We start from the raw sequence: 57,671 nt of genomic DNA, 5'->3' as shown, positions 1-57,671 counted from the left end.
TCATCCTCGCCGTATCCGCTAGCCACGCGATAAAATATGCTAGGTGTAGCTACATTTAGGTACTTTTTGTAGTAAATTTCAGGGCTTAGCGTCCCGCTAAACTCAAATGTCCTCTCGCTCTCATTTCGCTCGCTCTCATCTTGCACCTCGTAAAGTACGAGCCCATCGGCCTTGATATCATTTATCCGCCCCGTCCAGCGATCCGAGATGTCGCGCAGTTTAGACTCGTCAAATTCAGCCTTTGGCGGCGTAAGGCCATATAGCACGAGCCCTTTTTCTCTATTTAAAATTTTCTCTTTTAACATTTTCTCACTTTTGAACTAGATCAGCCCTCATCACCACACCAACAGAATTTCTTGACGACATGCAGACAAACTCGTCTTTTAGGTATTTTGCGTCGGCTCGCCAAAAGCTCACGATATTTGCCACGTCGGCATTTTGCTTTTTAGCAGCTATCATATATCTTTTTATGACGGCGACAAAAGCCTCTTGGCAATAGCCCTTTATATCTCCGCTATCAGTGATAAATCTTTGAACCTTTACATTTGCCTTGATGACGCTTTTATTTTGGTCGTTTGAGCCAAACTCAAGCCTCACATTTTCAAAGCCTGCTAGCTCTTTTTTGGCAGCTTCTAAATTTAAAGTCTCGCTGATACTATAGATATTTGTTTGCTTGTACGCACCTTTGTTGAGTGGTATAGAGTGGCGTCCAGAACTACATCCGGACGCAAAGATAACTAATATTACAAATAGAAAAATCCTTTTCATTTTTCAAATCCTTTTTAATTAAATTTTATAGACCTCTTACGATCTTGACGGCTTCTACCATGTTTTTAAGGCTTGGCTCGACCTCTTCCCATTTTCTGGTTTTTAGGCCGCAGTCAGGGTTGATCCAGAGTTGCTCTTTTGGTAACACCTCAAGCAGAGCTTTGATCTGAGCGACAATCTCCTCGACGCTTGGCACACGTGGGCTGTGGATGTCATAAACGCCAGGTCCGACCTCTTGTTTGTAGCCAACAGCTTTGAAAATTTTAAGTAGCTCGTTGCCACTTCTTGCAGTCTCGATACTGATAACATCGGCGTCCATAGCTTCGATGGTCTTGATGATGTCATTAAATTCAGAGTAGCACATATGAGTGTGGATCTGAGTTTTTGCCTCGGCTGAGCTCACTGAAAGCTTGAAGCAATCAACCGCAAATTTCTCATAAGCTGGGATATTTTCAGCTCTTAGCGGATAGCCCTCTTTAAACGCTGCCTCATCGACTTGGATCACTCTGATGCCCGCATTTTGAAGGTCTGCGATCTCGTCATAGATACAAAGTGCAAGCTGTTTTGCCACCTCGCTTCTTGGAAGATCATCACGCACAAAGCTCCAGTTTAGCATCGTTACAGGTCCAGTTAGCATGCCCTTCATTACGTGTTTTGTGATGCTTTGAGCGTATTTCATCCACTTAACAGTCATCGGCTCTGGGCGGCTTACGTCACCAAAGAGAAGTGGTGGCTTGACGCAGCGGCTGCCGTAGCTTTGTACCCAGCCATTTTGGCTAAATGCATATCCGCTGATCTGCTCGCCAAAGTACTCAACCATGTCGTTTCTCTCTGGCTCGCCGTGTACTAGCACGTCTAGGCCGATATCTTCTTGGAATTTCACGCAGTGATCGATATATTTTTTGATGCCTGCTTCATAAGCAGCCGCGTCGATCTCACCTTTTTTGAAATTTTGGCGAAGTACGCGAAGATCAACCGTTTGAGGAAAACTACCTATCGTTGTTGTTGGCAATATACCGTAGTTTAGCGTTTCACGTTGAATTTTTATGCGGTCTTCAAATTTCTCGTCACGCTCAAATTTGCTTAAATTTTTAACGCGTTTTTGAACGCTTTCAGAGTGGATGAGCTTTGAAGTGGCGCGAGTTTTAACAGCATTTTTGTTCTCTTCGTAAATTTTTGTTTCGCTCTCATCAAGTTTCTCGCCATTTGCTAGTTTTGTGATGATCTTGATCTCATCAAGCTTCTCAACCGAAAAACTTAGCCAGCTTTTGATCTCTGGGTTTAAATTCTCTTCATATTTTAGCGTGTATGGCACGTGTAGAAGTGAGCATGAAGTGCCGATATAAAGGTCTTTTCCGCCTATCTTTTCTAAAATTTCACCTACAAGTTTTACTTTTTCGTCGATGTTGCTTTTCCAGATATTTCTGCCGTCTATCACGCCAGCAAATAGCGTCAAATGGCTATTTTTGATAGTCTCAAGGACTTCGAAATTTCTCTTGCCGTGGATAAAGTCAAGCGCGATGCCATAAATTTTAGTTTTAGCCACTTCGCTAACTGCCTTGATCGCATGCTCAAAATATGTCGCAAATACGATCTTAACGTTGTTTGCAACGCCTGTTAGCTCGTTATAAACCTTTGTGATAAGTGGCAAAAGTAGCTCTTCGTTTTTGTCTGTTACAAAGATCGGCTCGTCAAACTGCACTAAAATTTCATCATCAAGCTTAGAAATTTGCTCAAGCAGCTTTTTGTACTCGCCTACAAGCGCGTCAAGGTGCTTAAATGGGCAACTGCCGTCAGTCGTCTTTGAAAGAGCCAAGAACGTGATAGGGCCGATCAAATTTACCTTGCCTTTTATGCCGTTAGCCTTTGCCTCTTTGTATTCAGCCAAAATTTTGTCAGCTTTTAGGCTAAATTTGCTCTCGCTACTAAGCTCTGGCACGATGTAGTGGTAGTTTGTGTTAAACCACTTTGTCATCTCCATCGCAACGCCGTTTTTGTTGCCTCTTGAGCAAGCAAAATATTGCTCTAAGCCGCTTAAATTTGCAAATCTTGGAGGTGTAGCGCCAAAAGCGATGATGTTATCAAGCATTAGGTCGTAAAATGAAAAATCATTAACGCTAATAGCCGAGATGCCAGCGTCTTGTTGATATTTCCAGTGTCTTTGGCGAAGCGTCTTTGCAGTCTCTTGCAAATTCTCTTCACTAAAGCCCTCTTTACCAGCCCAAAAGCCCTCTAATGCGCGCTTTAACTCTCTTTTCTCTCCGATTCTTGGAAAACCTAAAACATAACTTTTTATCATTTTTATCCTTTTTAAATTTAAATTTGCAGACGAAAATTCGCTCTGCGGACTACTATAAAACTGTGCAAGGCACAGCAACCTTGAACGTGCGGTGGGGGTTTGGGGGCGGAAGGGGCGATGTTTTGCGTCACAAGCTCGCAACTGCAAGCAGACCAGACCGCAAGTAGAAACCCATTCTGCCACCAAAAGCCAAATTTTCACTATCACAGCTCAAACAATAAATTTAATCACCCCAAACGCGGTGGATGACACCCGCTTCTTCTTAAGCTAAAATAAAATTTATAAAAAACCCTGCTAAAAAGATCCTTGCCAAATTTTAAACACTGCTTAGTTTTATTTTTAAAAATGCAGTTACAATGCAGCGGACCGGCTAGCAAAAATGGATTAATATCAATGTGAAAAAATGTAAAATTGTTTAAAAATTTGCGTGTTTTTTGAAAATCGCTGATATGTTTTTTGCCGAGATTAACGAGCTTTACGCATGGGACAAGGCATCAGCGTTTTTCCTTTGTAGTGAATTTTTGCGGCATTATAAACGCTCTTTGCCAAATTTTTGTTTAAATTTGGGCGCTACTAAATTTCACGCCCAGAGTTTTTAGTCTTTTTTACCTTTATTTAGGGATTTTAGCTTAGCGTCCATGTCGGCCGTAAGCATAGTAAAGACCTTGTTTGTAAGCTCCATTGTGAGATCTTTAGCCTCTTGCATAGTCTTTTTACTAAATTCATTTAAGAGTTTGTCCGCTTTTTTCTTATCTTTTTTATAAAGTTTGACATACTCATCTTCAAATTTTGCCTGTTTTACCGCCAACTCTTTTTCAAATTTAGCGTAGGCCTCTTTAACCACTGGCGAATACTTCTCATAGTCAGTCATCACAAGGGTTTGAAGTTTTCTATAAACCCAGTATATCGAAGTATCATCAGCATCGTATGAGCCATCTGAGTAGCCTTTTATAAAGCCATCAAGCCCCTCGTAATACGGTAAATAAACGCTAAGATCAGCCATGCCAAGAGCGACGTAAGTCACGCGGCCGATCTCTTTTGGTAGCCACGGGCGCACCTGCATGACGTGAGACTCGTATGTTCTAAAGACGCTTATAGCGCGGTAGATGTTTTTCTTATCTTCATCTTTGCTAGTGTAGTTATCAAATGAAGTGCCGTCGTAGTGAGCTCTCATTGCAGCTTTTAGATCCTCAACACTTAGTTTTTTCTCTGGTTTTAAAAATACTGGGAATTTCTGGCCGTCAGCAAAGTCTTGTTTTAGGCTTGGATTAAACATGCTTTGCACCCAGCAAACACGTGGGTAGTTGTAAGTCACATCTCTTTCATCGTCCCTTGTATAGGCCTTTGTAAAGTTAAATTCGCCATCTTTTGCAGGGTCATAAGTCTTGTTGTCGATCGCAAATTTGATGACATCTTTTGCACCCATGAAATTTGGATCATTCTCTTTGTAAGCGTGTAGTCTGCCTTGGTTTGCAGTGACGAAGTATTCATCTTGCGGGATCTTTGAAGCGATCCATTTATGACCTGTGCCAGTCTCAAAATACCAAAGCTCGTTTGCATCGACAAATACCACACCAAAGCCCTCACCAGCGCCTTTGGTCTCAACTATCTCGCCAAGAAGCTTAACGCCCTCTTTTGCGCTCTTCATACGTGGCAAAAGCACGTCTGGGATGTCATCTTCTGTGATGCCAGTCTCTTCGTTGTATGGATCAACTTTTAAAAGCTCATCTTTTGCGTAAATGGTCTCAGTGCCGCTTAGTCCTACGCCAGCCTCGTTGTAGCCGACCGCTCCGTGAAGTTTTGTGTGTGAGTTTGCGATGGTTGTGTATCTCATGCCATCTTTTGGAAGCGGATATGTAAAGTCATTTGCGCCGTCATGGGCCTTTGAGCTGTGCATGCCAGTTTGGTTTTTCGTAGCTGGGTGGATCAAAAAGACCTGTGCCTTTATAGCCTTGCTATCAGCACTTCTAGCCACTAGCATAGAGCCGTCGTTTGAAGCTTTATCTCCTACTAAAATGGTAGTGCATGCCAAGCTACTTGTGCCTAAAATCGCACTCATAGCGACGATTGATGCGAGAATTTTGCCTTTCATTTTTACTCCTTTAGTAAAATAAAATTTTCATATGTAATTATATGCCAAATTTAATAAATTAGTTCCGATTTTTAAAACTTTTTTAAGTTAAATGTAAATTTATTGCAAATTTTGTCTAAGTGAAATTTAAATTTTCTAAAGGATTTTTCGCTATAATCCAAATCTTACGCACTTGCGTATAAAATTTCAAAAAGGATTAGCATGCCAAAGATGAAAACCGTTCGCGGTGCTGCTAAGCGCTTTAAAGTAGGTAAAAATAAGATAAAAAGAGGCTCTGCTTTTAGAAGCCATATCTTAACAAAAAAACCTAGTAAGCGTATGAGAGACCTTCGTGGCCCACAATACGTGGACAGCACAAATGTCCCAGCCGTTCGCAAAATGCTCGGCGTATAAAGCAGCTGTAGATTTAAGTTTTTGACAAAAAAGTCATTCAAACTCCCCCAAATTTAGGGGCAAGACTCACCTTGTGAGCGCCAATTTGTAAAAGGATAAATATGGCAAGAGTAAAAACAGGCGTAGTTAGAAGAAGACGCCATAAGAAAGTTTTAAAGCTAGCACGTGGCTTTTTCAGTGCTAGACATAAACACTTTAGAAAAGCTAAAGAGCAACTAGAGAGAAGTTTAGTTTACGCATACCGCGACAGACGCCAGAAAAAACGTGATTTCAGACGTTTATGGATCGTTCGTATCAACGCAGCTTGCAGACTAAACGACATTAGCTATTCAAGATTTATCAACGGCTTAAATAAAGCTAACATAGAACTTGATAGAAAAATTTTAGCTGATCTAGCTATGAATGACGCGAAGGCATTTGCGGCACTTGCAAAACAAGCAAAAGATGCTTTAAAATAACACCTTTTCTCCGCTTCGGCGGAGATATTCTTTTTTTAAATTTCTATTCAAATTTTTATTAAAATTTATTTTTCGAGTTTTTTTAATTATTTATTTTGTATTCAAATTTTAAATTAATACCACTATAAAATTTTACTTCATCAGCTAGGTGCAAATTTAGTAATATAAATTTGAAAAATTTGCTTACCATTACTAGCCAAACTAGCCAAGAGTAAGTATAGAACTCGCTCTAAAAGCTAAATTTCGATACTCGTATCAAAGCAGTGTTTCACCGCTCCGCTAAATAAAATTTTACCTTTTTCTAGCCTAAGACCAAGCTCCTCACCACTTTTTGGATAGACTTTTAGACATTGCGCTGCGTTTAAATTTAAAGTAGCGCCGTAAAAACAAGCCGCCATGCCAGTGCCACAAGCTAGCGTCTCGTCCTCCACGCCCCTTTCATAGGTTCTCACCTTTAAAGCTCTGCCATCAAATTTAGCTAAATTTACATTTGCATTGTACTTTTGACGAAGCGCCCTGCACTCTTTGACGTCAAATTCATCTAAATTTTGCGTGAAATTTACAAGATGCGGCACGCCGGTATCGTAAAAGTACCAAGTTTTGCCGTTTTCATTTAGCGGTTCGCTTAAAGTCTTTGGACTTGTTAGCACGACCTCGACGCACTCATCTTTCACGCTTGCCATCACCTCGCCGCTGCCAGTTAGCAAGGCAAATTCGCTCGAACTTACAAGGCCGTTTAGATAGGCATATCTAGCAGCCGCACGCGAGCCGTTGCCACACATCGCAGCGTAGCTTCCGTCGCTGTTGTAAAATTCCCATTTCACGCCCTTTTCGTAAGGCAAAAGCACGATGAGCCCGTCAGCTCCCACGCCGTTTGTTCGGCTGCAAATTTGCCTTGCAAGCTCGCTTCTATCTTTGCTCAAAAATGTGTGAAATATGACAAAATCATTGCCGCTGGCGTTATATTTTGAGACTTGCACGATCCGTCCTTTTATTTTTTGCGTGATTTTACTAAAATTTAGGTAAGAGTTTTTAATAAATTTAAAGGAGCTGTTTTGAAGAGCTACATCTTAAATTTAGAAAAAGAGTTTTCTTTGATAGAAAATGGCTTTAAAGAGCAAGAAAGTAGGGCTTTGGCTGACTATAAAGCAAAGGGAGCTGAGCGCTGCAAAGAGCTGGCACGTCTAGCATACAGCTCGAAGCTCTATCAAGTGCGGATGTATGCGGTTTTTCTCTTTGGGCACCTATCAGATAGTGAAGAAATTTTGGCGTTTATGAGAGATGAAGTCTCAAAAGATGAAAACTGGCGAGTTCAAAAAATTTTAGCAAAGGCGTTTGATGAGTTTTGTAAAAAAGTTGGCTACGAGCAGGCACTTTTTGTCATCGATGAGTGGCTAAAAAATGGCAACGCAAATGCAAAAAGAGCCGTAACAGAGGGCCTTAGGATATGGACTAGTAGGCCTTATTTTAAAGATAACCCAGATGAGGCCATTAGGCGCCTTGCCAGCCTAAAAGAAGACGAGAGCGAGTATCTTAGAAAGTCGGTTGGCAATGCCCTAAAAGATATAAGCAAGGAATTTCCAAATTTAGTAAAAGCCGAGCTTGATAGCTGGGATTTGGGTAGTAAAGAGACCATGCAAACATATAAATTTGCTAGTAAATTTATCAAAACGCAGTAGCGCCGATCTGCTTTAAAAATTTCTCTAACTCAAGCTTTAAATTCTCCCTATCGTTGCTATTATCGATAAGAAAATTTGCCATTTCTCTCTTTTGCTCGATGTCCATCTGAAGCTCTACTCTAGCTTTTGCATCCTCTAAATTTAGAGCGTTCCGGCTCATTATACGGCTTAGCAAAAGCTCTTTTGGCGCGTAGATCACAGCTACATTTTTAAACTCAGCATAACGCTCTTTTTTTTCAAAAAACAAAGGGATATCGACAAAATAAACTTGTCCCAAGCGCTCAAGCTGCGAGGCTTTGAAAAAAATTTCAGCCTTTATCTTTGGATGCAAAATTTGCTCTAAATTTTTAAGCTTTTTTGGCTCACGAAAGACGATAGCACCAAGCTTTTTACGATCTATCTTGCCAGCCTCATCTAAAATTTGCTCACCAAACTCTCTCACGATCTCGCCTTTACAAATTTCAAGCTGCTCGTGAGCGATCAAGTCCGCATCTATCACGCTAAAACCTCGCTCTTTTAGTAAATTTACAACCGTACTTTTGCCACTGGCGATCGAGCCTGTGATGACGTAGGCGTTTGGAAATTTCTGCAAAGTCGCTCCATTTTTGAAAATTGATAACAATTTTAGCAACTTTTGGCTAAAGTTTTAAAAAATAACCAAAAGGGCGAAAATGATAAGTTATAAAGATGCCGGAGTCGATATAGATGCTGGAAATAGCTTTGTTGAGGCGATCAAGCCTTTCGTAAAATCTACGCAAACACCAAACGTCATAGGCGGCATCGGATCATTTTCAGGTGCGGTCAGACTGCCAAGCGGATATAAAAATCCAGCCATTTTAGGCGCGACCGACGGCGTTGGCACGAAGCTTCGTTTAGCTATCGACGCTAAGAAATTTGACGGTGTGGGCGAGGATCTAGTCGCAATGTGCGTAAATGACCTCATCTGTAACTTCGCCACACCACTCTTTTTCCTCGACTACTACGCGACTGCAAAGCTTGAGATAGAAAGCGCCAAAGAGGTGGTAAAAAGTATCGCAAATGGCTGCAAAAAGGCGCAATGCGCGCTGATAGGCGGTGAGACAGCCGAAATGCCATCGATGTATGAAAAAGGCGACTTTGACCTTGCTGGATTTGCCGTGGGTATCGCCGAGGCTGACGAGATCGACAGGAGTAAATTTGTAAAATCTGGTGATGTTTTAGTCGCACTTCCTAGCAGCGGCCTGCACTCAAATGGCTTCTCTCTTGCAAGAAAAGTAGTAAGCGAGCTTGGGCTAAAATTTGATGAAAAAGTTGGCGATAAAAAGCTAATCGACGTGCTTCTTGAGCCAACTAGAATTTACGTGAGCGACTTTTTAAGATTAAAAGATAAGATCACAGCGATGGCGCATATAACGGGTGGTGGCATAGTTGAAAACTTGCCTCGCGTCTTCCCTGCTGGACTTGGCGCGAAGGTGCAAAAAAGCGCTATAAAAACGCCTGAAATTTTTAAAATCCTAGCTCAAAAAGTAGAAGATAGCGAGATGATGAGGACATTTAACATGGGCGTTGGCATGATCCTTGTTGTGCCTAAAGAAAACGTAGATGCTGTGCTAGCAAATAGCGATGGCTACGTGATCGGCGAAGTGGTAAGTGGCAAAGGCGTTGAGCTAGTTTGATGCACACAAATAGTGTAAAACGCCTGCAAAAAACCAAAAATAAGAGCTTTTTTGACCTTAGTGTCTATCAGTTTTTAGGCATGTTTGGCGTGCTAGAGAGCGATATCAAAAAGCTTGATTTTTATGAGTATTGGTGTGAGGTCTCGAGAGGATCAGGCATGCTGCCTATCATGCAAGACAACGGCGAGGACGGCGATCTTTACGATGAAAACTGCGAGGTGATTGACTGCCTTATCTACCTATATGACTGGGAGAAATTTAGCCGTATCTACATAAACACAGGAAAATAACTTGGCAAAGCAAAAGGCAAAAATCGCACCGATCTGGGCTAGAGTAAAGGCCTTTATCATCGATCTTTTCATTATCGGTATGCCGATACTTTACGCCACGACCTACCTTTTGCTTGACGGCAAAGAGGCGTTTTTGCAAAACCAGCTTGCGATCTTTGGCGCAAATAGCCTCATCTCATTTATAATGTGTCTATTTTTTAGCATAAAGGCACAAACTCCGGGCTACAAAGCGCAAGAAATTTATCTCATAAATTTACAAACTGGCAAAAAACTAGGCCTTTTTCACGCGATCTTGCGCCAAATTTGCTTTGCATTTGCTGGCTTTAGTATCATCGGACTTTGCCTTTGTTTTTTTAGAAAAGACAAGCTAAATTTACACGATATCATCACTCACTCAGCCGCAGTGCAAAAAGCAGTTTAAATTTATTTAGCTCCGTGCCAAAGTAGGCGGTTTTTGTGCCTAGCTTTGTGTCGATACTCTCTTTTATGACCTGACAAATATACTCTTTAAAAAGCCCTATATCTCTTGCCTTTGCAAGGTAGCAAGCAAGCGCCACTAAGAAGTTACAAAGCAGACTAATCTATGCGCTTATTTTTTATCTTAGCAACAGCTTTATCACAAAATAATGCACATTTATCAATGTAAATTTAGCTTATGAAGTTTTGTTTCGAATTTTTAGTCATAAATCGCCTAAACTAGCGAGTTAAATAGAAAAAACAAGGTCAGAAACGAGAAAATTTAGCTACAAGCCACGGAAAATTTTGATTAAATTTATGATGAAATTTAAGCGCTTTGTGAGTAGAGTTTGACCTCGTTTATCAAAAACTCATAGACCCTTTGCTGCACTAAAATTTCCTCCTCGCAGCCACTCATCAAGCGGCGAAGGTGCGAAAAGTCTATCTTTTTAGCGTATCTTTTGTGGTCTTTCATATCTTTATCTATGCTTAAAAGAAGCGTGTCAAGCGTGATCCTGTCGCTTCTTTTGACCCTTGCGACGTACTCTCTAACGGTTTGGATTAAGAAGTCTTTTCTAGTCTGATCGTTTTCATAAATTTCATTTACGATGTCATTTAAGATGGAAAAATCATCTTCGTCTGGATCAAATTTAGCTGAAATCATAGCAGCAAAAATTTTTGCACGAAACTCTAAAGACTTGTGATGATAGATGAAAAAATCCCTAAAAGCCGATAAAAAACGAAGCTTGATCTTTCCTGACATTGCCCTACTTTTGGTGAAATTTATGTGAGATTATATACTTTTAAAGCTAAATTTTTAAAAATGTAACTATAAAACTAAATTTAAGTATAGTTTTTGTATGATTGCGAAGCTCCTTCTTAGACCTGTGCAATGCTTTTTATGAGCACCGCTTCAGGGTGGGAACACAGCAGAGCACTTGTATTAAGTGTGTGCCGCAGTCATCTGAGAGGGGGTCTTTCTAAACCAAAATGCTCATTAAAATCATCGCAAATTTCTAAAAAATCCACTCCATCGATCTTAGGTTTTTCACTAAAAAATTTATACATATTATTAAAGCCGTCAGTTAGCTCTTTAGACTTGACGCCGTAGCTTATGGAAATTCCAGCTTCGATGTAGGCTGAGAGCTTGTCACAGTATTTTAGCGCTTTGCCATCGATCGGGTTAAATTTATCCTCATTTACGTTCTCCATAGTCCCTTCGTGGCAGATGATCTTGCGCTCGAATGTTCTATTTTCAAACTCATCTTTTATAAATTTCTCGCCATCTTTTCTGATACCAAGGATGTAGCTAAACTCATCTCTGATCTTTTCAGGCACAAATGGCAAAATCCTCTCATCAATAAGCCTCATCTCATACTCGCTTATGATCTCATTTAGCCCCTTTACGCCGTATTTTACAGGGCTGATGATGTCGCGTGTAAGGCTTTCTGGCAGGTCGTGAAATAGCGCGCAAAAGAAGTTATTTTCCAAGCGTTTTTTGCAAGCTTTTGCTTTTAGTGAGTAAAAGTAGCTAAGTATCGCAACAACTAGCATATGTCCTAAGACCGCAGTTTCAGGGATGCGAGGCGTTTGTGCCCAGCGCTTTTGAAACCTTAGCCTGCCACTTAGATCAACAAGACGGGCTAGTTTTTGGTTTATAGCGATCTTTCTAACGCCAATTAACTCGTAATAATCCTCCATCTCCTCTTCAACCTTCGCCTTAAGCTCGTCGATGTCGCTTAAAAACTGGCTCGTTTGATAGACGATAGAAAATTCCCACCTCGTGGCAAGATAGCTAGCTGCTTTTAGTATAAGGCGCTCTTTTTCGTGGCTTTTGTCGTTTTTATAGTGGTTTTTAAATCTCTCTAAAAACTCGCCACCTTCGATATCTAAGATGAGCGTCTCAAGGTTACTTAAAACCCAACTATTTATCTGCTCTTTTTTTGTCTTTTGGATGTGGTGAAAGACGTCAGGGCGTATGTCTGTGACTACGACCCTGCTTAAAAACTCAAAAATTCCAGCCTCTATGATGTAGTTCATATCGGCGTCTTGCTCTTGTTTTGCTATAAAATAAGCGATGATAAATTTATGAGCCTGCTTGTCAAGCTCAACTAAATTTGTCATCTTTGGATAGTCGTTCCAACGTGATATAGATGCTGCTTTAAAGATATGTTCTATAAGCTTAGCACTTATCATTATTTATCCTTTTTGACTACTTTTGGCTTCTTATCATCGGCGTAGCTTATCTTTCTAAAGCCCTCTTTATTTGAGCTTCTTCTTGGCTTGTCATCTTTTTTAAATTTATCATCTCTGCTGCCTCTGCTACGTCTCTCACGCGCTTTGTCACTAAAGCTTCTCTCCCTACTTCTTGGAGCGTATTCTTTCTCTTCAGCTGGCTTTTTTACCACTAGATCAGAGCTGATCTCGATAACCGTATGGACATTTCCACGTGGGTTAAAGTCACCAACTATCTTCATAAATTTAGGCTCAAGTTTTTTCTCTAAAACAGAGTAAATTTCATTTATACTATCTTCGTGGCTGATGTTGCGGTTCATAAAGCTATTTATATAAAGCTTTATCGCTTTTAGCTCAACAACTAGCTTATTTGGGATATACTCAAGGTATATGGTCGCAAAGTCAGGATAACCAGAGCGAGGGCAAAGGCAGCAAAACTCAGGCAGAGTGATCTTTATGACATAGTCCCTTGTTTGCTTATTTTCCCAGACCTCAAGGTCACTCTCTACGTCAAATTCTTTTAAAATTTTCTCACCATACTTCATCTCTTCGCTCATTCTTTATCCTTTTTTCTTTTATATATCCAAGTGTTTAACGTCTTTTGCGTGGTCTTGGATGTAGTTTCTTCTTGGCTCGACCTCATCGCCCATAAAGAGATTAAACGTGTCAGAAGCGCTTATAGCGTCGTTTATATCGATCTTTAAAAGTCTTCTGTTCTCAGGGTTCATCGTAGTCTCCCAAAGCTGCTCAGGGTTCATCTCACCAAGACCTTTGTAGCGCTGGATATATGCACCTTTTTTCGCATTTTTCTCTACTTCATCAAGCACATCTATAACGTCGCTATGCAAGTCTAGGCCGCGCTCTTTTATCTTTTGGCTGATGTAAAGCGCCTCTTCATAGAGTGGATTTGTAAATAAATTTTCATTTACCACAAGCTCTTCTAGGCCACTTTCAGTTTGGACATAAATTCTAACCTCATCATCGCTAACGTAGTGGTTTAGAATGTTGTGACCCTCAGCTTTTAAGAAGTCTCTTAAAATTTCAAAAATTTCATTGTAGCTTTTTGAAACGATGTCTGGATTTTCTATCATATAGCGGATCGCTGAAAGGACGTTAAAACGTTTTTCAAGCTCTTTTAAGACGCTTCTATAAGCTGCAACGATCTTTAAGAAATCAATCAAATCCGCACTGCCAATGCCCTCTATATCAACGCCCTCGATGCCAGTTTCGATAAGAAATTCGTTTAATGCTTTTTCATCTTTTAGATAAATTTCTTTCTTACCTTTTTTATAGCGGTAAAGTGGCGGCTGAGCTAGGTAGATGTGGCCGTTTTCTACAACTTTATTTAAAAATCTAAAGAAGAAAGTTAAAAGAAGTGTTTGGATGTGGCTACCATCGACGTCAGCATCGGTCATTATGATGATCTTATGATATCTAAGCTTTTCAGCGTCAAATTCATCTCCGATGCCGCAGCCTAGCGCTGTTATCATATTTTTTATCTCGTCAGACTTTAAAATTTTATCCAGTCTTGCCTTTTCAACGTTTAGAATTTTACCCTTAAGCGGCAATATCGCTTGAAAAACTCTATCACGTCCCTGTTTTGCTGAACCGCCCGCAGAGTCGCCCTCCACTAGATATAACTCGCTAATTACTGGGTCTTTACTCTGGCAGTCAGCTAGTTTGCCAGGGAGCGTGCCTACGCTCATGCTCTCTTTTTTACGAGTTAGATCCCTAGCTTTTTTAGCAGCTTCTCTACCACGAGCAGCCATTAGAGCTTTATCCATTATCGCTCTTGCTTCGATAGGATTTTCTTCAAAATACTTTGTAAGCACGTCAAAAACCATCTTTTGAACGATAGGTTTTACATAGCTTGAACCTAGTTTGCCCTTTGTTTGTCCCTCAAACTGCGGCTCAGGTACTTTTACACTCACAACTGCGATAAGTCCCTCGCGGATATCTTCACCAGTTATCTTTGTATCTTTTTCACGTGCAGCAGCATTTGCTTGAACGTAGTTTGTGATAACTCTTGTAAGGCCCGCTCTAAAGCCAGCCTCGTGCGTACCGCCATCTGGAGTTTTGATGTTATTTACAAAGCTTAGTAAATTTTCACTATAAGTGTCATTATAAAGCAGCGCAAAATCAACCATAACATCATCTTCGCCGCCGCTAAATGAGACCGCTTTGCTGACAGCATTTGCCTTATTCATATCAGTTACAAAGCTTTCAAGTCCGCCCTCAAAATGAAAGCTCTCGCTTCTGCCATTTCTTTGATCTTTGAAATTTATAGTTATCTTTGGATTTAGATAGGCTAGCTCGCGAAATCTTTTTACTAAAATTTCATCATCAAATTCAGTCACTTCAAATATGCTATCATCTGGCCAAAACTCGACTTGCGTGCCTGTGCGGTTTGTAGTTTTTATCACTTCAAGATCACTTTGTGGGATACCTTTTGCAAATTCTTGTCTGTGAAGCTTGCCATCGCGTTTGATATTTACGACTAGCTTTTTAGAAAGGGCATTTACGACAGATACACCAACGCCGTGAAGACCGCCTGAGACCTTATAAGTGTCCTTGTCAAATTTACCACCAGCGTGAAGCACAGTTAAAACAACAGTCGCAGCTGAAATTTTCTCAGTCGGGTGCATATCTACTGGGATACCACGGCCATTATCGCTAATGATCGCTGAGCCCTCGCGTGTAAGCTCAACATCTATCGTATCGCAGTATCCTGCCATCGCTTCGTCGATAGAGTTATCAACGACTTCGTAGATCATGTGGTGAAGACCGCTTATGTTAGTATCACCTATATACATGCCTGGGCGCTTCCTAACCGCCTCAAGCCCTTTTAGTACTTTAATATTTTCTGCGCCGTAATTATTTTCCATCATAAACCTTTTTTAACTTATATATTTAATGGACTTATAACCGTTAGAAGCTCTTTTGAGCTAACAACGAAAGGTAAATTTTTATCTTTAAATCCAAACTCAAATTTCTCATCTTCTATGCTTTGTAAGAAGTCTATTAAATTTCTATTTTTTACATTTATGCTGATATCTTCTTCAAGTCCTGTTTGAAATTCTATCATTGTTTTTGCTTCTGAGTTGTCCTCTATGATGCTCTCAAATGTGATGCTCTCTTTTGAAAAAGTTATCTTCATCTGATCGCTTAGCATCGAGATAGTCTTAATGCCTTCAACCATCTTATCTCTGCTTAGCTCAAATCTTATTGCAATATCTTTTGGTATAACGCGCTCATAGTCAGGGAATTTGCCATTTATCAGCTTTGTGAAAAACTCAAAATTTTGGCTTTGAGCGATGAGGACGTTTTCATCATAGTAAATTTCTATCTTGTCGAAAAATAGCTTTTGAATTTCATTTATCGCTTTTTTAGGTATGATCAGTGAAAACTCATTGCTCGCTTCATTTGCAAATTTAAATACAGCTAGCCTTTTTGTATCAGTACCGACTATATTTATATAGTTTTGTTTTATGTCTAGTAAGGCGCCGTTTAGCTCAAATTTAGGGTTGTTACTATCGATGCAAGGTAAAATTTTCTTTAAGCTTCTGCCTAGCATTATGGCATCTATGTCAAATTTAGCCTTGCCATTGATGTTTGGAAACTCTGGGAAGTCTTCAAATTTATACATAGGAAGTTTGTATTTTGAGTTTTTTTGCTTGATGTAAAGATAGTTATTGACAGTTTCAAGCGTTACCTCTTCATCTTTTAGGCTTTTGATGATGTCAAGTAGCTTTTTACCATTTGCTGTTGCATAGCCCTCATCAACGATCTTTGCGTTGCTTAGTTTATATGCTAGTCCTATCTCGTGATCAGTCGCTTTTATGTTTAAAACTCCATCTTTTGCAGAGATATAGATGTGAGAAGTTATAGCACTAAGATCTCTTTTTTCGAGATATGGATTAGTGTTTGTTACTATGCTCTCAAGCATGTTTTTGTTTATTAAAACCTTCATTAAATACTCCCTCTTATTTTTAATTTTCTTTTTGTTGTATTAGTTGGTAGCGTGAAAGTGTGAAAACCATCTTTTCTCACGCCAGCATCGTTATTTAAAATGTGAAAAGAATTTTTCATTTCTTCACATTTATTCACGAATTTCATTCTGTTTTTATCCTTTTGTTAAAATTTTATTCTTTATCTCAGTCACTCTGAGGTTGAAAATTTCGTTGCTCTCCATGAGCTCGTTTATCTTTTTTATGTTGTGACTAACGGCGCTATGGTCTTTCATACCAAAATAGTTTGCAATTTGTGGCATTGAATTTGTAGTGAGCATCTTTGCAAGGTAGATGATGATGCGTCTAGCCTCGACGATATTTTGCACTCTTGACTTGCTTTTTATATCACTTGGCTTGATGTTTAGCTCTTTGCTTACGATCTCTATAATGGTCTCTAAATTTATATTTTCATGTTTTTCTTTGATGAGATCTTTTAGTGTATTTTTAGCAAATTCAAGCGTTATCTCAACTCTCATCAAGCTTGCATAGGCGTTTAAATTTATTATAGCGCCCTCGATCTCACGGATATTATCGCCCATGTTTGTAGCGATGTAGTCGATCACTTCTTTGTTTAGATAAATTTTGTCAAATTCACATTTTTTGATGATGATAGCTATCTTTGTATCAAGCTCAGGCGGCGTGATATCAGCCATTATGCTTTGTTCAAACCTAGACTTTAGCCTCTCATCAAAGCCTTTTAGTATCTTTGCTGGGCGGTCTGAGGTCATGACGATCTGACCTTTTTTGGCGATGAGCTCGTTAAAGGTGTTGAAAAACTCCTCTTGAATTTTATCGGTCTTGCCAAGAAACTGCACGTCGTCTATTAGTAAAACGTCGCAGTTTCGGTATTTCTCACGAAATTTAGTCATCGAGTGGCTATTTAGATGCGTAGTAAAATCAATCATAAACTGATCGCTTGTGACGCAGATGACGACTTTGCCTTGATCTAGGCAGTAGTTGCCAACTGACTGAAGCAGGTGCGTCTTGCCAAGGCCAGTTGTGCCATAGATAAAAAGTGGGTTGTAAAGCACGCCAGGCTTGTCCGCGACTGCTTTTGCGTTTAGAAATGCAAACTGATTTGAGTCGCCGCAGACAAAATTTTCAAATGTATATCCAGGGTTTAAAATGCTACTTTGTGCCTTGATCTGCTTTACATTTACTTGGTTTTGCTTTATGTTTTTTAGCTTTGTTTGGCTAGTTATCTCGACTTCTGGCTTTTTGCCGGTTTTTACTTCGTAAAGGTAGGCGATCTTTTCGGCGTATCTAGTTTTTATAAATTTAGCCATCAATTCACTCGTGGCGTTAAAAACTATAAAATCTTCGTTTGAAGCCTTTTCGTTAAATTTTAATTGTTTGATGTAGCAGTCAAATTCATTAGCTGATATTTTTGTCTGTAAAAGCTCTAAAATCTCGTCTGCTAGCAAATTTAAACCCTTTTGAAGTAATTAATTTTATTAGCGATTTTATCTTAAATTTAATAAAACCTTTGTTAAACTCCGACAAACTTTTTCACGGCGTGAAAAAGTCGTGAAAAAGTATTGAAAAGATTGTGATGAAAATTTTAGGAATCGATCCAGGCACGAAAAATTGCGGTTACGCGATACTTGAAAAGAGTAAATTTAAAACTATACTTCTTGAAGCTGGGCTTATAAAGATAAAGCCAAATACGCTTCAATACCAAATAACAGAGCTTTGCGAGGGGCTTGATCTCATCTTTAAAAACCATAAATTTGACGAGGTTGCGATAGAAGACATCTTCTTTGCTTATAACCCAAAAACGGTCTTAAAGCTCGCTCAGTTTCGCGGGGCACTTAGTCTTAAAATTTTGCAGCTTCATGGTGACTTTGCCGAATATACGCCACTTCAAGTAAAAAAAACGGTCACTGGCAAGGCAAAGGCTGACAAAGAGCAGGTGGCTTTTATGGTGAAGAAAATTTTAGGCATAAACAAAGAGATAAAACCGCTTGATATCACCGATGCGATCGCGATCGCGCTAACTCACGCGAATAATTTAAGAATAAACTAAATTTGATAGGAAAAATATGGCAACACTAAAAGCTTTACTAATAGGAGATGTGAAAAACTACGGCTCGCAAAATGCAACTGATAAGCTAAATTTACCTTGGAGCTCAGCTATTTTTAAAGTAGCTCAAAATGGCGAAATTTTCGCAAATGAGCTTGGTTTTGAGGGCGATAGCGTCGCTGATACGAAGCACCACGGCGGCCCTGAAAAGGCGGTCTTTGCAAATTCATTTGCAAACTACGCCGAGTGGGAGAAATTTTTGGGATTAAAAAACATAGCTTGTGGGGCGATGGGAGAGAATTTATGCGTTGATGGGCTTGATGAGAGCTGCGTTTATGTGGGCGATATCCACAAGGTGGGCTCACTTGTGCTTCAAGTCTCGCAGCCTAGAAAGCCATGCTTTAAGCTCTCAAAAAGATGGGGCAATGAAAATATGGCGACACATATCTTTGAAACAGGCCTTACTGGCTGGTACTACCGCGTCCTTACGCCAGGCTCATGCAAAGCAGGCGACGCGATAGAGGTTATAGAGAGTGACCCAGTTCATATGAGCATTTTAGAGATAAATAGGCTCTTTTACGCGCCAAATGAAAATTTAAATTTACTTGAGAAATTTAACGCCCTCACCACTCTTACAAATGGCTGGCATGATGATATGAAAAGACGCATCGAGGGAATTTACAGCACTGAATTTATGAGAACACTATAAACATTTATACTTTTGCTCCGATTTTGTTTTACAAATAAATTTCAAACAAAATTTAAAGGAGCAGAGGTGTTTCGTTCTATCACAAATAAGATAGCACTCGCCTTGATGGTTTTACTCATCATCTCGTTTTGCGCTATCTCGGCGGTTAGTTATTTTACTTCAAAGGACAAGATCGTTGAACTTGTCAGTGGCAAAGAGGATCAAGTCCTTAAAGATATAAAGAGTGTTGCAAATACTTTTTTTGATGAAAATTTAGAATACGTCAAGAAAATTTCATCAGCAGTTGAAGGCGCTCAAAGTGGCGATGAGATAATGAACTTTGTCTTATTAGAAAAAAAGGTCGCAAACTCTGCGGTGAAATATGTCTATTACGGCGATGAGGACGGACACTTCTTTCAGTCAGATGGTAAAAGAACAACCGTAGCTGATAACTACGACCCAAGAACTAGAGGCTGGTATAAGAGCACAAAAGAGAAAAATAAAGAAATTTATACCGAGCCAAGGATCACTTCTACAAATGATCTTGTTATGAGTTTTACTGCTCCTGTTACTAAAAATGGTAAATTTGTTGGCGTTGCTGGTATAGATGTAGATGTGAAAAAAGTTAGCGACAAGATCATCGAGATAGGCAACACTGGCGATGGCGGATATGCTTATGTGATGAGAAAAGATGGCACTATGCTCTTTTCTGACGTAGTTTCAGAGGTTGGCACTATCTTGCCAGCTACAAAGGTCGTCTCAGAAAAATATGCCAATAAAGAATTTGACGAAAATGGTCTGATCTCATATAAAAACTCTAAAAACCAAGATGTAACGGCTAAAATTTTACCTATCAACGATGATGGCTGGCTTGCAACTGTTGCCATAGGTGCAGATACATTTTCAAACCACACTATGCCTATCTTAAAAGCTCAGCTAATGCTTGCAGTGCTATTTATAGTCATACTCTCAGCCATTGTTTTCGTGCTACTAAAACGCTCGCTTAAACCTATCGGAGTTATCCAAGAGAAGCTTTCTGATACATTTAAATTTATCACTTATGAGAGCAGCACCGCTCCAAGCAAGCTAGACATCCACACAACTGATGAATTTGGCGTGATGAGCGAGGATATAAATAAAAATATCGACAAAGTCATAGCTGGTATCAAGAAAGATAACACCATGCTTGAAGAGCTAAATGTAGCTGCAAATAACATGATAAGAGGAAATTTAGGCGTCAAACTAAGTGAGAATCCAAACAACCCATCACTTATCAAGCTAAAAGAGCTACTAAACACCTTCTTTAGCTCTATCAGTCAAAATTTAGGCAGCGTCATAAATATCCTAAAAGCCTACTCAAATAATGACTACACCGCTAAGATCGAGCTAAGAGATGACATAGAGGCTGATCTAAAAGCTATGATAGTTGGCATAAATAGCGCAGGCGATGCTATAAGCGCTATGCTAAATAGCAACCTAAATCAAGCTCAAATTTTAGAAGAAAAAGCAACGATGCTTGCTGAGTCTATGAGAAATTTAACTGAAGGTGCGAGCAAACAAGCTGACTCTATCCAAGAGAGCGCGGCTGCGGTTGAGCAGATGTCAAGCTCGATGAATGCTATCTCGCAAAAGACAGGGGACGTCATAAGACAAAGCGATGAGATCAAAAATATCATCGTCATCATCCGTGACATCGCTGATCAGACAAATTTACTAGCCCTAAATGCCGCTATAGAAGCAGCAAGGGCTGGCGAGCATGGACGTGGCTTTGCGGTTGTGGCTGATGAGGTTAGAAAACTAGCTGAAAGGACACAAAAAAGTCTAGGCGAGATCGAGGCAAATACAAATGTCCTTGCTCAGTCAATCAACGAGATGAGTGAATCTATAAAAGAGCAAGCTGAGGGCATAAATATGATAAATAGAAGTGTCGCTCAGATAGATAACGTCACAAAAGAAAATAGAAGCGTTGTTAGTAACACAAACGACGTAACTAGTGAGATAGACGGCATGGCTAAGGTCATACTAACAGACGTTAGAAAAAATAAATTTTAATACCCAAAAATACTACTAGGCTCATGTAAATTTACGTGGGCCTTTAAATTTTAAATCTTTTTTACGCTAAAATTACCAAAAATTTAAAGGAGAATATATGCCACTACTTGATAGTTTTTGCGTAGATCATGTGAAGATGAAAGCCCCAGGAGTTAGACTAGCAAAGAGTATGAAGACCCCAAAGGGCGATGATATCAGCGTTTTTGACTTGAGATTTTGCAAGCCAAATGAGGAAATTTTGCCAGAAAAAGGCACTCACACTTTAGAGCACCTATTTGCTGGTTTTATGAGAAACCATTTAAATGGCAACGGCGTGGAGATCATAGACATCTCGCCGATGGGCTGCAGAACTGGCTTTTATATGAGCGTGATCGGCACACCTAGTGAAGAAGCTGTAAAAAAGGCATGGCTTGCTTCGATGAAAGATATCTTAGAAGTCAAAGATCAAGATAAGATCCCAGAGCTAAATAAATTTCAATGTGGCACTTACAAGATGCACTCACTTGATGAAGCACACGCCATAGCAAAGAAAATTCTAGATCAGGGTCTAGTCATCATAAACAACGAAGAGATCAAGCTCGACGTTGATGCTATGGGACTAAAAAAGCACTGATTTGAAGCCAGTAAAACAAGAAAATCAAGCCTATCTAAAAGAGCAAATTTTAACCTATCTTGGCAACAAACGCTCTCTTTTAGGCTTTATCGAGCGAGGCGTAAAATACGCAAAAGACGAGCTTAAAAAAGAGAAGCTTAGCTGCTGTGACCTCTTTAGTGGAAGCGGCGTGGTGGCTAGGTTTTTAAAACAAAATAGTGAATTTCTAGTCGCAAACGACTTGGAGCTTTACAGCTTCATCACAAACTCATGCTACCTACAAAACGCCACAAATGAGCTAAGAGATGAGATAAATTTCTGGCAAAAAAAGCTTGAAAAAGAGATAAAAAATAGCCTTCATGAGGGCTTTATAACAAGGCTTTATGCCCCACAAGATGACGAAAATATCGCTTGGGGCGAGCGGGTCTTTTACACAAGAAAAAATGCCATATTCATCGACACCGTAAGAAGGCTCATAGATGAGATGTTACCAGAGGAGATGAGAAAATTTTTCATAGCTCCACTACTTTATAATGCAAGCGTGCATGCAAATACGAGTGGAATTTTTAAAGGTTTTCATAAAAATAAAGAGGGCATCGGTCAGTTTGGAGGACATGGGCAAAATGCCATCTCAAGGATCACCTCTGATATAAATTTGACTAAGCCAATTTTCTCAAATTTTAGCGTGCCATTTGAGGTCTATCAAAAGGACGCAAATTTGCTGGCAAAAGAGCTTAGCAACCTTGATCTAGTCTATCTTGACCCACCTTATAACCAGCATCCATACGGCTCAAACTACTTCATGCTAAATCTCATCGCAAGCTACACTGAGCCAAGTAAAATTTCAAAAGTTTCAGGCATCTCAAAGGACTGGAACAGATCAGTTTTTAATAAAAAATCGTCAGCAAGCGAGGCATTTTTCGAGCTGATAGCAAATTTAAAGGCGAAATTTGTGCTCATCTCATTTAACTCAGAGGGCTTTATCAACCAAGATGAATTTGATAAAAACCTAAATAAAATGGGCAAAGTTCATCTACTGCGCCAAAAGTATAATGCCTACCGCGGCAGCAGAAATTTAAAAGCTAGAAACATCCACGTAGACGAACTTCTTTACGTTTTGAAAAAGTAAATTTAGCGCTCATTTCATCACTTCTAAATCTCACTAACGTAATTGTTAGTTTTGCTCATCCTCTGGCAAGCACCTTTCAAAGATAAATTTATGCTCATTTGGCAAGGCGTTGTAGATAGCATTTGCTAAATTTCTTATCTCCCAAAGGGCTGACTTTGAGCTTCTTAAAGAGATGAAATTTTGCAAGCTTCTAGCGTTTATGCTCCATGTAAGCTCGGTTTTATAGCACTCTGGCAGGCAGTATTTAACTATATCAAGGCTTTTTGTGGTTGAGGCTAAAATTTCACGTAAATTTTCAAGCGCTTTTATGCTCGCGTTATCGACCATTTCATCATTTATCAGCACGATAAATTTAGCCGCACGCTCAAACTGCCCTACTTCAAATTTCTCCTCCTTTTTTAGCTCTTTTAGCGTGTAGCGGGTTGATTTGACGCTTAGGCTTGCTATGCGGTGGCGGGCTAGCTCTTGAAGTAGTGCGCGAGAGATGCCTTGGATGTAGAAGTTGTAGTAAAGATGCTCTAGTGTTGAAGCGTGTTTAAATTTATTACCCACCCTGTCTATCAGCTCGACATCTTTTTCGCCGCCATTATCGCCTTTTTCAAAGCTTTGCCAGCATGTGCGGATCGCGTGAGAGCAGATATTTAGCGGGGTGTGATTTAGAAGTGTTACTTGCATATTTTCTCTTTTTGTGAAATTTTTTAGCATTTTACAAAAAGAAGGCTGATTTTATTTGTAAATTTAAAAGGGAGCGAGTGCCCCCCTTTGTTATTGTTTTAGTTGAAGAAGTGTGTTTAACATCTCGTCACTTGTCGTGATCGTTTTTGAGTTTGCTTGAAAGCCTCTTTGGATGACGATAAGATCTGTTAGCGCACGGCTTAGATCGACGTTACTAGCTTCTAGTTTTGAAGCTGCGATCGTTCCTTTATCGCCTGTGCCTGCTGCGCCGATGACTGCTTCGCCTGAGTTTGCAGTTTGTGAAAAGACGTTTCCGCCCTCACTTTGAAGACCCTCGTTGTTTGTAAAGCTAGCAAGTGCAACTTGAGCTAGACCAAAGCTTTGTCCGTTTGTAAATGCACCGATGATAGTGCCAGTTTCGTCGATCTTTAGGTCATTTAGCGTGCCACCTGTGTAGCCATCTTGTGAGATAGACTCAGTTGAAGAGTCTTTATCAAAGCTTGTTAGTCCGTTAAAGTCTGTTCCCAAGCCAAAATTTAAACTAACATTTTGACCACTTTGTGAGCCGTTGTTAGCTGAAAATGTTATTGTAGCTGGGTGAAAGCTAGCGAGTGAGCCGTTTGAGTTAAATCTCAATGAACCAGTTACGACGTTGTCTGGACCCTCGCCTGTGTAGTTTATCTTAGCAGGCTCTGGCACTTGGATGATCATATTCCACTCAGTTCCGCCATCTGTTGTAGTACCTGTTTTTGCCCATCTGATACTAACTGTGTGTTTTGAGCCAAGTGAGTCAAAAATTTCAGCTGTTGAGCCGTGGCTTGACATCATCATCTTGCCACTCGCTCTTAGAGCTTGACCTGGGCTTAGTGCGCCATCAAGTGCTTTCATGATATTTGTAAAGCGAACGTTTTCATTTACTGCTGCGTTGTTTGTGCCTTGAGCTGGTTTTGTAAGACCAGTTGTAGTCATATAAAGTGCTTGATCAGCTATTTCATTTGTAGGGTTTTCTAGTTGAAATTGACCTAGTTTATTTACAGTGATCTTTACGCCATCGTTCGTATCATCTCCAGCTACTGCCTGAAGTGCAGCAACACCTGCTGCGTGTTTTTGATCAGGTGTGCCAGCTGCTGCTGCATAAGCGTTGTTATATGCTAGTGCATAGGCTGGATTTGTTATAGCTGCGCCACCTGTACCAGGGGCTACCTTGTGAGCGGCAGTTGCAAGTTTTGCTGCATCAAGTGCGTCAGAGTTTGCTCTTATTTGACCATCGCCATTATAATCAACATGGTTTCTAGCATCCTCTTGCATAGCAGCACGAAGATCTTCTGTTGTTGTTATTTGTCTTGCGATTTTGTCGTTATTTGGATGAACAGCTGTTGTTTGTGAGCTTGTATAGACATATTGATAAGCTGTTATAATATCTTTGCTAGCTAGACCGCCAACTGTGTTTCCAGCATTTACTGTTAGGTGGATGTTTTTTGTCTCTTCGGTTGTACCTGAGTTATTTCTGTTTATAAGCGTTAGTTTGTTACCCTCTGAAATTTCAGCTCTAACACCAGTTTTGTTGTACTGAGCGTTGATAGCAGCTGCAACGTCACTGATGCTTGTCATTGTGCCAGCTTGAGTTTTGATGTTTTGTCCATTTAGTGTTATATCAAGTGTAGCTGGTGGATTGATCTGACCGATGTTTTGTGCTAGAGCGCTACCTACTGAAAATTTCTCAGTCTTAGCATTTGCGTAGCTTACCCAGATACCTTGACCATCTCTTAGAGCAAGACCGTTTCCAAGCTCGTCAAATGTAACGCCAAGATCGACACCACGTTCTGTTAAAATTTGCTCGTTTCTTGAGTTTGTATAAAATTCATCGTTGTTTGTATCGTTTTCGTTATGAACTTCGTTGGCATTTAAAATTCCATCGTTATTGTAGTCACGTCCGCCAGCAACTGAATCAAGTGCGTAGATAGGCGTGCTTCTTTGACCGATGCTGTTACCTGAGTCAAGGTTGCCTTTTATTTTAACTTCTGTTGTCGCTCTTGCTGGAGTTGTAAGACCTTCTTTGATGACGATGTTGCTTATAGGACCTGTTGAGTCGATAGTGCCAGTCTCATCATCTCTAGTCCAGCCTTGAACGATATAACCGCTGTTATTTACAAAGTTACCAGCCTTATCACGGACGAAGTCGCCGTTTCTTGTATAGTATCTTGTTGTTCCGCCATCTGGAGAGACAACAAAGAAGCCATTTCCTTGAAGAGCAAGGTCGGTTTGCTTATCAGTGGCTGTTAGTGTGCCTTGTGAGAAAATTCTTGTAGTTGAGTTTATAGTCGTTCCTAGACCTATTTGCATAGCGTTTTGACCGCCTAGCTGACCTTGTGGAGCGGTAGCAACTCTTGGAGTTTGGCTTAGTATATCAGCAAAATTTGCGCGGTTGTATTTAAAACCATAAGTATTGACGTTTGCGATATTGTTGCCTTCTACGTCCATAGCTATCTGGTGGGCTTGTAGGCCTGAAACACCAGACCAAAGTGATCTCATCATGAGCTTATCCTTTTTCTCGTTTTAAAATTTTTTATGATCTTTCTAAAGCAAAAGATGTTCCAAAATTTATATCGGCAAAAAATAGTTACTGAGGATATTTTAAATTTGGTAGATTGTATTTATAGATTGATATGATAGTGATAGTTTGTTTGCCATCATCTATGACGAATACAACAACATATCCCTTGAAGACCAAGTCTCTTACTTGAGTATCTTTCATAGTTAGATTTTCTCTGTAAGAGTATGGTCTTTCAGGGATTTTCATGATTTCGTTTTTTAGACTATCGCGAAAGTTATATGCGCGATCCTTGCTATCTTGTTTTATGAATTTTAATATCTCTTTTAAATTCTCTTTAAAATCATCTGTAAAAAGAATTTTCATCTTAAATTTTGCCTTCTATTATGGCATCGGTTTCAGCGATCACATCATCAAGAGTGCAATATTTAAGCTCGCCACGTCTATGCTTTGCAATCAGCTCTTTCAAATTTTGTTCATTTTCTTTATTTATATAGTAGTCGTTATAATCTACAAATTCAACCCTTGCATGAGGGTTTATTCGTTTTATCTCTTGAACCGCTTTTTGTAAAATTTGAGTGATCTGTGGTGTCTCTTCGGCAACTAGCATACCTATCATTTTTATTCCTTACATAATTTTGGTTATTTTTTATCTATCATAATTTATCCAAGTATCAACGCACCTACGACGCCACCGATGATTAGTGGGATGTTAAAAAATATAAACGTAGGCACGCAAGTATCATATATGTGGTTGTGCTCACCATCAGCATTTAGACCGCTCGTTGGCCCAAGTGTGCTGTCGCTTGCTGGGCTTCCAGCGTCGCCTAGAGCCGCTGCTATACCAACTAGCAAGATGATAGCTGGCACACCAAAGCCAAGACTAAGGCAAAGTGGCACGTAGATAGAGGCTAAGATAGGGATAGTACCAAAGCTAGTGCCTATGCCCATCGTTACAAGAAGTCCTATAAGTAGCATCAAAAATGCTCCACCTATCTTGCCGCCAGAGACCAAGCTAGCGTATTTCACAAGCTCGTCTATACCGCCACTCTCTCTTAAAATGGTGCCGTATCCCGCAGCAACAAGCATGATAAATGCGATAAAGCCCATCATAGCAAGGCCATTATCCATGATCTTATCTACTTTTTTATATTCTATCCCGCCAAAAACGACCATAACCAAAAGTCCAAGTAGCGCGCCAAGTGGCAAGAGCGAAGTGTAAATTTGCACGACAAAGGCGACAACCGCACCAGCTAAGACCGCCCACTCTTTTTTAGTCATCTCAAGGCTTTTTGCACGCTCGATCTCGTCAAGTTCGGCTTTTTCAAATTTAGATGTTTTATAAATTCTCTTTCTGCCGTAGACAAAAATAGCGATGATAAGGCCAACTAACATCGACGCACCGCCGATCCACATAACTGAAGAAATGTCCGAGATAGTTGTATTTATGCCGTTGTTTGCTAGCTCTTTTTTAAGGATATTGTGAAAAAGAAGACCAAAGCCAACGCTAAGGCTCACATAAGGCGCTTGCAGACCAAATGTAAGAGCGCAAGCCACCGCACGTCTATCTATACCCATCTTATTCATAAGAGCAAGAAGGGGTGGGATCAAGATAGGTATAAAAGCTATATGAACTGGGATCAAGTTTTGAGACAAACAAGCGATAAATGCGATGGTTAGCGTAAAAATGACCTTATTTGAGCTAAGAAATTTACTCATTGCATTTATCAAAATGGCTGTTAAATTTGTATTTGCTATGGCAGCTGCGAGAGCACCCAGCAAGATGTAGCTCAGCGAGGTCTCAAGGTTGCCTTGCATGCCGCTTATGAGGCTTTGTGTGGTCTCTTTTAGGGCCGAAAAAAAGCTCTCAAAACCGCTTGCCAAACCACTTTCAAATCCGCTAAAACCATGCTTATACATAACCCCAGCAACAAGGGCTGAGATGAGGATAGAAAGTAGGATGTTAAAGCGCAGCAAACATAGCACCGTCATCACCAAAATGCTAAAAACAACAGGGTTAAAGAGAAGCATGTGTGTCCTTTTTGTATGAGTGCAAGAATTATACAAGGGCGGGGCTTATTAAATTTTAAAAAGAGTGGCTTAAGTGGGTATGTGTTAAGATTTTTGGCAAATTTTAAAAGGAAAAAGCGATGGATTTAGAGAAAATTTATAAGGACGCTGGGGCATATTTAGAGGGGCACTTTTTGCTAAGCAGTGGTAACCACTCGCAGTTTTATCTGCAAAGTGCGAAGGTGCTTGAAGACCCAGCTTTGGCGGGAAAGCTAGCAGATGAGCTTGCCGCTGTGATAGAGAAATTTGGCATTAAATTTGATAGCGTTTGTTCTCCTGCACTTGGTGGAATTTTAGCTGGATATGAGCTAGCTCGTGCGGCAAAAAAGCGCTTTATATTTACTGAGCGCGTTGATAGAGTGATGAGCCTAAGGCGTGGCTTTGAAGTGAAAAAGGGCGAGAAATTTATAGTTTGCGAAGACATCATCACAACTGGCGGCTCAGCACTTGAAGCAGCCCACGTGATAGAGAGCCTTGGTGGCGAGGTGGTTGGCTTTGCCGCACTTGCAAACCGCGGCTTTTGTAAGGTTGCAAATTTAGGAAATGAAGCTAAGGCAAATGCAAAACTGCCAAGCGACAAGCCATTTTTCGCTTTGGGGAATTTTGAATTTGAAATTTACGAGCCAGAGCACTGTCCGCTTTGCAAAGGCGGTAGCAAGGCTATTAAGCCTGGAAGCAGAGGCAACTAAATTTTATAAAATTTTACGCTCAAAGCTTAAAATAATAATATTTGTAACTTATTCGTTATTTTGGGCTTTGAATAAATTTTCTCATCAAAATTTCTTTTTTTCCTTAAATTTTAAAAGTTAATTTATAATTAAGATTTTAATATATAAAATGGCACGCAATTTTTAGGAGATCCCAAAATGCAAGGATGTGTGCTATGAAAATATCTACAAAGATAATTCTCACTTTTGTTTTTTCAGTTTTGCTTGTCAGCTGTTTGCTCATCTTTTTAAATAGCAAATTTTCAAGCGATCTAACGCAGTTTTTCACAAATAAGTCCTACGACGAACTGGTAAATGCCAGAAAAGAAAATTTAAAAGATGACGTTGAGACGATCAACCAAATGATGCGTGAAATTTATAATGGCGGCAAAGAAAAAGGGCTAAGCGACGATGAGATAAAACAAGAAATTTTTAGAGTCGTCTCAAAGCTAAAATTCTTTAGCGATAAAACTGGCTATATCTTCATCTACGACTACGACGGCGTTGTTTTGATGCACCCTGAAAAGCCATCGCTTGTTGGTAAAAATTTGATCGGACTAAAAGATCCAAAAGGGCTACTTCTTATAAAAGAGCTCATCCAAAAGGCTAAACAAGGCGGTGGATTTGTCACATTTGGCTGGGCGAAAAAAGAGGGCGAGGAGCCAGTGGAGAAGCTTGGCTACGCTGCAAATTTTGAGCCATATAAATGGATGCTAGGAAGTGGCGTATATGTCGATGATTTGGCGGACGAGATAGAAAAGACAAAGGCCGTTTTAAACGAGCAAAACAGCCAAAATACAAAAACATTTATCATCGCTTGCGCCCTGATAACGGTTGTTTTGATAGCTGTCGTGCTATTTATCTTAAGTAGGGCGATCATCAAACCTATAAAAAATATCGTTGCAAATTTAACCGAGATGTCAGATGAGATAAAAAGTGGCAAGGGCGATCTTACTAAAAAGCTTGAAGTTAGTGGCAAAGATGAAATTTCAAACATCAAAAGCTCGATAAATGACCTAACAAGCGAGCTAAGATCAGTGATAGAGAGTGTTAAAGGCCTAGCGCATGAGAACTCTTCTATCGCCGAGCAGCTCTCCTCAACCTCAGCTCAAACCACAAATTTAACCAACAAATCTTCTCTAATCGTCACAGATACGACAAATATGGCAAAAACCATGTCAGAAGAGATAAAAAGCTCATTTGAAGAGGCTAAGAAGAGCAAAGAAAATCTTGAAAGAACCTGTCTATACATAAATGAAGTCTCAAACGATGTTTTGGGACTTAGTAAAAATGTAGATGAGGCTGCAAATAGCGAAATTTCACTTGCTAGCTCGATGAAGAGCCTAGCTGATCAAGCTAAAAATGTAAAAGATGTCTTAAATATCATTGATGACATCGCTGATCAGACAAATTTACTTGCCCTAAATGCCGCCATAGAAGCAGCGCGCGCAGGTGAGCACGGACGTGGCTTTGCAGTCGTGGCTGATGAGGTTAGACAGCTAGCTGAACGCACGCAAAATAGCCTAAGCGAGATAAATGCAACTATAAATTTAATCGTTGAAGCGATCTCAAACTCAAGCCATACCATCGGCGATAATGCCAAAAAAGCTGGCGAGCTTTGCAAAAAATCAGCCCAGATAAATGAAAAAATAGAAAATATGAATCTGCTAATGAACGAGACTGTTAGCTTAAATGAGACCTCTACGAGGGATTATATAGAGACTGGAAATAAGGTCGAAGAGCTGATAAAAGGCATCGTAAATATCGATGAAATTTCAAAACAAAACTCAAAAAGTATGGATGAAATCTCACTTGCAGCTGCTCATCTTTCAAAGATGACTGATAATCTAAACACTAGCCTTTCAAAATTTAGAACCTGATAAATTTAGCCAAATATTTGGCTAAATTTAATTTTATCTTTTAACTTCTTTGCTTAAGTAGTGAGCCGATTTTTTACTTTAAGCTTACGATCATGATGTAAATTTATGAAATAATTTTTATTTTGTGTTATTTAAGTCGGCATTTTGGCTTAAGAGATGAGATGACGTATGCAAGAGTATGATATTTTAGATGTTTTATCAAACAAAAAGGTCCTTTGCTTAGAGGATGAAGAGGCGATCTTGCGAAATATTTGCGCCTCGCTGGAGCTATTTTTCGCAGAGGTTAAAGGCGTAACAGATGGCTTTGATGCGCTTGAGCTTGCTATGAGCGGGGCGTATGACGCTTTAGTGCTTGATATCAGCGTGCCAAATATCGATGGTCTTGAGATCGCTAAAAAAGTAAGAGCTATCAATCAAAAAATCCCTATCGTGATCTTATCAAGCCACGTCGAGCAAGAGTATCTGTGGCGCGCGGTTGAGCTAAAGATCACAAGATATCTTGCAAAACCATACGATAAAAAATCTTTTGTTAAAGCGCTTGAAGATGTGGCTATGGAGCTTGTGGGACGCACACCAACTATCAGGCTAAATGACGAGCTTGAGTATGATTTTGGCAAAAAAGCGCTTTATATAAATGGCGAAATTTCTCATCTAAGCAAGAGCGAGAGCAAGCTTTTGGAGTATTTTTTAAACAACAAAAACCAAACTATCACTTATGAGCAAATTTTTGACTACATCTGGGACTACGAGCAGCCGACAAAAGAGGCGATAAAGACGATCGTAAAGGAGCTTAGAAGAAAGCTTGGCAAAGATGTGATCAAAAATTTATACGGCGTGGGCTATCTTTGTGAGATATAAATTTCAGCTAATTGTCGGTGCTTTTATCTTTGTCTATCTGCTAGTTTCGGCACTTGTTTTAAATTTCTACAACGATCTTGCGATGAAAGACGCCAAAAAAGAGGCATATTATGTTTTAGAGGGCATAAATTCTGTAAGAGAGTACATCGCTGGAGTTCAGCGCCCACTAATCGAGCAGTTAAAAGAGCAGGGCATCTTAAAAGAGGACTTTTTTGACGAGAGACTATTGTCATCTTCATATATAAGCCGTGAAATTTACAACATCCAAAAGAAAAAATATAACCTTGAATTTGACTACAAGCTAGTTGCCATCGCTCCGCTAAATAAGGCTCACCAGCCAAATGAATTTGAAGCTGGCGTCTTGCATGGCTTTAAAGAGAATAAATTTAAAGAATTTGTAAAGATAATAAAAGATGAAAATGGCTCACAGCTCTTTGTGGGTCTGCCTATAAAAAACCAAAGTCCAAGCTGTCTAGCCTGTCACAGCAGCGCAAATGCCCCACAACAAATGCTAGAAAAATATGGCATGGAGGGCATAGAGATCCCAGACGTGAACGAAACGGTCGCGATGATCTCTTTTAAGATACCAATCCGCGCCATTTTTACCTATCACTTGCAAGAGGTCATCGTCATAATGAGTGCTATAACGCTTATCTTTGGGCTATTTTTGCTACTTGTTTATAAGATGCATAGGCGAGGAGAGGAGAGCAAAAAGCAGACTGAGCAGCTAATGATACATCAAAGCCGCTTAGCCTCTATGGGCGAGATGATAGGCAATATTTCGCACCAGTGGAAACAGCCACTAGCGCAGATAAGCTCATCTTTGATAAATTTAGAGCTTTATCAAGAGAGAAAAAAGCTTGATGAGGCGAAAATTTATGAGTTTATAGAAGAGACAAGCAAGCAGATAAATTTCATGTCAGAAACCGTTGATGACTTTAAAAATTTCTTTAGTCCAAATACCTTGAGAAAAGAGTTTAAGGTGCTTGAAGTGATAAATCAAACGATAAAAATTTTAAATGCAACGCTTAAAAAGTATCAGATCGAAGTGCAGCTTGACGTGAGAGAAAATTTTGAGGTATTTGCAAATTTCAATGAGATAATCCAAATTTTAATAAACATCATAAACAACGCAAAAGACGCATTTAAGCAGAGCTACACAAAGCCAAGAGTGATAAAGATAAGCGCCTTTTTAAAAGATGATCGCAAGAATTTATGCGTGCAAAATAATGCAGGAGCGATAAAAAATTCATTTTTAAAGGTTATCTTTGAGCCACACTTTAGCACAAAAGAGAGCGGTAGCGGGCTTGGGCTATATATGAGCCGTCTTATCGCTCGCAAAAACAACGCCCTAATCTTTGCTAAAAATGTGGATGAAAACCACGTTGCATTTACAATTAGTTTCGAAAATTTATAATTTGTTAAATTTCCCCCTTTTTTACCCTTTTTCGGTGTTAAGATTATCAGTATGAAATCATTTTGATTTTAGGATAAAAATTCAAAGGAGGAGACGTGAGAAACTTACACAAAGCCTTAGCAGGCTTACTCATGGGTGTTAGTATCTTTGCTTCACAAGCCTGTTGCGAAGAGCATAATATGCAGATGTCCGATAAAGCACGTGATGTTATCGCAAATCCTAAAGGCACACTGCAAAGTAGAGGTGTTGTCTCCTTGCAAGACTACGTCGTAGAAGAGCAAGAGATGTATAACTGGCTATTTAAAAACCACCCTATTTTTACAAAGTATGGTGGCAAAACCGTCGGCAAAATGGTCGTTCATGACCGCGGCTTAGAGTGGCTTGCCGAGGGACATGGCTTTGATATGTCAAAGCTTAGTAAAAGAGATGGCGGTAAGGGCTATAGCTCTATGATGTATAGAATTCCAGCCACTTCATCGCTTCAATTTCCTAATAAATTTGTAGGTCCAGAAAAGTGCGGTGAGTGTCACCCAGCTCAGTATGAGGTCTGGAGCAGATCTCGCCACGCAACTACTATGCGCTTCCCTGGCGAGCACCCAGAGGTCAATAACAACCTAACTGAGCCAGTATTTGACAAAGATACCGCTTCTATCCTTCCAAAAGGTATCACTCCAGATGTCATCTACGCAACCGTTGGTCACTTAAGAACTAAGATGGGCTACGTCGATGCATGGCTACTTCGTGGTACTTACTACGTTGAGGGTGGTTTGCTAAGAGATGGCACAGGTCAGATCGTAGCTGGCGGTAACCAATGGCAAAGAACATGGGCGTTAAATTTAGACGACGCAACTGTTAAAAAGATAAAAGAGCTTGTCCCAGAATTTCCTGGCACGCTTGAAGAGTATGGCGATAATGGCGGATATGTCAGAGGTCTTGCCTCATACGCCGCAAAACATAAAAAGTCGATGTTTTTCCAAGCAAACTCATCATATTGTGAGGTTTGCCACCCAGTTAAATTTGACTTTAAGTCAAAAGCAGAATTTTACGCAGCACTTGGTAATGCCAAAGAGCTTCAAAAACACACTATCTCAAAAGGCGTAAGCTGTGAGGAGTGCCACGGAGCTGGCGGTCACCTTGATGGAGCTACAAATTTTAGAACATCAAACTGCGAACGCTGTCACCAAAGATTTAACTTTAGCCCAGATCTAATGCGAGCTAACCCACTTAACAACGGCAAACTAGATCTTTCTTTAAGCTCTAAATTTAAATCAATGGGACCAGGATGCGGCTCAGAAGGCTCTCAATCATACTTTACCGCTCACTACGATAAAGGTATGAGATGCGTCACTTGCCACGATCCACACGACAACACAGGTAACGTCGTAGGCGATAAGAGCGTAACTGGCATGAACTACAACCCAGATCAAGGCTATCTAAGTGCGTTCTACACTAAACCAAAGATCAAAAAAGATTGTAAAGATTGTCACGAGACTCAAGCATATATCGCATCAAAAGCAGATACTCACAAAAACAACACTTGTGCATCTTGCCACATGCCATTTATGATGAGCTGCGAGAATTTCTACGCTGTTCAGTTCCAAGACAACGCTGGCTTTGATACTCAAAGACGCTCTCACATCTGGAAGATCATGGTCGATCCAAAAGAGAAATCTCTTGTCCCAGGCGACGCTGCTAAAGGTCCAAGAGATGCTAAAGATTGGCACTTTGAGAGAGATAAAAATGGCCACAACTATGTTGATTTGATGTGGGCATGCGCTAGAACATCTTGGGCCGATAAAGATATGAAAGATAATAAAGGCTGCCATAGCCCAGTGCTATCTGAGCTAAAACCAACACTTCACTTCAAAAACCAAAAACAAGTTTATGATGAGGTTATGGGATGGCAAACTCCAGTTAAAAATGAATTCTCAGAGGTCAAAATAGGCATCGAGGGAATTTACTCACTACTAGAGACTAAAAAGCTAGATCCAAGTGATAAAGCTAGAGTTTATGAGCTTGTCCAAAACGCTCAAGAGATCATCGACATGGTCGAAAAAGATGGTTCGTGGGGTATGCACGGATTTAAATTTACTAAACAAAGACTAGATGCATCTAAAGAGTATATAAAAGAAGCTCAGAGAATTCTAAACAAAAATTTATAGCATTTAGGGGCTAGTTTTAGCCCCTTTAATCTTAAGGGTTTGAAATGAAAAATGGGTTTTTAAAATGTTCGCTACTTCTTAGCCTAAGTGTGGCTAGCCTCTTAGCAAATGTCGATACAAACGACTCTTACGCCATAGGTGCAACAAGCGGTGGATATGTTTTAAAAGGACTGCTAGATCAAAAGCAACTAGGTGTTGGCTATGACGCTGATGCAGTGATAAAAGGCTTTAGCGACGCGCTAAAGAGCGAGCTAAAACTAAGTGATGATGAGATAGCGAAGCTACTAAACAAAAGAGCTGAAAGCTTAGATAAGATAGTAAAAGAAAAAGAGGCTGCCAAGCTAAAAGAGAATTTAGCCCAAGGCAAAGCCTATATGGAAAAAAATGCAAAAAACAAAAATGTAAAAACAACAAAATCAAATTTACAATATGAGATCATAAAAGGTGGCTCAAAAGGAGCTACTCCAAAGCCTGAGAGCATCATCATAGTAAATTATAAAGCAAGCTTTGTCGATGGCAAGGTCTTTGACGAGACAAAAGAGGCTCCAGCTCATCTTTCGATGCTAAATTTGATCCCTGGGCTTGAAGAGGGACTTATGCTTATGAAAGAGGGCGAGAAATTTAAATTTGTCATCCCGCCCGAGCTTGCATACGGCGATAGCGGCATGGAGGGGATACCTGGAGGCGAGACTATCGTTTTTGAGATAGAGCTTATTAAGGTCTTAAAGCCTGGCGAACTAGCTGAGGCGGCAAGAAAAATTCATGAAAAAGAGCAAAATGAGGGCATTAAAAAGCCTCATTAAGGCATAAATGGAGTTAAAAATGCAAAATCAAAATAGCAGAAGAGCCTTCTTTAAACGCATGGCAGTTGTGGCTGCTGGTGCTAGTGTGGCAAGTAGTGGTTTTGCTTTTAAGAGTGAAGAGAGTGCGAAAAAACCACATTTTGGCATGATATTTGACCAAAACAAATGCGTCGGCTGCACGGACTGCGAAGTGGCATGCAGAAAGGTAAATTTAGTCCCAAAAGGACAGATGAGACTTTTTGTAGAGGATAAAACAGATCCAAAGAATTTGCTTGATAAAAGATATGTAAGAGTATCTTGTCAGCAGTGCGAGGATGCACCTTGCGTGGCCGTTTGCCCAACAAAAGCCTGTCACAAGGACATAAAAACTGGTATCCAAACTACAAACATAGATGACTGCATCGCCTGTAAATACTGCATCGTAGCCTGTCCTTACGACGTGAGATATATCGACAAAGTCAATCACTCAGCCCAAAGCTGTAACTTCTGCATAGATACAAATTTAAAGGATAAAAAAGATCCAGCCTGCGTTGAGGCGTGCAGATATGAGGCTTTGGTATTTGGCGATTTAAACGATGAGAGCTCGCACATTAGCAAGCTTTTAGCTGTCAAAGATAGCATAAGGCTAAGAGCAGAACTTGGCACAAAACCAAGCCTTAGATATATTCCTAAAGTAAAAGCGGGGGTGTAAGATGGATGGTGCATTAAATTTCACTGCGACATTTTCGCACGGAGTTGAGTGGGGCTGGCCGATCGCTGTTTATCTTCTGCTAGCTGGTATGAGTGGCGGAGCGCTAATAGCTGCCATAATTCTAAAGCGCTACAAAAGGCAAGAGAGTTTTAGTCCATTTTTCAAGGCCGCTTCGCTTCTAGCCTTTGTTAGCATCATGCTTGGTATGGTTTGCTTGATAGCTGACCTTGAAAAGCCACTTTTGTTTTGGAAAATTTTGATTAATTACAACTTCACATCAGTTATGTCTATCGGTGTAGCCGCGCTTTGTGTCTTTATACCGCTTAGCTTTTTGATGTGTTTGTATGCGTTTAGCGCGGAGTTAAAGCCATTTTGTGGCTTTTTTGATGGCGTGATGAAAATTTTATCGCCACTTTATCCGCTCTTAAGTGCGCTTTGCCTGCTTTTTGCGGTTATCATTTGCGCATATACAGGCTTTTTGATCTCGGTGCTTATTAGATTTCCACTTTTAAACACTGCTGTTTTACCAGCGCTTTTCATAGCTTCAGGACTAAGTGCTGGCATAAGTGGCAGCAGCTTGATAGCGGCACTATTTTTCAAAGAAGATCCACACTCAAGCGACCTTGGCTCACTTCATGGCGTGGAGTTTTACGTCTTATGCGCTGAAATTTTACTCATTTTAATGCTTTTTGTCTCACTTTTGCTTGGCTCAAGCTATCAGCAAGGCGCGGCAGTTGCATTTTATAGTGGCGTTTGGGCAAATTTCTTCTGGCTTGGGGTTGTTTTAGTTGGCTTTGTCTTGCCTCTTGTTTTAAATTTCGCACTTGGCAAGATGAAATTTAGCTTCTACCTTGGCTCATTTGCAGCAGTAGTTGGCGTTTTATTGCTTAGGGTTTTTATACTTTATGCAGGACAGACTTATAGCATTTAAGGCTTAAGGGCAGGTGATGAAAATTTTAAACATTTATCGCTTGTCTTTAATATTATTATTTATCCTTGCTTTTGGTGCAGGGGTGGCGACCTTTTTGGAAAATTTTTATGACACACAAACGGCTAGAGTGCTTGTTTATGAAGCGCTCTGGTACGAGTGCGTCATGGCAGCTTGCGTTATTTGCTTAGCCATTAGCATCGTAAAAACCAAGATGTATAAGAAATTTGGCGCATTTTTGATACACCTTGCTTTTATTCTGATCTTCATCGGTGCTGCGCTTACAAGATACTTTGGCGAAGAGGGTGTATTGCATCTTAGAGTGGGCGAGAGCGGCAGCTATATGCAAAGCACAAAGCCATATTTGAGAGTGCAAATTTCAAATGAAAGCTTTGAATATCCACTAAAACTTAGCCTGCTTGGCAAAAACGACTTTCGCTTCAAAAAAGATATAAACGGCAAAGAATTTATTATAAAGATAGTTGGCTACAAAAAGGATGAGAAAAACGCTCCAGCCACGCTTAGCATAGAGGCTGGCTTTGCTGGGCAAAAGAGCAAAACCGCCAAGCTAAAAGGTGGCGCTGGATACGATCTTGAGCCAAGCATTTTGAGCTTTGACGGGCAAGAGGCGAAATTTTACTTTAGCTCAAGGGCTATAAATTTACCATTTTCACTAAGGCTTGATAAATTTATCCTAGAGCGCTACGCAGGGCTAAATAGCCCATCATCTTACACTAGCAAAGTAAGCATCGCAGGCAGCGAGCATGAAATTTCGCTAAATCACCCACTAAGCATCATGAGCTATAAAATTTTTCAATCATCATACGACGCTGACGAGCTTGGAAGCGCCTTTGAGATCAGCTTTGATCCTGGTAAAGTGCCAACTTATATCGGATATTTTCTACTTTGCCTTGGCTTTGTGGGAAATTTATTTAGCAAAAAGAGCCGATTTTTTAGGCTGCTAAATTTCATAAAAGGCACTCAGTTTGCATTTTTGGCTCTACTTTTACTAAATGCCACGCCAAATTTCGCAAGCGATGAAGCCATAAATTTTAAAGCTCATGCAGATAAATTTGCCAAAATTTTAGTTCAAACTGATAGCAGGATCGCCCCAGCTAGCTCTTACACAAGGGCAGTAATAAGCAAAATTTCAACCAAAACGACGCTATTTGGGCTTAGTAGCGATGAGCTCATGCTCTCTTTTGCCATCTCGCCACAAGAGTGGATGGATAAAAGGATGGTAAAGATCACAAGCGATCGTGTGGGCGAGCTTCTTGGAGTTAGTGAGAAATTTGCTAGTTTTAAGGACGTTTTTAACGAAAATGGCGAGTATAAGCTGGCTAAATTTGTAGAGGCTGCAAATGAAAAATCCACCTCAAAAAGAGATAAATTTGATAGCGACGTCATTAAATTTGACGAGAGGCTAAATGTCTTATACCTTGCGCTAAAGGGAGAAATTTTAAAATTTATCCCAGCTAAAAGCGGCGATAAGATCACGTGGCTGTCTGTAAATGAAGCCTTTAGCAAAGATGAAATTTCAAACGAGTTTAAAAGCGTTTTAGGCGCTTACATAGAAAATTTAAGCCTTTGCGTAAAAAGTGGCGAGTGCGAGAGTGCCAATAGGAGTTTGGAGCAAATTTCAGGCTATCAAAGAAGCACTCTAGGCTCTCTTGCGCCAAGCGAGGCAAAAATCGGCCTTGAAGTGCTTTACAACCAAATGGAGATATTTAAATTTCTTATCTATTTTTATATGATCCTAGCTCTTGCTTCGCTCGCTCTTGGCTTTTATAGGCTCTTTTTTGGAAGGAAATTTAGATTTGAAAGAGCGCTTAGCCTTGCGTTTTTTACCGCATTTATAGTGCATGCTCTAAATTTAGCCCTACGCGCCTACATCTCAGGTCACGCACCTTGGAGCGATGCTTATGAGAGTTTAGTCTATATCTCGCTTATAAGCGTGCTAGCTGGAGTGCTATTTTTCAAGCATCAAAACTTCGCACTAGGCGCTGCTTCGCTCTTTGCAAGTGTTAGCCTGCTCGTTGCTCATCTAAATTTTATAAATCCACAGATAACAAATTTAGTCCCTGTTTTAAAGTCATTTTGGCTTAGCGTGCATGTAAGCGTCATCACAGCAAGCTACGGCTTTTTGGGCTTTGGCTTTGTGCTGGGGCTTGTGGGACTTATCTTGATGGCACTAAAAAATGAGAAAAATGAGCAAAAGCTTAGCGAGCATATAAGATACCTAGCAGCCACCGACGAGCTAAGCCTCATCATAGGTCTTAGCTTGCTAACGATCGGAAATTTCTTAGGTGGCGTCTGGGCGAATGAGAGCTGGGGCAGATACTGGGGCTGGGACAGCAAAGAGAGCTGGTCATACATCACGATCATCGTCTATGCCATAGTGCTTCACTTAAGGTTTATACCAAAGCTTAGGGGCGTTTTTGCCTTTTTAACGGCTAGCGTGCTATCATTTGCTTCGGTGCTTTTTACATATTTTGGAGTAAATTTTTATCTTAGCGGGCTTCACTCATACGCAAATGGCGAGAGCTTTGGCATCTCAGGGCTAATATATTTGATCTTAGCGGCTCTTGCCTTGCTGATCGCCCTAGCCTACCGCGGCAGAGATATAAAAGTAGTTTAGGAGATATGATGAAGAGTTTGATTTTACTGGCTGCTAGTTTGTGCGTTTTAAATGCTGGCTACATCAAAGAGGCTTTAAACGCAAAAGATGATCACAACAAACTAGCGCAAATTTATGAAGATGCTTGTGACAAAGAGAAAAAGGCATCAGGCTGCTACAACCTAGCTGTGCTTTACAGCAGAGGTGATGGCAACGTCAAAAAGGACGAGGCAAAGGCGGCAATGCTTTATGAAAAGGCTTGCGATCAAAATTTCTCTATGGCTTGCAGCAACCTTGGCTACGTCTATGAAAATGGCAAAGGCGTAGAAAAAGACCTAGCAAAAGCAGTTAAATTTTATGAAAAAGCATGCAGCGACAACGAGGGTTGCACCGAGCTTGGCTTGCTTTATGCAAATGGCACTGGCGTAGAAAAAGATCTAAAAAAGGCAAAAGAGCTCTATGAAAAGGCTTGTAAGGCAGGGGACGGCATGGGATGTAGCAACCTTGGCTACCTATACGCTCAGGGCGAAGGCGTCGAGAAAGACTACGCAAAAGCCAAAGCAAACTACGAGATAGCCTGTGCAAACGAAGCTGGCATAGGATGTGACAATCTTGGCTTTTTATATGTTTATGGGCAAGGGGTTGATCAAAACCTTACAAAAGCGACAAAGCTTTACGAGCAAGCGTGCATATACGGCTATGAAAAGGGCTGCAACAACTACGCTATCATGCTAGCTGAGGGCAAAGGCGTGAAAGAGGACGTAGAGAAAGCACGTGAAATTTTCACTAAAAGCTGCAAAAATGGCCTAAAAGAGGCGTGCGAGAATTTGGAAATTTTAGGAAAGCATTGATGAGTTTTAAAAACTGGGGCAATAAAGAGGCAAGCCTAGAGGCACTATATGCGCTTGATAGTGCTTTTTTAGAGCCAGATGAAGAGTATCTAAGGCTCATTTCTAAGACAAAAAGCGAAAATAGCCTAAGATACGTAGTAGATAACGGGCAGGGCGATCTACTAGACGTGATATTTACGCGCGAGGCGGTGCTGGTTAGAGGGTTTGACCATGAAAATGAGCTAAATTCGCTAAGCACAGATAAAAGCGTGGTAGAGCAAATTTATAGTGGCGAAGCTGCTAAATTTCGCTCTTACTTCTTGCCAGATGAGATAGAGCAAACGACCTTTTTTATCTGGTATGACGGGGTGGAGCATCAAAATTTAGTCGGTGGCAATAACGGCGGACGCTGGCTGCTTGGATATGCCTTTGATGATTTTGCTAAATTTAGTGAGTTTGTAAAGGGCTACTACGAGATAGACTTTGATGATGAGATGTTAAAAAAGCTCTATGAAAAGGGCGAGTTAGAAAAAGAGAGATTAAAGGAGATAAGATGAAATTTATAGCTTTGTTGCTTAGTGCGGTTTTTGCCTTGTGGGCTGGAAATTTGACGAGTGAGGCAAACATAAACGCCTATAAAGGAGCAAAAGAGCGCATCGAGCTACCAAAGGATGCAAGATGTGCGGTGTGTGGCATGCCTATAAAAAACAAGCAGTGGGCGACACTTATCAAGACTGATGGCAAGGATTATTACTTTGACGGCGTAAAAGATATGGCGCAGTTTTACTATACAAACGATAAGATGAAAGAGGCTTATGTGAGTGATTATTACACGCTTGAAAAGCTTGATGCAAAAGAGGCGTTTTACGTTCATGGCTCAAACGTTTTTGGACCGATGGGCGAGGAATTTATCCCATTTAAAGACGAAGCAAAGGCAAATAGCTTTATGAAAGATCACGCTGGCAAAGGTGTCATAAAATTTGACGAGATAAAGACATTTACTGGCAAATAAAGTGAAATTTCTAGCATTTTTGGCGTTATTTTTTGGACTCTCTTACACGCTTTTAGCAGCGCACTACCTTAGCTTTGACCGCAAATCAAAGCAAGATGAGCTAAGAGAAATTTCAAAGATAACAAGGGCAAATTTAGCTTCTAGCTTTAGCCTAAAAGAGCAAAAAGGCTTTGTCTATGATAAGTAGAAATTTCATAAACTACGCTGTGGTCCTGCTCTTTAAAGACAAAAAGGACCACCTTTTTAGCTTTTGTCTATTTGCGCTCATTATCTTTGTGTTAAGCTCAGTCCTTTTCATCTCTGGCTCGATCCAGCATGATCTTATAAGCTTAGTAAAAGATAGATCAAGCATCGTTGTTAGCGCGTTTCGTGCTGGTAAAAACGATCTCATGCACCCTGGCTACATCTATGACATTTCAAAGATCGATGGCGTGGCTGACGTTAGGGGCGTGGTTGATGGGGAGTACTACTTCGTGCAAAGGCGAGTTTGGTTTCATCTATATGAGGATGATAGCCTAAAAGAAGACGAGATGATCGTTGGCGAGGGCGTAAAAGCCGCTATGAACGAGCTTTACTATGAGGGGAGCTTTAACTTCTTAACAGAAGAGCGCATGATACCAGTAAAAATTCTAAAAACCATGCCAAAACAAAGCGGACTTATCACAAATAACGCGATATTTTTACATCCAAATACCTTGCGAGCTATCTTAAATTTAAAAGACGAAGAATACACAAAGCTCTATGTCGATGTGCCAAATAGCGAAGAGATCAGCCAAGTGGCTTTGAAGATAGAAAATTTATATCCAAACTCATTTGCCATTAGCATAGAAGACGAGGTGGCAAACATTAGACATCTTTACTACTATAAGGGTGGAATTTTTATGAGCATTTATGTTAGCGTTATGCTCATTTTTTTCGTGCTACTTAAAAATCAAATTTCGCTAGCTTATGGCAACAAAAAGCGTGAGATAGCCATTTTGCGAAGTATCGGCTTTAGTATAAAAGAGATCATCTTTTTAAAATTTATACAAAATTTCATCGTTAGCGTTAGCGCCTTTTTACTTGGCGTTATGTTAGCTTACCTCTTTGTATTTGTCTTTAACGCTCCATTTTTAAAGGGGATATTTTTAGGCGATGAGCTTTTAAATTTTACAAATTTCACGCCTATTTTGGAGTTTGATAAGCTCTTTTTGATCTTTGTCTTTGGCGTCATACCATTTTTGGCATTTGTGCTTATCCCATCGTGGCGTGTAGCGTGTGGCGACATAAATGAGGGGCTAAAATGATAAACATTAGAGGCGTTAGCCTAGTCTATAACCAAGGCAAACAAAACGAGTTTTGTGCTCTAAAAAATATAAATTTAGATGTTAATAACGGCGAGTTAGTCATACTAAAAGGCGTTAGTGGAAGTGGTAAAAGCACCCTGCTCTCGCTCATAGCCCTACTCCAAAAGCCAACTAGCGGGGAAATTTTGATAGACGGCACTAACATCGCAAAGTTACCTGACGCATTTTGCTCCGAGCTTAGACATAAAAGGCTTGGGCTTGTTTTTCAAAATTTTAACCTCATAGAGGGCTTAAGCGTCTATGAAAATTTGTTAGCTCCGTTTGCTCTAACAAATTTCAAGGCAAACGTGCGTGAAGAGATGATAAAAAAGGCTCTTGAGCTTGCAAATATAGCTCACAAAATAGATGAAAACGTATCAAATTTAAGCGGTGGCGAGCGCCAAAGATGTGCGGTGGCTAGGGCTTTGTCAATGGACGCTGATATCATTTTGGCTGATGAGCCAACGGCAAATTTAGATAGGCAAAATGCACGTGCGTTTTTAGGCCTACTTGAATCATTTAAGGCGCTTAAAAAAAGCGTTATAGTTGCCACTCACGATAGCATTTTTGACGAGCTGGGCGCAACTGATAGGGCTCTTATCTTGCAAAACGGAGAGATAGTATGAGCGTATTTTTATCAAACGCCGTTATCGCCTTTTTGTTAGCGGAGTTTGTGCTGTTAGTTTTGATGGGCATTTCGCTATTTTATGTCGTCAGGATCGTGAGGTCGTGGGACTATAACGCGCTAACATCACTTCAATACTCACTTGAAAAGCAAAACTACCTTGTAAATACGATCTTGCTCTTTAGCGTCTGCACAAAGATCGTTTTGTTTATATTTTTTGCACTTTGTCTAAACGAGCTCTCTGACATCGTGCCAGGGGCTATGTGCTCGGCTGGCGTGATCGGCTCAAATAAATTTGGCGGCATCTTGATGCTCACTAAAATTTTGCTCATCTTTGGGCTTGGCATCTGGCTGGTTATAAACAAACTCGACTTGCAGGCTCTAAATTTCCCATATCTAAAGAAAAAATATGCCATTTTCATCTGCCTTTTTGTGATGATACTGCTCGAGCTTGGCATAGAAATTTCGTTTTTTTATAACATTCCACTAAAAGTGCCAGTCTTTTGCTGTTCTGTCACTTTTCAAGCTCCAAAGTTGCCATTTGGCTATACAAATTTTGGCTTAGTAAGCGCCTTTTTCGTGCTATTTTTTGTCATTTTGGCGCTAAATTTCTTAAAGCAAAGCATGGCAAGCTTTGTGGCAAATTTGCTATTTTTGGTGCTTAGCTACTACGCTATCACCTACTTTTTTGGCCTTTACGTTTATGAGCAGCCAAATCACAAGTGCCCATACTGCATGCTAAGAAGCGACTATTATTACGTTGGCTACCTTATCTGGGGCAGTTTGTTTTTGGGCGTTTTTTACGGCCTCATGCCATATCTTGTGGAGATCATCACAAAGACAAACTACTCGCACAAGCTTAAATTTTCATCGATCTGGCTAAGTGTTTGCGTGCTGATCTGCTCGCTTTACGTGCTCAAATACTATTTGTTAAGAGGATTTTTATTTTGATAAAGCAAATTTTTTCTCTGTGTTTGTTGGCTCTAGTCTTAGCCGTACTTGCCTACAATGCCGACATAAGCGACGATAAAATTTTAGTTTCACATAGCGACAAATCAGAGCCGATCGAGGTACTCACGCCAAATAAATATATATGTTATGAGAGTAGAACGCTCATCGCTGATAACAACGACACAGCACAGGCGATCATGCCAAATGGCGACATCTACTTCTTTAACGACATCACAAATTCTTTCATCTGGTATATGGCGCAAAAGAGCAAAGATAAGATCAAGTTATATGTCTATTCAAGAGATACAAACCGCTACATCCCAGCGCAAAATGCTTGGTACTCGAGGGTCGATATCACGCCGATGGGATACGGCATAGGGGCGTATGAGTTTCACACTTACGGCATAAACGACAACTACTTTAAAGAGGTCTTGCTCTATGCAGCACGCGGCGAAACGCTGCTAAATCCATATATAAACATCCTACTTTCAGAAAATAGGATATAAATTTATGAAGCTCTAAATTTGCTAGAACCCTGTTGGATTATTTTTAGTATTAAAGGCCTTTTTCGTTTAACTTTTTATAAACGTCACACCCTGGTTGAAGCCCTAATTCGCAAGCTTTATAAAAATATTCTTTTGCTATGTGGTAGTCTTGTTTTGCGCCTTTGCCTTTTAGATAAAAAGCTCCTAAATTAAAACAACCGCGATTGTATCCATTATTGCAAGCTTTTTTATATAATTCTAGGGATTTACTGTAGTCTTGCTCTACACCTTGACCGTTTTCATATAAAATTCCTAAATTAGAGCAACTATCATTAACTCCATCGTCACAAGCTTGTTTGTATAGATCAGCCGCTCTATAATAGTCTTGTTTCACACCTTGGCCATTATTGTATGAAATTCCTAAGTTGTAACAACTCATACTGTATCTGTCATTGCAAGCTTTTTGCCATAATTGAGCTGCCTTATAATAGTCTTGCTCTACACCCAGACCATTTACATATAAAACTCCCAAATTGTGGTAGGCTTGGGCGATATTGCCATCGCAAGCTTTTTCGTATAGTTTGATAGCTTTGGTATAGTCCTGCTCTACCCCTTGTCCTCTTTCATAAAAATTACCTAGATTATAGCAGCCATTAGCATATCCGCCATCACAAGCTTGTTTATATAGATTGGCCGCTTTATAGTAGTCCTGCTTTAGATATTTGCCTTCTTCGTATAAATTTCCTAAATTAAAACAACCTATAGCATTTTTACCGTCACAAGATTTATTGTATAGCTCTATGGCTTTGTTATAGTTTTGTTCTACACCTTGGTTTTTTATATATAAAACACCTAGATTAGAACAGCTTAGTGCATGTCCATTATTGCAAGCTTCTTCGTATAATCTAGCCGCCTTATTGTAGTCTTGCTCTACACCTTGACCATCCTCATATAAAAGCCCTAAATTATAACAACCAATACTATATTTGGCATCACAAACTTTTTGCCACAATTGAGCAGTTTTATAGTAGTCTTGTGTAGTGCCTTGACCGTTATAGTATAAAAATCCTAAGTTATAACAAGCTTGAATAATTTCACCATTACAAGCCTTTTCGTATAATTTAGCTGCTTTATTGTAGTCTTGTTTTACACCCTGGCCATTTATATACAAAAGTCCTAAATTATAGCAATTGCCATTATTTCCATCATTGCAAGTTTTAGTAAATATCTCGACTGCTTTGTTGTAGTCACCTTTGCTGTAAGCCTCAAGTCCAAGTTCTACTAGATCCTTGGAGAATCCAATAGTTAGTAAGATTGTGTATAAAAGAACAGCCTTTTTCATTTTTTCTCCATTTTTGTAAATTTGTAGTTATTGTGGTTTGGCTTGCCTCTTTGATGGAGAAACAAGCCTAAGTTAGTATCTAACGTTATTAACTTTTAAAAAGTCTCTTAGGTCTTCGTATTCGCTATTTTCAAAGTAGCGCCATTTGCCAGGCTTTAGCATATCAAGGCTAACGCGTCCAAAGCTAACACGTTTTAGGTCCATCACTTCAAGGTCGAAGTAGCCAAAGAAGCGGCGTAGCTCTCTGTTTTGACCCTCATTTATGATGACCTTTAGTTTTGTGTAGCCACCGCTTGAGCCAAAGACTTTATAGGCTAGAAATGGCTTAAATTCCATTGATTTTATAGTAGTTTTTGCGTGCGCGCCTTTGGTTGCGTTCTTGGCGAAAAAGCCATTTGTCATCGCCTCTATCACCTCTTTTGAAATTTCGCCCTTTACCTTTAGGTAGTATTCGCGCTCTAAGTCGCTATTCATGAGTGCTGTGGCGATCGCTGGAGCGTCAGTTAGCAAAAGTAGCCCCTCGCTTGCGTAGTCTAAGCGTCCCACGCTAACAAATTTTGCAAATTTCTTATCTAACGTGTCGTAGATCGTCTTTCGTCCGCGGTCATCTTTTTTGCTAACTAGCTCGCCCTTTTGTTTGTGATAAACGATAACAGTAAATTCTTTTTTTAGCTTTATCAAACGGCCATTTATACGCACTTTGTCATCTTCATCCACGCTTGTAGCAAGGTCGCTAACCACACGCCCTGCTATGCTAACCTTGCCAGCTTTTATCAGCTCATCTGCCTCACGGCGTGAGTAGTTTGTGTTATGTGAGATAAATTTATTTAGTCTTGTTTTTTCCATTTTATAGTCCTAAATTTGCAAGGTCGTGGATGTGTAAAACACCCACAGGCACGCCATTTTCTACGACAGCTAGAAGCTGAATTTTATACTTTTCTATTAAAGCTAACGCATCTACGGCTAACATCTCTTTGTCATTTATCTCTTTTGGATGCAAGGTTGCAAATTTCATCGCTGGCTCTTCTAAATCAAAGTCCTCTCTCATAAGCGCACGCCTAAGATCGCCGTCACTTAAAAGAGCGTCTAGCACGCCATCTTTATCGACGATGAGAACCGTGCCAAGCTTGCCATGTGTCATAGTATCGATCGCACTTTTTAGGCTTGCATTCCAGCGGACTATCGGTAAATTTTCGCTTCTCATCACGTCTTTGACCTTTAAAAATAACCTCTTGCCAAGGCTGCCACCTGGATGAAAATTTGCAAAGTCCTCTTTTTTAAAGCCGCGCTTTTGCATCAAGCAAACAGCTAACGCATCGCCAAGAGCTAACGTTAGCGTGGTTGATGCCGTTGGGGCGGCATTTAGTGGGCACGCCTCTTTCTCTACATTTATATCTATAAAAGCGTCGCTAAATTTACCAAGCGAGCTTGTCTTGCTTCTTGCCATGGCGACGATTTTTACGCCAAAGCGCTTTACATGAGGCAAAATTTTGATAAGCTCATCGCTCTCGCCACTAAAGCTAATGGCTAACAAAATGTCGTCTTTTTCTATCATGCCAAGGTCGCCGTGCATGGCCTCTGTCGGGTGTAAGAAAAAGCTTGGCGTGCCAGTGCTTGCAAGCGTAGCAGCGATCTTTGCGCCCACGTGACCGCTCTTGCCCACGCCTGTGACTATGACTTTGCCTTTTGCGTTATATATCAAATTTACAGCATCTTCTATCTCTACGCTTTTAGCGTGTCTTAAAAGCTCGTTTGCCTCTATCTCTAAGACTTCAGCGGCGATTTGGTTGGCTTTTTGCATAAATTTTCCTTACATTAGATAGATGATCGGCACGATAGTTGGGTACTTTTTGACCTTTCTAAATATGTGCTTTCTGATCACTTGGCGCACTTGTGACTCGAGTAGTCTGCTATCTTTTAAAAGCTCCTCTTTGACGTTGCTTAAATACTGCTCTAGCACGCCCTCCATCTCTTTTCTAAACTCGGCGTCTTGCTTGTCGCCCACAAGGCCGTAGCTGATGACGCGAGGCTTGTTGATGAGTTTTGCGCCGTGACGTGAAATTTGAGCGATTATCATGACGACGCCTGCTTCGGCAAGGTTTTGTCTGTCGATGACGACGTCGTCTGAAATTTGTTTATTTATTTGATTATCTATGAAGACTTTGCCAGTTTTTACAGTTTTTACACGTTTTAGGTATTTTTGACAAACCTCCATCTGATCGCCGTCGCTCATTAGATAGATATTTCTCTCATCCACACCACAGCTAATTGCCGTCTCTTTGTGCTTTGCGATGTGGTTGTACTCACCATGCACTGGCAAGAAAAATTTTGGTTTTATGAGGCGAAGCATCAGCTTTTGCTCTTCTTGCGCTGCGTGACCGCTGACGTGGATCTCGCTAAAGTCTTGGTAAGCGACGCTCGCGCCTGATTTTAGTAAGAAATTTAGCACCGTTGAGACGCTGTTTTCGTTGCCTGGGATCGCTTTTGAGCTGATTATGATCTGATCGGTCGGCTTTATCTTTATATATTTGTGCTCATCTGTCGCCATGCGGTAAAGCGCGCTCATAGTCTCGCCCTGAGAGCCAGTAGTGACGATAAGTACCTCGTCATCTTTAAATTTACCAACCTCGTTTGCATCGATGAAAATTTTCTTATCAAGTTTGATGTAGCCAAGCTCCATCGCAGTGTATAAATTTCTCTCCATTGATCTGCCGATGACACAGACTTTGCGGTTGTATTTTAAGCCCCATTCGATCGCTTGATAGACGCGGTGGATGTTTGAGCTAAATGTGCTCATTATGACGCGGCCTTTTGCCTTTGAAAATATCGCGTCAAAGGTCTTGCCAACGCTGCTTTCACTCTTTGTAAAGCCCTCTTTATAGCTGTTTGTGCTATCGCTTAATAGACAAAGCACGCCACGCTCGCCATAATACGCTAGTCTGCCAAGGTCTGTTGGGTAGCCATCTATCGGCGTGTGGTCTATTTTGAAGTCGCCTGTGTGGATGATCGTGCCAGCCTTTGTCGTGATGGCAAGTGCCGAAGCGTCGATGATAGAGTGCGTTATATGTATCCACTCGACTTCAAAGTCGCCTATGAGATATGGCTTTCTCTTTTCAACTGAGCGAAAGAGTGAGCGCTCTTGCTTTAGGCCGTGCTCTTCAAATTTATTATTTATCATGCCAAGCGGTAACGGTGTGGCGTAGATAGGAAATTTAAACTCTTTGTAAAAATAAGGCACCGCACCGATGTGATCCTCGTGTGCGTGAGTGATGATGACGCCTTTTATCTTATCTTTTATCTTTCTAACGTAGTCGAAGTCTGGGATGAGGATATCCACGCCGTGCATGCTCTCGCTTGGAAAGCTCATGCCGATATCAACGATGATAGCGCTAGTTTCAGTCTCAAAGACAGTCATATTGCCGCCGATCTCGCCAAGACCGCCAAGTGGTGTTATACGAATTTTATGTTCGCTTGAGTTTAGATATTTTAGTGGCTCAAGTCTTAGCTCGTGAGTGGCTTTATTTGCCTCCATCGCGCTTGCGATATCTTGCTGCCACTGCTCGTTGCCATTTAGCTTTGCTGGTAAATTTTTCTTTGGTTTTTTAGCCTTTTTTGGCTTTTCTTTTGGCTCTTTTGTCTCGTTTTTAGCTGAAGCTTTTGGCTCTTGCTTTGGCTTTTCTTTTTGCTGTTTTTGCTCTTTTGGCTTATTGTTTTCGCCAGTTTTGTTTTGATTTTTGTTATTTCTTTGCTTTTTTGGGCGAGGATTTTGACTTTTTGGCTCGGCATGCGTTTTGGCTTCAGCCTGCTCTGCTGCAAAGAAGTTATCTATCACGCTTTTGCTTGCTAGTGATGTTTGCTCGGTAGTTTCGCCCTCTTGTTTTGGCTTGTTTTTTGGTCTAAATCTTCGTCTTTTGTTGTTTTTACTTTGATTAGTTACAACTTTCTCTTCGTTTTTGTCGTTCATTATCTTCCTTTAATCTTTCAAATACTTTTAGATAAGAATCGACATCTAGTTCGTGTGGACGTAAATTTTGAGCTAAGTCTAGGTCTTCAAAAATTTCTTCTAACGCCTTTTTGTCAAAATTTGTGGATAAATTTTTCAAAAGCGTCTTTCTTGGCGAAGCAAACGCAGCTCTTAAAAATGCTTTAAAAGCCTCGTATTGTTTTGCATCTTTGAAAATCCCGTCTTTGCCAAAAATCTTTTTTGTTTTTTGTAGTTTGATGACTGATGATGTGACCTTTGGAGGTGGATTGAAAAGCTTTGCATCCACGTCAAACAAAAGCTCGCACCTGCCTTGAAGTGAAGCGAGGATCGATAAAGCGCTAAATTCTTTATCCTTGCTCTTTGCACTAAATTTAAGAGCAACCTCTTTTTGTATCATCACAATAAGCCCAAGGCATTTTTCGTCATCTATCGCATTTAGTATCATCTTCGTAGCAACGTAATAGGGCAAATTTGCGACTAAAAAGTAGTTCTGGCTACTTAGTCCGCCCTCTTCTTGCCACTGCTCTAAAGCATCTTTACAAAAAAGTTTTAATTGTCCATTTTGGATCTCATTTGCAAATTTGACCTTTAAAATTTGAAACAGCTCACAATCTATCTCAAAAGAGGTCGTCTTATAAATTTGCAAAAGTCTAAATGTCAAATCACCTAAGCCAGGCCCAATCTCAACGACGTTTTCTACGTCCTTGGGTATCGCTTGGATGATCTTGTCTAGTGTCGCTTTGTCTTGTAAAAAATTCTGTCCAAAGTGCTTTTTTGCCTTTATCATAGCCGCGATATTAGCCAAAAATTACTTATACAATGATTACAAGTTTAGTTTAATCATATATAAAATGGACTATAATCACTAAATAACAACAAAATAAGGCGCAAATTTGAGTAGGGCAAACACCTTAAAATACTTTTTATTATCACAATATTTAGAGCCAAAAACCTTAGACGAGCCAAAAAAGACAAATAGCAAATTTAAAAAATCAATGGACCTTGAGATCGCAAATTTCGATGAGAAATTTATGCAAATTTTAAGAGCATTTGACAGGTCGCTTTTAAAAAATGGTGTAGAAATTTCAATTTATGGCGGCATTTTTGAGACTGACTTGCTTGCCCTTGCGATATCAAAGCTAGCAAAGGTAAAATTTGAAAAAGAGCAAATTTTAGATGAACTACGATCTGAACAAACGAGCTTTGAAAAGGCATTTTGTTATAAACTTAAGCTCTCTGGCGATCTAGTCTTTTGCAAAAATGAGCAAAATTTTACTTTAAAAGATGCAAATTTAGATGATGAACTAAGCCCATTTTTCACGCCAAACTCATCAAATGAGCTCTTTATCCCAACGGCTCCTTGGGCGATGGTGCGCCTAAACCATCTAAAAGAGATCAGCCAAAACGACTTTAACAAAGAGTGCGAGCACATCAAGGATAAAATTTCTATCCACAAAGAGAAAATGAAGCTTAGCGACTATGTAAAAGCGGTGCACGAGGAGATAAAAAGCTCGCTAAAGACGCCATTTTGTAAAGATGTGATCAGGCTTGAAGTAAGGATCGCTGACCCAAATTTTAAAGAGAACGACGCCCTTTTAAATAGCTTTTTTATAGATGATATAAATTTACTTATCAAATTTTACGAGTCAGGCAGGACGCACGAGCTAACGGATCAGTTTTTAGACGAGGGTGGTGAGAATAAATTTGAGAGGCTTGACGTTAGAGATGAGCTAAATCAAAGGGCGGTAAGGGACTTTTTTAGGGCTGAGCGCTACCCTAGATCGGCCTTTGCAAGTGATTTTGCCTTAAATTTCTCACAGCAAATGGCGCTAAACAACATCATAGAGAAATTTAAAGATGGAAATGGTGGAATTTATAGTGTAAATGGCGCTCCAGGCACTGGCAAAACAACGCTTTTAAAGGACGTGATGGCTGAAGTAGTGACGCTTAGGGCGATGAAGCTCGCGCAAATGAACAGGCACGATATCTTTGAGCCAGTTTATGACAGCGATGAAAAGGTGCTTTATTTTAGGCTAAATGACGAGCTTCAAGGCTATGAGATGGTCGTTAGCTCTTGTAATAACGGCGCGGTTGAGATTTTAAGCAAGGAGCTAAGCCAGTTAAAGAGCATTGGTGGCTATGCGGGCGATATTGATTATTTTAAATTTATAGCCACGAGACTGCTCTCGGCTGATGAGAAGAGTGAATTTGGCGAGAAGTCCTTTATCTCAAAGCCAGCTTGGGGGCTATTTTGCGTGGCGCTTGGCTCAAAGCAAAACAAGTCAAATTTTGTTTTTAATGCAATTAATGGCGTAAAGATCGAGCCAACTCACAGCCAGTTTGACAAGATCGCAAGCGAATACGGCGAGTTTTTGGAGCAAGATGGCTTTTTGATGGGGCTTGGCAAGTACCTTGCAGTGGGCGAGGGCGTAGATGACTTTGACGTGGCAAAGGAGAAATTTAACCTTGCACTTCACGAGGTAAATTTACTTTTTAGTGAGATCAGGATCAAAGAAGAGGAGCTAAAGAGCCTAAAAAGTGAGCTAGCTGATGTTGATAGGAGGCTTGAGAGCTATAACTCGGCTAAGCAGATAGAGGAGCTTTTAGAGCCTTTAGAGAACGAGCATGATGAAATTTTGGCTAAGCTGGGGGACAAAAAGGCGGAGGCAGAGGAGCTAACAAGAGTTGTTAGTCAAAATGAAGCTTTGCAGGAGTATTTAAGCACACCAGAAAAGCCGCCATTTTTTCTCTTTCAGCAAATTTTTAAGACAGAGGCCTTTGAAAAGTATAATGACGAGGCGTTAAAGGTTGGCGAGATAAACCGCCAGATAGCTGAGCAAAATTTAAAAGCTAGCAAGCAAAATGGCGAGAGCAAAGAGAAAAACGAGGCAAGGCTAAATGAGCTAAAAAGCGAGATAGCAGAGCTTGAGAGCAGGGCAGCAGAGCTAAATACTAAGATAAATCTCTACAAAAGGCTGCAAAGTGACTTTGCTAGACGCCAAAAGATACTTGGCAGGAGCGAGGAGCTAGATACCTTTCTAAACGGCAGCTTTAGCCAGAGCAACGAAGAGATGCAAAAGGGTATGCCATTTATGATGGAATTTGGCATAGACCAGAAATTTCACAAGACAAAGCTTTTTAAGGCTAGGATAGAACTTTTTAAAGAGGCGCTAAATTTGCATAAGGCAGCGATATTTGCCTGCAAAGAGGCTGTCAGGACAAATTTACGTGCTCTTAGCGTTATCTTTAACGATGAGAAGATGGCTGAGAAAAACGGCCTTGACGCAAAACATAGACGTGAGATCATCAAGGGTTTATTTTTGCTAACGCCAGTTGTTAGCTCGACTTTTGCCTCGTTTAATAACACTTTTAAAGACCTTTTAAATGGCGATATAGGCATGCTTTTGATAGATGAAGCAGGGCAGGCAAATTTGACTAACGCGTTAGGCGCACTACTTCGCTCAAAGATGGCTGTAGTGGTCGGCGATCCGCTTCAGCTTGAGCCAGTCGTAACACTACCAGTTAGTTTAAATAACGCGATCCTTAGCTACTGCGAGGCAAAAGAGGAGTTTAACTTGCTTAAATCCTCTGTGCAGCTAAGAGCCGACAAAGCGCAAAAGATCGGCACATATATAAAAGGTAGCGGTGAGAGTATTTGGGTCGGCTCACCACTTATCGTACATAGAAGGTGCGCTAACCCTATGTTTGAGATCTCAAATGAGACTACATACGACGATATGATGATACTTGGGCGAGACGGAGCTAGTAAATTTGCAAACACTAACGTTCAAACAAAGTGGATAGATGTTAGCTCTGGGGAGTGGATAGGCAACTACAACAAAGCCGAGGGCGAGGCGGTTAAAGAGCTCTTTGCAGGTGAACTGGCTAGCCAGAAAAATAACATCAGAATAATAACGCCATTTAAAGATGTTTGTAGAAATTTAAAAGGTGCTGGCACTATCCACACTATGCAGGGCAAAGAGGCTGACATTATCGTATTTGTATTAGGTGGGGCGACAAAGGGTGCTAGAGCGTGGGCTGCTAGCAAACCAAATCTGCTAAACGTGGCGCTAACAAGAGCAAAAGAGGTTATTTATATAGTTGGAAACCGAGAAAATTGGGCTAGTTTGCCTTACTTTGAGGTGGCAGCTAGAAAGATAGACAAAGGATAAATTTGAATCATTTTGCAAAACGCATAATCCCATGCCTCGACGTAAAAGATGGCAGGGTCGTAAAAGGTGTAAATTTTGTTGGACTTGTCGATGCCGGAGACCCAGTCGAGATAGCTAAAAGATACAACGAAGAGGGCGCTGACGAGCTTTGTTTTTTGGATATCACAGCCTCTCACCTTGGCCGTGATACGATAGTTGATGTGGTAAAAAAGGTCGCAAGCAAGCTTTTTATACCGCTTACCGTTGGTGGAGGCATACGCACGATAGATGATATCTCGCGCCTTTTAAATGTGGGCTGCGACAAGGTGAGTCTAAACTCATCGGCGATAAAAGATCCAAATTTGATCGACGAAGCGGCTAAGAAATTTGGCTCGCAATGTGTCGTCGTAGCGATCGATGCCAAAAAGATCAAAAATGGTTATAGCGTTTTTATAAATGGCGGCAGGATCGATACCAAAAAAGATGCCTTTACTTGGGCAAAAGAGGTCGAGTCGCGTGGAGCAGGGGAGATATTGCTAACGTCTATGGATAATGACGGCGTCAAGCAGGGCTTTAGTCTGGAGCTAACAAAGATATTTAGCGCGCTCTCTATACCGACTATCGCAAGTGGTGGCGCTGGCAAGATGGAGCATTTTAAGGATGCTTTTGAAGCTGGGGCTGATGCGTGTTTGGCGGCTTCGATATTTCACTTTGGCGAGATCGAGATAAAAAAGCTAAAAGAGTATCTTAAGGCAAATGGCGTTGAGGTTAGGCTTTGATGTTAGTTATCTCAGCTGGAAAAAATGAAATTTTTGACTTTGCCTTGCCGATGGGGGTGGGGCTAGTCGATATGGCGATAAATTTGACAAAGTTCTTGCAAAAAAGATCGTGCGTGGGAGCAGATGAAAAAAGCATAAATTTAAAAAATATTGATCCGCACTATCTTGCAAAGATCGAGGCTAAATTTGCAAACTCATCAAACCCAGAGCTGCAAAATCTAAGCCAAAATTTGTCAAAAAATCCCGAGCGAAATTTATACCAGATGCCAGAAAAGATAGTTTTTGTTGGCTCGGCAGGTCTATATAAAGATGGTGAAATTTTGCAAATTTATGAAAGCTCGGTTGGGGCAAATGTTGAAATTTCTAGTATAGAAAATAGATCTTACTCGCCTATCGAGTGTGAAATTTCTTCTATCGTTTCACGTGGAACTATCAAAACAAATTCATCAAATTTCATAACGACAGACAAAAATTTGGCTCATAAGATGTTTGGAAAGGGATATTTTTTAGAAAATATGGAGTTTTTTTCTGTTCTAAAAGTGGCTCAAATTTTTAAAATTCCAGCTTACGGAATTTTTATAGCGACAAATTTTTGCGATGAAAATGCGCATGCTGAGTTTATAAAAAATCACTCTGCAGCCAAAGAGCTACTAACAAAATATGTAAAGGAAAATATGTGAAAAATTTGCTTGATCTTAGCATCGAAGAGTTAAAAGAGCTAGTCTCTCCCTCGTTCAGAGCGACGCAAATTTATGAGTGGGTGTACAAAAAAAATGCGACAGAATTTAGCCAAATGCTAAATTTGCCAAAGGATATGCGCCATGACTTGGCTGAGAAATTTTATCTTGATCCTCTAAAATGTGTGAAATTTGAGCAAAGTAGCGACGGCTCTATCAAGTATCTTTTTGAGCTAAAAGATGGTCTAAAGATAGAGAGCGTCTTGCTACCGATGAAAGAGGAGATTAGCGACGAAGATGGCAAGGTTAGTCGCCATGCTCGTTATACTGTTTGTGTTAGTTCGCAGGTTGGCTGCAAAATGGGCTGTGCTTTTTGCCTAACAGCAAAGGGCGGACTTGTTAGAAATTTGACTGCTGGCGAGATCGTAGGGCAAATTTTATGGATAAAAAGAGAGAATAACATACCATACGAAAGGCGCATAAACGTTGTCTATATGGGTATGGGTGAGCCACTTGACAACCTTGCTAACGTTAGTAAAGCGATCAAAATTTTAGCTCTTAATGAGGGTCTAGCCATATCTCCACGCCGTCAAACCGTTTCGACTAGCGGCCTTGGCAGCCAGATAAAAAAGCTTGGAGAAATGGACCTTGGGGTCTTGCTGGCCATATCGCTACATGCTGTTACTAACGAGCTTAGAAGCCGCTTGATGCCGATAAATAAGGCGTATAATATCGAGGCTGTTATGGATGCTGTTAGGGGATTTCCTATCGATATGCGAAAGCGTGTAATGTTTGAATATCTTGTTATCAAGGACTTAAACGACAGCGTTAGTGATGCGAAAAAGCTGGTTAAACTGCTGCATGGTATCAAGGCAAAGGTAAATTTGATCTACTTTAACCCGCATGAAGGTAGTGAATTTGGACGGCCTGAGCTTGCTAGCATGCTAAAATTTCAAGAATATCTAAGGGACCATGGCGTCACTTGCACGATCAGACAGAGCAAAGGGCTTGATATAAGTGCTGCTTGCGGACAGCTAAAACAGCGAAATGAAAATCCAAAATTCAAAGCTAACGTTAGCGATAAGAACGCAGCTAAAACAGAAGAAAAACCAACTAACGATAAAACTAACATGAGTAAAAAATGACAGCTCTTGATATCGCCGAGATCATTTTTATAGTGTTGGTTGCTGGTATTGGGCTTGGACTTATCATTAAAGTTTTGAAAGAAGAAAACAAAACTTCAAAATAAAATCTAAAAAATTTGGTATGAAATTTTGTGTGAAAAACAAAAATACAAAGTTGATTGCCAAAAATTAATTCAAAACGCGGTG

General features: G+C 40.3%; 54 protein-coding genes, 1 other RNA gene and 2 pseudogenes (1 of these 57 cut by a window edge). 35 read left to right on the top strand and 22 right to left on the bottom strand.

Annotated elements, in window-relative coordinates; all coding sequences use genetic code 11:
• The 3 genes in view from F3G86_RS00575 to metE are tightly spaced (at most 25 nt apart) and all read right to left on the bottom strand, a layout consistent with a single transcriptional unit that may run on beyond the window.
• Window positions 1–305: the 5' portion of a methylenetetrahydrofolate reductase gene (locus tag F3G86_RS00575; protein WP_149722681.1), read on the bottom strand. It extends 580 nt beyond the left edge of the window; the window shows 305 of its 885 coding nt (coding positions 1–305); its start codon is at window positions 303–305; its stop codon lies off the left edge, out of view.
• A 4-nt stretch (window positions 306–309) separates the two neighbouring features.
• Complete coding sequence (locus tag F3G86_RS00570; RefSeq protein ID WP_107943892.1) at window positions 310–768, bottom strand: hypothetical protein; 459 nt, start codon at window positions 766–768, stop codon at window positions 310–312.
• Window positions 769–793: 25 nt separating this feature from the next.
• Window positions 794–3,067 carry a 5-methyltetrahydropteroyltriglutamate--homocysteine S-methyltransferase gene (gene metE, locus F3G86_RS00565; RefSeq protein ID WP_149722680.1) on the bottom strand — a complete coding sequence of 758 codons (2,274 nt, stop codon included), beginning with the start codon at window positions 3,065–3,067 and terminating at the stop codon, window positions 794–796.
• Window positions 3,068–3,184: 117 nt separating this feature from the next.
• Here metE and F3G86_RS10840 point away from each other — a divergent pair, with 117 nt between their 5' ends.
• Complete coding sequence (locus F3G86_RS10840) at window positions 3,185–3,316, top strand: hypothetical protein (protein WP_262974873.1); 132 nt, start codon at window positions 3,185–3,187, stop codon at window positions 3,314–3,316.
• Window positions 3,317–3,662: 346 nt separating this feature from the next.
• On the opposite strand, the gene F3G86_RS00555 is transcribed toward F3G86_RS10840, so the two are convergent.
• Window positions 3,663–5,159, bottom strand: a complete 1,497-nt coding sequence (locus tag F3G86_RS00555) for a C69 family dipeptidase (protein WP_149722678.1) — start codon at window positions 5,157–5,159, stop codon at window positions 3,663–3,665.
• A gap of 201 nt (window positions 5,160–5,360) precedes the next feature.
• Between F3G86_RS00555 and rpmI the strand changes: the two genes are divergently transcribed.
• Window positions 5,361–5,552, top strand: a complete 192-nt coding sequence (gene rpmI, locus F3G86_RS00550) for a 50S ribosomal protein L35 (protein WP_012000969.1) — start codon at window positions 5,361–5,363, stop codon at window positions 5,550–5,552.
• A 101-nt stretch (window positions 5,553–5,653) separates the two neighbouring features.
• The gene (rplT, locus tag F3G86_RS00545; protein ID WP_009295119.1) at window positions 5,654–6,010 is read left to right on the top strand and encodes a 50S ribosomal protein L20; all 357 of its coding nucleotides are present in this window, start codon (window positions 5,654–5,656) and stop codon (window positions 6,008–6,010) included.
• Between the two features lie 236 nt (window positions 6,011–6,246).
• On the opposite strand, the gene dapF is transcribed toward rplT, so the two are convergent.
• Window positions 6,247–6,990, bottom strand: coding sequence for a diaminopimelate epimerase (gene dapF, locus F3G86_RS00540; protein WP_149722677.1), 744 nt, complete (start codon window positions 6,988–6,990; stop codon window positions 6,247–6,249).
• 75 nt (window positions 6,991–7,065) lie between these two features.
• Here dapF and F3G86_RS00535 point away from each other — a divergent pair, with 75 nt between their 5' ends.
• A complete protein-coding gene (locus F3G86_RS00535; RefSeq protein ID WP_149722676.1) occupies window positions 7,066–7,689 on the top strand; it encodes a DNA alkylation repair protein in 624 nt (207 codons plus the stop codon).
• Here F3G86_RS00535 and coaE read toward each other — a convergent pair.
• Window positions 7,676–8,281, bottom strand: a complete 606-nt coding sequence (gene coaE / locus F3G86_RS00530) for a dephospho-CoA kinase (RefSeq protein ID WP_149722675.1) — start codon at window positions 8,279–8,281, stop codon at window positions 7,676–7,678. The genes F3G86_RS00535 and coaE overlap by 14 nt on opposite strands.
• 79 nt (window positions 8,282–8,360) lie before the next feature.
• Between coaE and purM the strand changes: the two genes are divergently transcribed.
• From purM to F3G86_RS00515, 3 genes are read left to right on the top strand one after another with little or no spacing between them, the layout of a single operon-like run.
• Window positions 8,361–9,344, top strand: a complete 984-nt coding sequence (gene purM / locus F3G86_RS00525) for a phosphoribosylformylglycinamidine cyclo-ligase (RefSeq protein ID WP_149722674.1) — start codon at window positions 8,361–8,363, stop codon at window positions 9,342–9,344.
• Entirely contained in the window at window positions 9,344–9,634 is a 291-nt protein-coding gene (locus F3G86_RS00520) for a hypothetical protein (protein WP_149722673.1), read from the top strand. Before purM ends, F3G86_RS00520 begins: the two co-directional genes overlap by 1 nt.
• Window position 9,635: 1 nt before the next feature.
• Window positions 9,636–10,055 (top strand): RDD family protein, encoded by a 420-nt coding sequence (locus F3G86_RS00515; RefSeq protein WP_149722672.1) that lies wholly within the window; start codon window positions 9,636–9,638, stop codon window positions 10,053–10,055.
• 363 nt (window positions 10,056–10,418) lie between these two features.
• Here the strand turns inward: F3G86_RS00515 and F3G86_RS00505 are convergent, their stop codons facing one another.
• Window positions 10,419–10,853, bottom strand: coding sequence for a hypothetical protein (locus F3G86_RS00505; RefSeq protein ID WP_149722671.1), 435 nt, complete (start codon window positions 10,851–10,853; stop codon window positions 10,419–10,421).
• Between the two features lie 113 nt (window positions 10,854–10,966).
• Between F3G86_RS00505 and ffs the strand changes: the two genes are divergently transcribed.
• Window positions 10,967–11,064, top strand: an RNA gene (gene ffs / locus F3G86_RS00500) — signal recognition particle sRNA small type.
• Here ffs and F3G86_RS00495 read toward each other — a convergent pair.
• From F3G86_RS00495 to dnaA, 5 genes are all read right to left on the bottom strand, one after another.
• Complete coding sequence (locus F3G86_RS00495; protein ID WP_012000961.1) at window positions 11,051–12,286, bottom strand: HD domain-containing protein; 1,236 nt, start codon at window positions 12,284–12,286, stop codon at window positions 11,051–11,053. The two genes, ffs and F3G86_RS00495, sit on opposite strands and share 14 nt — an antisense overlap.
• Entirely contained in the window at window positions 12,286–12,882 is a 597-nt protein-coding gene (queF, locus tag F3G86_RS00490) for a preQ(1) synthase (protein ID WP_012000960.1), read from the bottom strand. The genes F3G86_RS00495 and queF overlap by 1 nt, the downstream gene beginning before the upstream one ends.
• Window positions 12,883–12,900: 18 nt before the next feature.
• Window positions 12,901–15,210 carry a DNA topoisomerase (ATP-hydrolyzing) subunit B gene (gyrB, locus tag F3G86_RS00485; protein WP_084041988.1) on the bottom strand — a complete coding sequence of 770 codons (2,310 nt, stop codon included), beginning with the start codon at window positions 15,208–15,210 and terminating at the stop codon, window positions 12,901–12,903.
• Between the two features lie 17 nt (window positions 15,211–15,227).
• A complete protein-coding gene (dnaN, locus tag F3G86_RS00480) occupies window positions 15,228–16,295 on the bottom strand; it encodes a DNA polymerase III subunit beta (protein ID WP_002940662.1) in 1,068 nt (355 codons plus the stop codon).
• A gap of 153 nt (window positions 16,296–16,448) precedes the next feature.
• Entirely contained in the window at window positions 16,449–17,759 is a 1,311-nt protein-coding gene (gene dnaA, locus F3G86_RS00475) for a chromosomal replication initiator protein DnaA (RefSeq protein ID WP_002940543.1), read from the bottom strand.
• A 122-nt stretch (window positions 17,760–17,881) separates the two neighbouring features.
• On the opposite strand from dnaA, the gene ruvC reads away from it, so the two are divergent.
• The 6 genes and pseudogenes from ruvC to F3G86_RS00450 all read left to right on the top strand — a co-directional run bounded on the left by ruvC (window position 17,882) and on the right by F3G86_RS00450 (window position 22,819).
• The gene (gene ruvC, locus F3G86_RS00470) at window positions 17,882–18,361 is read left to right on the top strand and encodes a crossover junction endodeoxyribonuclease RuvC (RefSeq protein WP_087583362.1); all 480 of its coding nucleotides are present in this window, start codon (window positions 17,882–17,884) and stop codon (window positions 18,359–18,361) included.
• A 16-nt stretch (window positions 18,362–18,377) separates the two neighbouring features.
• The gene (locus F3G86_RS00465) at window positions 18,378–19,067 is read left to right on the top strand and encodes an MOSC domain-containing protein (RefSeq protein ID WP_149722670.1); all 690 of its coding nucleotides are present in this window, start codon (window positions 18,378–18,380) and stop codon (window positions 19,065–19,067) included.
• A gap of 105 nt (window positions 19,068–19,172) precedes the next feature.
• A pseudogene (locus tag F3G86_RS11055) lies at window positions 19,173–19,922 on the top strand (cache domain-containing protein); the annotation flags it as partial.
• Window positions 19,923–20,726: 804 nt separating this feature from the next.
• Window positions 20,727–21,098: pseudogene (locus F3G86_RS11050) on the top strand (methyl-accepting chemotaxis protein); the annotation flags it as partial.
• Between the two features lie 97 nt (window positions 21,099–21,195).
• A complete protein-coding gene (gene luxS / locus F3G86_RS00455) occupies window positions 21,196–21,711 on the top strand; it encodes an S-ribosylhomocysteine lyase (protein ID WP_103620303.1) in 516 nt (171 codons plus the stop codon).
• 1 nt (window position 21,712) lies between these two features.
• Window positions 21,713–22,819: a DNA adenine methylase gene (locus F3G86_RS00450; protein WP_149722668.1), complete on the top strand. Its 1,107-nt coding sequence runs from the start codon at window positions 21,713–21,715 to the stop codon at window positions 22,817–22,819.
• 45 nt (window positions 22,820–22,864) lie between these two features.
• Here F3G86_RS00450 and thyX read toward each other — a convergent pair whose 3' ends face one another.
• The 5 genes from thyX to F3G86_RS00425 all read right to left on the bottom strand — a co-directional run bounded on the left by thyX (window position 22,865) and on the right by F3G86_RS00425 (window position 28,076).
• Window positions 22,865–23,494, bottom strand: a complete 630-nt coding sequence (gene thyX, locus F3G86_RS00445; RefSeq protein WP_149722667.1) for an FAD-dependent thymidylate synthase — start codon at window positions 23,492–23,494, stop codon at window positions 22,865–22,867.
• Between the two features lie 90 nt (window positions 23,495–23,584).
• A complete protein-coding gene (gene flgE / locus F3G86_RS00440) occupies window positions 23,585–26,029 on the bottom strand; it encodes a flagellar hook protein FlgE (RefSeq protein WP_149722666.1) in 2,445 nt (814 codons plus the stop codon).
• 85 nt (window positions 26,030–26,114) lie between these two features.
• The gene (locus F3G86_RS00435; protein WP_149722665.1) at window positions 26,115–26,411 is read right to left on the bottom strand and encodes a type II toxin-antitoxin system RelE/ParE family toxin; all 297 of its coding nucleotides are present in this window, start codon (window positions 26,409–26,411) and stop codon (window positions 26,115–26,117) included.
• Window position 26,412: 1 nt separating this feature from the next.
• Window positions 26,413–26,664 (bottom strand): hypothetical protein, encoded by a 252-nt coding sequence (locus F3G86_RS00430; protein ID WP_103601255.1) that lies wholly within the window; start codon window positions 26,662–26,664, stop codon window positions 26,413–26,415.
• Window positions 26,665–26,708: 44 nt separating this feature from the next.
• The gene (locus F3G86_RS00425) at window positions 26,709–28,076 is read right to left on the bottom strand and encodes a Na+/H+ antiporter NhaC family protein (RefSeq protein ID WP_149722664.1); all 1,368 of its coding nucleotides are present in this window, start codon (window positions 28,074–28,076) and stop codon (window positions 26,709–26,711) included.
• A 119-nt stretch (window positions 28,077–28,195) separates the two neighbouring features.
• Between F3G86_RS00425 and pyrE the strand changes: the two genes are divergently transcribed.
• The 17 genes from pyrE to F3G86_RS00340 all read left to right on the top strand — a co-directional run bounded on the left by pyrE (window position 28,196) and on the right by F3G86_RS00340 (window position 45,427).
• On the top strand, window positions 28,196–28,804 hold the full coding sequence (gene pyrE / locus F3G86_RS00420) for an orotate phosphoribosyltransferase (protein ID WP_149722663.1): 609 nt from the start codon (window positions 28,196–28,198) through the stop codon (window positions 28,802–28,804).
• Window positions 28,805–28,989: 185 nt separating this feature from the next.
• Window positions 28,990–30,702 carry a methyl-accepting chemotaxis protein gene (locus F3G86_RS00415; RefSeq protein WP_411160676.1) on the top strand — a complete coding sequence of 571 codons (1,713 nt, stop codon included), beginning with the start codon at window positions 28,990–28,992 and terminating at the stop codon, window positions 30,700–30,702.
• 168 nt (window positions 30,703–30,870) lie between these two features.
• A complete protein-coding gene (locus tag F3G86_RS00410) occupies window positions 30,871–31,560 on the top strand; it encodes a response regulator transcription factor (RefSeq protein WP_103575199.1) in 690 nt (229 codons plus the stop codon).
• Window positions 31,550–32,977: an ATP-binding protein gene (locus tag F3G86_RS00405; RefSeq protein ID WP_149722661.1), complete on the top strand. Its 1,428-nt coding sequence runs from the start codon at window positions 31,550–31,552 to the stop codon at window positions 32,975–32,977. The genes F3G86_RS00410 and F3G86_RS00405 overlap by 11 nt, the downstream gene beginning before the upstream one ends.
• A gap of 95 nt (window positions 32,978–33,072) precedes the next feature.
• Window positions 33,073–35,139, top strand: coding sequence for a cytochrome c (locus tag F3G86_RS00400; RefSeq protein ID WP_009295151.1), 2,067 nt, complete (start codon window positions 33,073–33,075; stop codon window positions 35,137–35,139).
• A 44-nt stretch (window positions 35,140–35,183) separates the two neighbouring features.
• A complete protein-coding gene (locus tag F3G86_RS00395) occupies window positions 35,184–35,942 on the top strand; it encodes an FKBP-type peptidyl-prolyl cis-trans isomerase (protein ID WP_103571790.1) in 759 nt (252 codons plus the stop codon).
• Window positions 35,943–35,961: 19 nt separating this feature from the next.
• The gene (locus F3G86_RS00390) at window positions 35,962–36,633 is read left to right on the top strand and encodes a 4Fe-4S dicluster domain-containing protein (protein ID WP_048809961.1); all 672 of its coding nucleotides are present in this window, start codon (window positions 35,962–35,964) and stop codon (window positions 36,631–36,633) included.
• A 1-nt stretch (window position 36,634) separates the two neighbouring features.
• Window positions 36,635–37,564 carry an NrfD/PsrC family molybdoenzyme membrane anchor subunit gene (gene nrfD, locus F3G86_RS00385; protein WP_149722660.1) on the top strand — a complete coding sequence of 310 codons (930 nt, stop codon included), beginning with the start codon at window positions 36,635–36,637 and terminating at the stop codon, window positions 37,562–37,564.
• Window positions 37,565–37,580: 16 nt separating this feature from the next.
• Window positions 37,581–40,199 carry a cytochrome c biogenesis protein gene (locus F3G86_RS00380; protein ID WP_149722659.1) on the top strand — a complete coding sequence of 873 codons (2,619 nt, stop codon included), beginning with the start codon at window positions 37,581–37,583 and terminating at the stop codon, window positions 40,197–40,199.
• Between the two features lie 8 nt (window positions 40,200–40,207).
• Window positions 40,208–41,029: an SEL1-like repeat protein gene (locus tag F3G86_RS00375; protein ID WP_149722658.1), complete on the top strand. Its 822-nt coding sequence runs from the start codon at window positions 40,208–40,210 to the stop codon at window positions 41,027–41,029.
• Complete coding sequence (locus F3G86_RS00370) at window positions 41,029–41,565, top strand: hypothetical protein (protein ID WP_149722657.1); 537 nt, start codon at window positions 41,029–41,031, stop codon at window positions 41,563–41,565. The genes F3G86_RS00375 and F3G86_RS00370 overlap by 1 nt, the downstream gene beginning before the upstream one ends.
• Window positions 41,562–42,020, top strand: coding sequence for a nitrous oxide reductase accessory protein NosL (locus F3G86_RS00365; protein ID WP_149722656.1), 459 nt, complete (start codon window positions 41,562–41,564; stop codon window positions 42,018–42,020). The genes F3G86_RS00370 and F3G86_RS00365 overlap by 4 nt, the downstream gene beginning before the upstream one ends.
• Before the next feature lies 1 nt (window position 42,021).
• The gene (locus F3G86_RS00360) at window positions 42,022–42,207 is read left to right on the top strand and encodes a hypothetical protein (protein WP_149722655.1); all 186 of its coding nucleotides are present in this window, start codon (window positions 42,022–42,024) and stop codon (window positions 42,205–42,207) included.
• Entirely contained in the window at window positions 42,197–43,306 is a 1,110-nt protein-coding gene (locus F3G86_RS00355) for an ABC transporter permease (RefSeq protein WP_149722654.1), read from the top strand. The genes F3G86_RS00360 and F3G86_RS00355 overlap by 11 nt, the downstream gene beginning before the upstream one ends.
• Entirely contained in the window at window positions 43,303–43,971 is a 669-nt protein-coding gene (locus F3G86_RS00350; RefSeq protein ID WP_149722653.1) for an ABC transporter ATP-binding protein, read from the top strand. Before F3G86_RS00355 ends, F3G86_RS00350 begins: the two co-directional genes overlap by 4 nt.
• Entirely contained in the window at window positions 43,968–44,921 is a 954-nt protein-coding gene (locus tag F3G86_RS00345) for a hypothetical protein (protein WP_149722652.1), read from the top strand. Before F3G86_RS00350 ends, F3G86_RS00345 begins: the two co-directional genes overlap by 4 nt.
• Window positions 44,922–44,947: 26 nt before the next feature.
• Window positions 44,948–45,427, top strand: coding sequence for a hypothetical protein (locus F3G86_RS00340; protein ID WP_223228521.1), 480 nt, complete (start codon window positions 44,948–44,950; stop codon window positions 45,425–45,427).
• 49 nt (window positions 45,428–45,476) lie between these two features.
• Here the strand turns inward: F3G86_RS00340 and F3G86_RS10280 are convergent, their stop codons facing one another.
• The 5 genes from F3G86_RS10280 to rsmA all read right to left on the bottom strand — a co-directional run bounded on the left by F3G86_RS10280 (window position 45,477) and on the right by rsmA (window position 51,520).
• A complete protein-coding gene (locus F3G86_RS10280; RefSeq protein ID WP_087583341.1) occupies window positions 45,477–46,748 on the bottom strand; it encodes a tetratricopeptide repeat protein in 1,272 nt (423 codons plus the stop codon).
• 72 nt (window positions 46,749–46,820) lie between these two features.
• Entirely contained in the window at window positions 46,821–47,594 is a 774-nt protein-coding gene (locus F3G86_RS00330; protein WP_087583340.1) for a pseudouridine synthase, read from the bottom strand.
• A gap of 1 nt (window position 47,595) precedes the next feature.
• Window positions 47,596–48,549 carry a KpsF/GutQ family sugar-phosphate isomerase gene (locus F3G86_RS00325; RefSeq protein WP_087583339.1) on the bottom strand — a complete coding sequence of 318 codons (954 nt, stop codon included), beginning with the start codon at window positions 48,547–48,549 and terminating at the stop codon, window positions 47,596–47,598.
• 9 nt (window positions 48,550–48,558) lie between these two features.
• Window positions 48,559–50,712, bottom strand: a complete 2,154-nt coding sequence (locus tag F3G86_RS00320) for a ribonuclease J (RefSeq protein WP_188116396.1) — start codon at window positions 50,710–50,712, stop codon at window positions 48,559–48,561.
• Window positions 50,678–51,520, bottom strand: coding sequence for a 16S rRNA (adenine(1518)-N(6)/adenine(1519)-N(6))-dimethyltransferase RsmA (gene rsmA / locus F3G86_RS00315; RefSeq protein ID WP_087583461.1), 843 nt, complete (start codon window positions 51,518–51,520; stop codon window positions 50,678–50,680). The genes F3G86_RS00320 and rsmA overlap by 35 nt, the downstream gene beginning before the upstream one ends.
• A gap of 106 nt (window positions 51,521–51,626) precedes the next feature.
• Here rsmA and F3G86_RS00310 point away from each other — a divergent pair, with 106 nt between their 5' ends.
• The 4 genes from F3G86_RS00310 to rlmN are packed head-to-tail and all read left to right on the top strand — an operon-like array spanning window position 51,627 to window position 57,485.
• On the top strand, window positions 51,627–54,905 hold the full coding sequence (locus F3G86_RS00310) for a DEAD/DEAH box helicase (RefSeq protein WP_149722651.1): 3,279 nt from the start codon (window positions 51,627–51,629) through the stop codon (window positions 54,903–54,905).
• A gap of 2 nt (window positions 54,906–54,907) precedes the next feature.
• A complete protein-coding gene (hisF, locus tag F3G86_RS00305) occupies window positions 54,908–55,663 on the top strand; it encodes an imidazole glycerol phosphate synthase subunit HisF (RefSeq protein ID WP_149722650.1) in 756 nt (251 codons plus the stop codon).
• The gene (locus F3G86_RS00300) at window positions 55,663–56,343 is read left to right on the top strand and encodes a purine-nucleoside phosphorylase (RefSeq protein ID WP_149723133.1); all 681 of its coding nucleotides are present in this window, start codon (window positions 55,663–55,665) and stop codon (window positions 56,341–56,343) included. Before hisF ends, F3G86_RS00300 begins: the two co-directional genes overlap by 1 nt.
• Complete coding sequence (rlmN, locus tag F3G86_RS00295; RefSeq protein WP_149722649.1) at window positions 56,340–57,485, top strand: dual-specificity RNA methyltransferase RlmN; 1,146 nt, start codon at window positions 56,340–56,342, stop codon at window positions 57,483–57,485. The genes F3G86_RS00300 and rlmN overlap by 4 nt, the downstream gene beginning before the upstream one ends.
• The last annotated feature ends 186 nt before the right edge of the window (window positions 57,486–57,671 follow it).

The sequence above is a fragment of the Campylobacter concisus genome, from assembly GCF_902460595.1.
Taxonomy (GTDB): Bacteria; Campylobacterota; Campylobacteria; order Campylobacterales; family Campylobacteraceae; genus Campylobacter_A; species Campylobacter_A concisus_BL.
The sequence above is the reverse complement of the archived record's forward strand: the minus strand, read 5'-3'. Positions and strand labels throughout refer to the sequence as shown.

Bases quoted from the DNA above. Each gene is read 5' to 3' on its own strand.
- F3G86_RS00330 (WP_087583340.1), bottom strand. From the start codon at position 47,594: ATGGAAAAAACAAGACTAAATAAATTTATCTCACATAACACAAACTAC.
- F3G86_RS10280 (WP_087583341.1), bottom strand. From the start codon at position 46,748: ATGAAAAAGGCTGTTCTTTTATACACAATCTTACTAACTATTGGATTC.
- rpmI (WP_012000969.1), top strand. From the start codon at position 5,361: ATGCCAAAGATGAAAACCGTTCGCGGTGCTGCTAAGCGCTTTAAAGTA.
- metE (WP_149722680.1), bottom strand. From the start codon at position 3,067: ATGATAAAAAGTTATGTTTTAGGTTTTCCAAGAATCGGAGAGAAAAGA.
- dnaN (WP_002940662.1), bottom strand. From the start codon at position 16,295: ATGAAGGTTTTAATAAACAAAAACATGCTTGAGAGCATAGTAACAAAC.
- F3G86_RS00375 (WP_149722658.1), top strand. From the start codon at position 40,208: ATGAAGAGTTTGATTTTACTGGCTGCTAGTTTGTGCGTTTTAAATGCT.
- thyX (WP_149722667.1), bottom strand. From the start codon at position 23,494: ATGCAAGTAACACTTCTAAATCACACCCCGCTAAATATCTGCTCTCAC.
- nrfD (WP_149722660.1), top strand. From the start codon at position 36,635: ATGGATGGTGCATTAAATTTCACTGCGACATTTTCGCACGGAGTTGAG.
- F3G86_RS00355 (WP_149722654.1), top strand. From the start codon at position 42,197: ATGATAAGTAGAAATTTCATAAACTACGCTGTGGTCCTGCTCTTTAAA.
- rplT (WP_009295119.1), top strand. From the start codon at position 5,654: ATGGCAAGAGTAAAAACAGGCGTAGTTAGAAGAAGACGCCATAAGAAA.
- F3G86_RS00390 (WP_048809961.1), top strand. From the start codon at position 35,962: ATGCAAAATCAAAATAGCAGAAGAGCCTTCTTTAAACGCATGGCAGTT.
- gyrB (WP_084041988.1), bottom strand. From the start codon at position 15,210: ATGGAAAATAATTACGGCGCAGAAAATATTAAAGTACTAAAAGGGCTT.
- F3G86_RS00320 (WP_188116396.1), bottom strand. From the start codon at position 50,712: ATGAACGACAAAAACGAAGAGAAAGTTGTAACTAATCAAAGTAAAAAC.
- luxS (WP_103620303.1), top strand. From the start codon at position 21,196: ATGCCACTACTTGATAGTTTTTGCGTAGATCATGTGAAGATGAAAGCC.
- F3G86_RS00395 (WP_103571790.1), top strand. From the start codon at position 35,184: ATGAAAAATGGGTTTTTAAAATGTTCGCTACTTCTTAGCCTAAGTGTG.
- F3G86_RS00570 (WP_107943892.1), bottom strand. From the start codon at position 768: ATGAAAAGGATTTTTCTATTTGTAATATTAGTTATCTTTGCGTCCGGA.
- F3G86_RS00365 (WP_149722656.1), top strand. From the start codon at position 41,562: ATGAAATTTATAGCTTTGTTGCTTAGTGCGGTTTTTGCCTTGTGGGCT.
- F3G86_RS10840 (WP_262974873.1), top strand. From the start codon at position 3,185: ATGTTTTGCGTCACAAGCTCGCAACTGCAAGCAGACCAGACCGCAAGT.
- F3G86_RS00415 (WP_411160676.1), top strand. From the start codon at position 28,990: ATGTGTGCTATGAAAATATCTACAAAGATAATTCTCACTTTTGTTTTT.
- flgE (WP_149722666.1), bottom strand. From the start codon at position 26,029: ATGATGAGATCACTTTGGTCTGGTGTTTCAGGCCTACAAGCCCACCAG.
- F3G86_RS00435 (WP_149722665.1), bottom strand. From the start codon at position 26,411: ATGAAAATTCTTTTTACAGATGATTTTAAAGAGAATTTAAAAGAGATA.
- F3G86_RS00350 (WP_149722653.1), top strand. From the start codon at position 43,303: ATGATAAACATTAGAGGCGTTAGCCTAGTCTATAACCAAGGCAAACAA.
- F3G86_RS00495 (WP_012000961.1), bottom strand. From the start codon at position 12,286: ATGATAAGTGCTAAGCTTATAGAACATATCTTTAAAGCAGCATCTATA.
- F3G86_RS00380 (WP_149722659.1), top strand. From the start codon at position 37,581: ATGAAAATTTTAAACATTTATCGCTTGTCTTTAATATTATTATTTATC.
- F3G86_RS00410 (WP_103575199.1), top strand. From the start codon at position 30,871: ATGCAAGAGTATGATATTTTAGATGTTTTATCAAACAAAAAGGTCCTT.
- F3G86_RS00520 (WP_149722673.1), top strand. From the start codon at position 9,344: ATGCACACAAATAGTGTAAAACGCCTGCAAAAAACCAAAAATAAGAGC.
- F3G86_RS00465 (WP_149722670.1), top strand. From the start codon at position 18,378: ATGGCAACACTAAAAGCTTTACTAATAGGAGATGTGAAAAACTACGGC.
- F3G86_RS00370 (WP_149722657.1), top strand. From the start codon at position 41,029: ATGAGTTTTAAAAACTGGGGCAATAAAGAGGCAAGCCTAGAGGCACTA.
- pyrE (WP_149722663.1), top strand. From the start codon at position 28,196: ATGGATTTAGAGAAAATTTATAAGGACGCTGGGGCATATTTAGAGGGG.
- F3G86_RS00505 (WP_149722671.1), bottom strand. From the start codon at position 10,853: ATGTCAGGAAAGATCAAGCTTCGTTTTTTATCGGCTTTTAGGGATTTT.
- F3G86_RS00300 (WP_149723133.1), top strand. From the start codon at position 55,663: ATGTTAGTTATCTCAGCTGGAAAAAATGAAATTTTTGACTTTGCCTTG.
- rsmA (WP_087583461.1), bottom strand. From the start codon at position 51,520: ATGATAAAGGCAAAAAAGCACTTTGGACAGAATTTTTTACAAGACAAA.
- purM (WP_149722674.1), top strand. From the start codon at position 8,361: ATGATAAGTTATAAAGATGCCGGAGTCGATATAGATGCTGGAAATAGC.
- F3G86_RS00325 (WP_087583339.1), bottom strand. From the start codon at position 48,549: ATGCAAAAAGCCAACCAAATCGCCGCTGAAGTCTTAGAGATAGAGGCA.
- F3G86_RS00345 (WP_149722652.1), top strand. From the start codon at position 43,968: ATGAGCGTATTTTTATCAAACGCCGTTATCGCCTTTTTGTTAGCGGAG.
- F3G86_RS00555 (WP_149722678.1), bottom strand. From the start codon at position 5,159: ATGAAAGGCAAAATTCTCGCATCAATCGTCGCTATGAGTGCGATTTTA.
- queF (WP_012000960.1), bottom strand. From the start codon at position 12,882: ATGAGCGAAGAGATGAAGTATGGTGAGAAAATTTTAAAAGAATTTGAC.
- F3G86_RS00430 (WP_103601255.1), bottom strand. From the start codon at position 26,664: ATGATAGGTATGCTAGTTGCCGAAGAGACACCACAGATCACTCAAATT.
- F3G86_RS00425 (WP_149722664.1), bottom strand. From the start codon at position 28,076: ATGCTTCTCTTTAACCCTGTTGTTTTTAGCATTTTGGTGATGACGGTG.